Raw genomic sequence first — 53,128 nt, 5'->3', positions numbered from 1 at the left:
TGTACTGACCTGAGAGGTTGGGAATGCGGCTGGCTGGTGGGTGTCCGTCGAGTGCGGTGTGGCCGCGGTGGTGATTGTAGGTGTGTAGCCAGTCGGTGAACGCAGCGCGGCGCTCTGTCTCGGACCGGTAGGGGCGGGCGTATGCCCATTCCTCGAGCAGGGTGCGGTTGAATCGTTCGACCTTGCCGTTGGTTTGTGGCCGGTAGGGGCGAGTCCGTTTGTGCGCGATGCCGGTGGTGGTCAGCTCGGTCCGCCACAGTTGTGAGATGTAGCAGGAACCGTTGTCGGTGAGCACTCGTTTGACGGTGATTCCGTTGGTGTCGAAGAACTTTCGTGCCCGTTGCCAGAACGCGACAGCGGTTTCTTTGCGTTCGTCGGTGAGTATCTCGCTGTAGGCCAAGCGGGAGTGATCGTCAACGGCGTTGTGCAGATAACTGGTGCCGACATGGCTGCTTCCGTTGCGTCGCAGCGTTTTCCCTGGAGTCCGGGTGCGATTGCGTTTGCCGATGCGGCGCCCGGCGGTGCGGTGGCCGCCGCCGTCGGGGATGTTGCCCAGTTTCTTGATGTCGACGTGCACCAGGTCGCCGGGTGCGGGGTGCTCGTAGCGGCGGACGGGCTGGGCGGTGGCACGGTCGAGCCACCGCAGCCGGGCGAGCCGGTAGCGGGCCAGGACGCGGTGCACGGTCGAGGGATGCAATCCCAGCAGGTAGGCGATGCGGGCTGGTCCCCAGCGGCGCAGCAGCCGCACTTTCACAATGCGGCGTTCGGTGCGTGTGGGTGTGCGGTTCGGGCTGTGATGCGGCCGACTGGACCGGTCGGCCATCCCGGCGGCGCCGATGGCACGGTATCGGTCCGCCCACCGTTTGGCGGTGGTGGGTGAGACCTGGAACCGTTCCGCGGCTCGTCGCAGCGGCCAGCCGTCGTCGACGACGCACCGCGCGAGCCGCAACCGGCCCAGTTCCGACAACGGCGCATTACGGTGGGACACGAAGACCTCCGATTTGGTGAATGCGTTCCTAGACAGCTCGCACTTCACTCGGAGGTCTTCGCCATGTCAGCTCGCCACGCCGTCACCAACGTCCATGGTCAGTACAGGCGCTTCTACTTGACCACGTTGGGAGCACACATTCCGGTCCAGCTGAACATGATTCCTCCAGCATGATGTAGTCCCCGCACCGACGACAAAGATTGCCCGGGACGTCCACCATGTAGAGGTTTGCAGAAGGTGTAGGAAACCTTCTCGAGAGGTTGTCCTTCTTGCCTTTCATCGACCCCTGCCGTCCGCCACTGCACACGGCGTGTGCCGTCCGCGGCGCAGTTCCGGCTTGTGCGGGGGGCCAGCGGTCGTTCTCGAGCCAGCGCAGGACAGTGCCGAGTTTGCCGACTGCGGGAGCGTGGTCGACCTCGCCGTTCGGCCAGGTTCTGGTGGCTTTGGTGATGCGGCCGGTGGCTGTGGAGTACCGCAGGTTGACGACGACCTCCCCACGGGTGAGGCTGACACGGCCGTGGCCGTCGTTGTGCGCCACACTCAGGCGAGTAACCGAACCAGCGCACTCTGGAGATTCTGCGACGCACGTCCGGACACTATGAGGTGTCGGTGCGGTGCGGTATTACCGGCGGAATCAGCGCTGTGCTGGCGCGCTTCTCGGTCAGGCCCGCCCAGCGTGCTGTACGACCCATTGTTGTAGGAAGTCACAGTTGCTCGCGAAACCTTCCGTGATCTGCTCACATACTCCCTCTTCGACCGCTTTGCCGAAGACGGGAAGTTTCGATTTCACCGTGCCCTCGAAGGACATGACGGTCTCTTCCGCGCCCTGCGCCTGCAACCGGAAGGTCGCGTCCAGACGCATCCGCGCGAGGGTGATCGTTGCGCGCATCGTCCCGTGCGCGACGTCGCCGACCAGGTCGTGCCACTCTTCTTCGAAGTCGAAGGTGATGTCACCGCTGCGGGCGGCGCCACGCGGCAACAGTGCGCTGGCGATCTCCGTGGACGCGGCTACGGTGGCTGCGCCCGGCCTGAGGGTGAACCCTGTCATGACGGAACGCTGCTTGCCGACCTCCGCCAGCCGCTGTTCCCAGTGCGTCCTGCTGAACAACGCCTGATGGATTGGCGCGATCGCCAGGGAGAAGACGTACTCGTCGGTGAAGGTCTTGGTCATGAGCTCCCCTTGGGTGTTGTCCTGCAGTGGTTTCGGCTCAGCGGCCGAGATCTCTGGCGGTCGGTGCGGGCACGGGCGGGGCCGGCGCCGCGCGTTCGGCTGAGGAGAATCGGGCGGACAACCGGTTCAGCAATCGAGGTGACCACCAGGTCATGGAGCCGAGCGTCGCCAGGCTCGCCGGTACCAGCACCAACCGGACGATGCTGGCGTCGACGAGGGCCGCGAGGGCGACGCCGGTGCCGATCATCTTCGTCGCGGCTACCTGCGAGGTGCCGATCGCGGCGAGGACGATAGTCAGGATGACGGCTGCGGAGGTGATGATGCCACCGGTGCGCTGGATCGCGTTGACGATCGCCTCCCGGTGCGGCACTCCGGCCTGACGTTCCTCGGTCAGCCGCGCCAACACGAAAACGCCGTAGTCCATGGACAGTCCGAAAGCGATACAGACGACCAGGATGGGCAGGGTGGTGTCGATCGCGCCGGTAGGCGTGAAGCCCAGCAGACCGGACAGGTGCCCGTCCTGGAATATCCAGACGATCGCTCCGAGCGTGGCCGTCAGACTCAATCCGTTGACGAGCACCGATACCGCGGCCAGCACGACGCTGCCGGTGAGCAGGAATACCGCGAGCAGCGCGACGATTACGACCAGCGTTATCGCGAGCGGCGCGACGCGACCGATCGCCGCCTTGGTGTCCAGCAGGGTCGCGATCTCGCCGCCGACGAGAACGCCGTGGTCGCGGGCGAGACGCTGGACCTCGCTCACGACAGCCTGCCCGCGGGTGGAGGTCGGTTCGATGCCCTTCTTCACGGTCACCAGCAGCGTGGCCGGTGTCGGCAGCGCGGCCGTGCGCGGGTCGGTGAGCAGCGGCGGCGGGGACACCGCAGCAACCCCATCGACCTGCTCCAATTCCTGTGCTAGCGCACCGATGTCACTGGGGTCGGCGTGCGCGGGCACGACCAGGTTCGCGATGGGAAGCGCACCGGCCTCGAAGTCGGTGCGCAGCATGTCGTGCGTGGTCCTGATGGCGGCGCCGGGCGGCAGCTGCCGGTCGTCGACGGTGCCGTAGGCGACCGCGCCGAACGGCAGGGCGAGGCAGATCAGGACCGCCGTGGTGGCGAGGGTCAGCAGGCGCGGTCGGCGCAGCACCCACCGGGTCCACGCCGCCCAGTACCCGCGCTCGGGGCGCGACGGGGCGCTCCGCGGGGCGGTGAGGCGGCCGCCGAGTAGTTCGAATGCCGCGGGCAGGCACACCAGGACTGCCAGCATGGAGATGGCGACGACGATGATCCCGGCGTAGGCGAACGAGCGCAGGAAGTACATCGGGAACATCAGCAGCACGGCCAGCACGGCGGTAATCGTTGCGCCGGAGAACAATACGGTGCGACCGGCGGAGGCGACGGTGGCCCGGGTGGCGGCGGCGACGTCGCCGTGCGCGGCCGACTCCTCGCGGAAGCGCCGCACCATGAGCAGGGCGTAGTCGACGGCCAGGCCCAGGCCCACCGCGGTGGTGAGGTTCTGTGAGAACACCGACACGTCGGCGACCTGGCTCAGGATCTTCAGCAGCGCGTTCGTGGACACGATGGAGAACACGCCCACCGCGATCGGCAGCAGCGCCGCGGCGAGCCCGCCGAACACAACCAGCAGCACCACGAACATCAAAGGGAGAGCGATCAATTCGGCCTTGATCAGGTCGCTCTTGATCGTCGACTGCACCTCGGCCCGCACCGCGACCGGGCCGCCGAGGCGCACGTCGATATCGGCGTCGGCGGCGGGCAGGCGCGAGCGCAGGTCGGCGAGAACGCGGTCCTGCGCGCCCTCGTCGCCCTCGATGTGCGCGATCACCAGCCCCGACTTCTGGTCGGTCGAGCGCAGCGCGGCCAGGGGCACCGACCACGCGGAGTTGACGCCGGTGACGCCGTCGATCTGCCCGAGCCGCTCGGTCAGCGCCCGCCCGGCCGCGGCGACCCGGGCGTCGGTGATGCCCGTGGGCGACGACACGAGCACGAACAGGTTCGGATCCGCCTGCGGCGCGATCTGTTCGATCTCGCGGGCGACGCGCGCGGAATCCGCGGACGGATCCGACGCCCCGCCCGCCAGCCGCGCGTCGGGCACCAGGAATTCGACGGCTAGCGCGGCGAGCAGCACCGCGAACGTCACCGCGAGCACCGTCCGAGCTCGCGACTTCCTCTCGCCCGCACCGTTATTCGCCACGATGTCCTCCTCCGTCCGGCGCCCCGGCCGACTCGCGCAGACTGTTCTCGACCGCGCCCACGACGGCGGCGGTCTGCTCCGACAGGTAGAAATGGCCGCCCGGGAACTCCCGGGTGCGCACCGTCGCGGTGGTGTGCGCCTGCCAGCCGTCGGCGTCCGCCACCCCGAAATCCGGGTCCGCCGCACCGGCGAAACAGACGATCCCGGCGTCGACGGTCCGGGGTTCGGCGGGCCGGTAGTCGTCCAGCGCGCGCAGGTCGGCGCGCAGGATCGACACGAAAAGTTTTCCGGCGGGCGAGGATTCGAGCAGCTGCCGGTCGTGTGCGGGCAGCCCGCTCAGCCGCGCCAGCAGCTGCGCGTCGTCGAGGTCGTCGACGCCGTAAGCGCGCCGCCGGGCCGGCGTCTGCGCGGCAGACACGATCAGCAGCCGCACCGCGCGGTCACAGCGCTGCGACTCCCACGCGGTCTCGAAGGCGACCGACGCGCCCATGCTGTGCCCGAACAGCACCGTCGGCAGCGGCGGGCGCTCCCGCAACTCGGCCGCGACGGCCCGGCCGAGTTCGGCCGGGCCCGCGCACGGCTCGCGGAAGCGTTCCTGCCGCCCCGGGTACTGCACGAGCAGCAGCTCGGTGTCCGCGGCGACGTGGTGGGCCCAGGCGCGGTAGTACCCCGCCGAGCCACCGGCGTGCGGGAAGCACACCACCCGCCGCCGCGCCCGGGCGGCGGCGTCGAATCGCCAGTACCAGCGCGACCTGTCGGTCGTCGCCGCGGTGCGCGGTCTCATTCGCTCTCCGGGTGTCTTAGTCGAGTGCCTTGCGTACCAGCTGCTCGGACACCTGCCACAGCTCGGCGGCGCGGCCGGTGTCGTAGGACTCGCGGGAGCTGGCGTGTTCGCGGCGTCCCGAGTAGTACTTGCCGCTCACCCCGGCCACGTCCGGGGAGGTCGCCAGCCAGGCCAGGTCGGTTGCCGATTGCGCGGCCGTGGCCGCGCCCGGCAGCTTGGTCAGCAAGGGCGTCAGCACCTGGTAGCCCTGCCGCACGACGGACGGGTAGTTGCGGGCCAGGCCGGTCTCTGGCATCAGGCCCGGGTCGAACGCGTTGGCGGTCACGCCGCTGCCGGCGAGGCGGCGGGCGAGTTCGTAGATGTAGTAGATGTTGGCCAGTTTCGAAGTGGCGTAACGGATCCGGCCGCCGCGCCCGCCGGACCCGGACGGCTGCGCCGCCGGGTCGGCCAGCCGCGCCGGATCGTCCCAGCGGGGCGCGGGGAAGCCGAAGGACTTGGCGGGGCCCTGGTGCACCTCGCTGGCCACGGCGATGATGCGGGCCTGCGGGGTGAGCGCGCCGCGCAACTGCTCGACCAGGTGGAAGTGGCCGAGATGGTTGGTGGCGAAGGTCATCTCGTAACCGTCGGCGGAGCTCTGCACGCCGTCCACGATCTGGATGCCGGCGTTGCAGACGATGCCCGCCAGCGGGGTGGCCGCCGAATCGGCGATGCGGGCCGCGGCCTCGTGCACCGAGCGGATCGACGAGGTGTCCATGATCGCGACCTCGACCCGCACGTCCGGCGCGGCCGCGCGGATGCTGTCGGCGGCCTGCGCGGCCTTGGCCTCGTTGCGGCAGCCCAGCACCAGATCGCGGCCCTGGCGCGCCAATTCGCGCGCCGCCAGCAATCCGAGACCCGACGAAGCCCCGGTGATGAGGATCGTGTCGGACATGTTCCCGCCTTCCTGTTTCAGTGGTCGAGACGTTCGATGACAGTGGTGATACAGCGGTCGGCCAGCGCCGTCACCGTCAACGCGGGCGGTACCGCCCCGCACGACCCGGGCAGCAGTGCCGAGTCCACGACGAACAGGTTCGGGCAGCCGAGCAGTTCGCCCGAAGCGGTTGTCGCGGAACCGAATACCACTCCCCCGAGGCTGTGCGAGGTGGTCGGCGCCCCGCTGACGGCCAGGCTCGCGCCACCGCGGGCCCGGGCGAACCGGTCCGCGGTGACCCGCACCGCCTCCGCGATCCGGGTGAGGGCGGGGTGTTGCGCGGGCCATTCGACGACGACGCCGGCGTCGTATCGCACCGTACCGAGTGCGGGCGGATCCGACACGGCGAGAACGCCTCCGGCCACCTGGCCGCCGAGTGTCGTGCCCAGCGGGAAGCCGAGCATCGTCACCGGCACGTCGCCGCTGTCGTCCACGATGCCCACGTGCGCGGGACCGCCCTGGCCCGCCGAGAGCGCCGGGAAGCCGCCGAGGGCGACCAGGTGGTCGCCGCCGGTGCCCCACCGGCGGCCGACCTCGGGACTGAGCCCGGGCAGCCACCCTTCGGCGCGGGCGCGCACGAGCAGTCCGGTGGTGCCGAGGGATCCGGCGGCCAGCACGACGCGGTCAGCGCGGAGCGTGCGCCGCGCGGCCGGTGCGCCGGTCTCGGTGATCTCGGTGTAGTCGACGCGATATCCGTTGTCGTCCAGGCGGATCGAGTCGACCGGGCACAGCGCGCGCACCTCGGTCAGTCCGGTCGCCTCGGCGGCGGCCAGGATCGTGCGGTCGACGCTGCGTTTGGCTCCGCTGTTCACACCCCACATCGAATGTCCGGCGATCGCGGAAGGCACTGCGGTACCGGCGATCTCCCGTCGCACCGTCGGCCAGTCGACGCCCAGGTCGAGCCGGACCGGGTCGTAGCCGGCGCGGGCGGCGAGGTCGGCGAAGTCGCGGGCGTCGGAGTAGGCCGCTGCGTCGAACACGTCCGGCGGGATGGGCGCGGGGCCGAGCAGTCGCCGGGCCCGGGGATACCAGACCTCGGTCATCTCCCGGTAGTCGAGGATTCCGCCCAGGGCGCGGCGGAATCCGGCCTCGCCGGGCGCGACCAGGACCGTGTTGTTGACCAGCGACCCGCCGCCGACACCCGCACCGGCGAGCCCGATGATGCCTTGCGCCGGAAAGGCTTCCAGCACACCGGTCGACAGCACGGCCCCGCCGCGCGGATCCGGTAGCCAGGCCGCGCGGCCGTCGGGACGCTCGGGGGTCGCGAAGGTACCTCCGCCGGGGGTGATGCGCCAGCGGCGGCCGCGCTCGAGGACCACGCTGCGATGCCCGGCCTCGGCGAGCCGGAGAGCGGCCACCGAGCCCGCGTAGCCGGAGCCGATTATCACCGTGTCGGCGGTCTCGGCGGGCCGGGCGGCGGCCCGCCCCGCACCGAGCGCGAGGGACGTGCCCAGCAACGAGCCGCCCGCCAGCAACGCGCGCCTACGCAACGCCGTCGGCGGCTTCCCGCTCGACGGCCACGGGTAGGTAGGCGTAACCGAACGAGCCCTGCCGGGTGCGCAGGCGCGGCGGGTCCTGCGAGTCGAGCGCGAAGCGGTGCCGGACCGCGAACAGCGAGCGGAAGGCGTGCTCGGCCAGCAGCCGCGACAGCGACGAGCCGGGGCAGAAGTGCGGTCCCGCACCGAAAGCCAGGTGGTCGCGCTTGTTGGACCGGTCCAAGTCCAGGCGGGTCGCGTCGGGGAAACGGCTCTCATCGCGGTTGGCCGAGCCGATCACGACGTGGATCAGGCCGCCCTCGGGGATGTCAACCTCGCCGACCCGCAGGTCGCGGGCGGCGCGGCGCAGCAGCCACTGGGTGGGGCTGTAGAGCCGCAGGAACTCCTCGATGAACTCGCGGATGTCCTCGGGTTGCGCGGCGAGCCGGTCGCCGAGGTCGGGGTCGTCGAGCACCGCCTTGAAGCCGCCGCCGAGCAGGTTCATGGTGGTCTCGTGGCCGGCCGCGATGAACGACCAGGCCATGGTGACCAGTTCGTCGCGGGTCATCTCGCCGGTTTCCTCCTGGGCGACCAGTTCGCCGAGGATGTCGCCCTGGTTCGGCGCGCCCATCCGGTCCTGGGCGAGTTCGTCCATGTAGTTGCTGAACTCCAGGACGTCTTCGTAGTAGCCGGGCGCGAGGTCGGGGTCCATGCCGGCGGCGACGGCGAATCCGTCCATCACGCCCTGCGACCAGCGGCGCAGTTCGGCCTTGCGGTCCAGCGGGATGCCCAGCATGCCGCCGACGACGCGTAGCGGCAGCGCGGTGGTGAAGGCCTCCACGAATTCCACGCGGTCGCGGGTGAGGATGTCGGCGAGCAGGTCGTCGACGATGTCCTGCACCCAATCGCCCAGTGTGCGAACGAGTCTGGCGCTGAAGGCCTTGTTCGCCATCCGGCGCAGCCGGGTGTGCTCGGGGGCGTCGCGGTTGACCAGCATGGGGACGTTGAGCATGCCCTCGCGGTAGATCTGCGAGGAGTACAGCTCCTTGTTGCGCAGCGCCTCGTTGACCTCGGGGTAGCGGGCACAGACGTAGAGGTCGCGGCCGTCCCAGGTGGCCTCGGGCAGGCAGTGCACCGGCCGTTCGCGCAGCTTTTCGTATTTCGGCCAGGGGTTGAGGCGGTACTCGGGATCGGCGAGGTCCAGGGTGAGGGTGCTCATTTATCCTGCCTTTCGACGCAGGGTGGGGGCTTCCCCGGGTGGTTGGACGAACCCGGAGTCGACGAATCGCCGGAGGTAGACACGGAGTTGGTCGGCGTTCAGGGGCGGGCAGTCGATCCCCGCCACGGACAGGGCGGCGGCGGACCGGTCGCTCTCGGACAGCGGCAGCCGCACGTGGTCGACCGAATCGCTGAGAAACGGCATCAGTCCCAGCAGCGCCATGCTGCTAGAGCCGCGCCGCAGGATCCGCTCGCGCCACTGGTCGAACGGCAGGCGCTGCAGGTCGTAGCCGAAATCGTCGAGGGTGTCGAAGAATTCGGGCCAGGTCATCGGCTCCGGGCTGACCAGGTGAAAGGTCTGTCCGAGTAGTTGTTCGGTGGTGGTACAGGCGGCGATAGCGCGGGCGACGTAGTCGACGGGCGCGGGCTGGATCGGCATCTCGGCGCGCAGCGGGGCGATGCCGGCCTCGATGCAACCCTTCACCATCATCGACAGGTGGTCGAGTTTGTTGAACGCGCCGGTGACGCTGTGCCCGGCGGTGTTGATGCGGTGGATGGTGGTGGGCAGGCCGCGGTCGGCGGCGGTGCGGACCATCCGTTCGGCGATCCATTTGGTCTGGGCGTACCCGACCACGAGCGAGCCGCTGTTGTCCAAGGGCTCGTCCTCGGCCACGCTGTCGCGCAGGTATTCCCGGGAGGAGAACACGCCGACCGTGGACAGGAAGTGGAACGGGATCGGGGCGCCCCAGGTGGCCAGACGCAGCACTTCCCTTGTCCCGCCGATGTTCACGGCCTCCAGGCCGCGGAACGGGTAGGTCCATTTGACCAGCGCCCCGGCATGCACGATCTGGCCGACACGCTCGCTCAGTCGGTCGTAGTCGTCGGAGTCGAGGCCCGCGAACGGCTTCGCGAGGTCGGCGACGACGGGGGTGAGGTTGGCCAGATCTTCAGGGCCGCAGGCCAATCCGTAGGAAGCCAGATTCTCGGTAATGCGGCGGCGGGCGTGTTCGGTGTCCTCGGCGCGAACCAGGCAGTGCACCCGCTCGTGCCGGTCGAGCAGCTCGCGCAGCACGAACGCGCCCACGAAACCCGTTCCGCCGGTGAGCAGTACCTCCGGCCGGTCGCCTGCGGCAGCGGAGCCCGTGGCGATGTCGGGATCGAGCGCGGCCAGGTCGGTCATCTCCGCGACCGTCTTGCGCCGAATCCGGATGCCCATGGTGGAGCGTTTCGGCGCATCCTCGCCCCGCTCGGATTCCGCCTGCTCCGAGGCGATCTCGCTGACCAGCCAGTCGCTCAGGCGGCGCGGGGTGGGATGGTCGAACAGCGCCTCGAGCGGCACCGCGACCTCGAGGTCGCGTTCGATCTTCTGTTTGAGCTCGGCCATCATCAGCGAGTCGACCAGTTCGTTGAACATGGCGAGGGTGTCGATGTCCTCGGTTTCGCAGCCGAGCACCGCCGCGAGGATGGCGACGACATAGCCGAGCACCGTCTCGTGGGTGACGACGCGGTCGGCGGTGCGCAGTGCCGTGAAGTCGGGCGCCGGGACCTTGGCCAGCCGGCCGGAACCCTGCTGCGACAGACGATCCGCGTGCGCCAGCCGCTCCAGCATGGCCCCGGTGACCGGCGCGAAAGACACGCCGGTGAAGGCGACGGCGAGTTCGTCGGCGGCGTAGATCTCGAGGTCGCCGGTCGCGCCGGTGGGTGCGGAGGCGGTCAAGGTCACCGTGCAGGTGAGCCGGTCGTCGACGGTGTCGCGGAAGACGCGCATGCGCTCGAATCCGGTGCCCAGCAGCACCGGGCGCTCGGCGTCGGTGCCGTGCTCGTGCGCCCAGGCGGCGGCCACGAGTTGCACGCAGGCGTCGAAGACGACCAGTTCGGTGCGTACTCCGGCGGTTTCGCTGCCCGCGTCCGCGGCGGGACGTCCGATCGCGGCCAGTGCGGCGCCCGCGCCGATCTGGGCGTGCTCCACCAGCCGGAAGCTCCGGCCCAGCACGAAGCGCGGATGCCAGATCTCGTCGTAGAACTCCGCACCGTTGACGACACGCGGCTGCTCGAGAAAGACCTCGGCCGCCGTGTACGGCTCAGAATCGCGGATCTCCCGGAGCGCGAAAGTGATGGTGGCGTGCCTGGTCCACGCCGTGGCTTCGGTTGCGCGGCTGAAGATCTCGGCGATGTAGGCGGTGTCGTCGGTGACCGTGACGAGCACCTGCACCTCGAGTTCCACGTCGTCCGCGGCGACCAGCGGGTGGACGATGGACACGCCCTCGGCCAGCAGCGCCCGCTCGGCGGCGGATTCGGCGGTGCGCAGGGCGAGTTCCACCATGACGACGCCGGGCACCACCCGGATGTCGTGCACCACGTGCTCGTCCAGGAACGGAATGCTCGCGGCGGAGATGCGGGTCTGGCTGATCGCGCCACCCGTCGCCGTCCGCATGATCAACGGGATGAGTGCGCCGTCACCCGGCGGTGCGGCCGCGATCGGGGCGACGGGCCGTGGGCCGTTCGCCTCTGGGATCCAGTACGGCGTGCGGCGGAACGGGTAGGTCGGCAGCTGCGCTCGCCGCGCCGGACGCGGTTGGGTTGCGCGCCAGCGGATGTCCGAGCCGCCGGCCCACACCTGGGCCACGGCCTCGGCCAGTGCGCGGTCCGGCCGCTCGACCGCCGTGGACGCCACGCACCGTACGTCACCGACCTCGGGGTGGTGGAGTACCAGTGGTAGCAGCCCGCCCGGGCCCAGTTCGATCACCGTCGCGGCACCGTGTGCCGCCAGCGCCGCCACCGCGGCGTCGAATCGGACCGGGTTGCGAGTGTGCGCCACCCAGTATTCCGCGTCGGTGAGCCGGTCGGTCTCGAGGAGTCCGGTGCTGTCGGAGATGAAATCCAGTGTGGGGGGCGACAATTCGACGCCGACGAAAGCCTTGCGCAGTTCGTCGAGCATGGGGTCGACCAGGGGTGAATGGAAGGCCTGGGTGACCGGCAGCAGTGTGGCGCGCACCTGCCGCGCGCCCAGGTCGGCGACGACCGCTGCCACCTCGTCGGCGGGGCCGGAAAGCACTGAGTCGGTGGCGCTGTTGTGCACCGCTACGGCCACCGCGCCGGAACGCACCTGTGGCAGCGCTTCCAGCTCCGCCAGCGGGCAGCGCACCGCGGCCATCGCCCCGTCGGCGGCGAGTTCGCTCATGGCGCGGCCGCGGGCATCGATCAGCGCGGCACCGTCGGCGACGGAGAAGACTCCGGCCAGCGCGGCGGCGGCGTAGGCACCGACGCTGTGGCCGGTGACGACATCGGGTTCTACACCCACCGAGCGCCACCACTGCCCCAGCGCCACCGCCAGGGCGTACAGCGCCGGTTGCGCGACCTCGGTCCGCAGCAGTGCCGCCTCGGCGTTCGGGCCGGTCTCGACCAGCACCGAAAGCGGCAGTTGCGCAGGCGTTCCCAGCGTGTCGATCACCTCGGTCACCACCGGCTGCACACCGTAGATGCCGGCCAAGCTGCCGGCGATGCGGGTGCCGTGTCCGGGCGCGATCATGGCGACGCGCGGCAGCGCGCCGGGTGCGCGGCGGCCACGCAGTCCCGTGCCGGAGGCCACCTGGCGCAGCCCGGCGATCAGTTCGTCGCCGGTTTCGGCGACCACGGCGGCGCGATGGTTCAGGTCTGCCCGTCCCACAGCGGCCGTCCAGGCGATCGCCGCGACCGTGCGCTCGGGTTGCGCGGCGGTGTGGTCGGCGAGCCGGCGTGCGGCGTCGGTCAGTGCCTGCGCGCTCGCGGCCGAAACCTTGACGACCGCTGTCTCGGGCCCGACCGCGGCGTCCGGAAGGGCTTGTTCCGGCGCGGACGCGACGATCACGTGCGCGTTGGTGCCGCCGAAGCCGAACGACGAGACACCGGCGACGCGGGGCCCGACACCCCAGTCGGTGGCCGTGCGCGGAATCGTCACGGGCAGTTCGTCCCACGGTACGTGCGGGTTCGGTGCGCGCAGATTCAGGTGCGGCGGAATGGTGCCGCGCGCGACCACCAGCGCGGCCTTGATGAACCCGGCGATGCCCGCGGCCGCTTCGAGATGCCCGATGTTGGTCTTCACCGAGCCGAGCCGCAGCGGCCGGTCCACCCCGCGCTGTGCGCCCAATTCGGCTGCCAGCGCGCGGACTTCGATAGGGTCGCCCAGCGGTGTGCCGGTTCCGTGCGTCTCCACATAACCGATCTCCTCGGGCGCCACGCGCGCGGCTGCGAGGGCCCGGCGGACGACCGCCCGCTGCGCCGCACCCCGGGGGACGGTCAGCCCGGAGGTGTGCCCGTCCTGGTTGACGGCGCTCCCCCGAATGACGCACAGCACGTCGTCGCCCGCGGCCAGGGCCGCGGAGAGCGTGCGCAGCACCACCACACCGCAGCCCTCGCCGCGCACGTACCCGTCGGCGTCGGCGTCGAAGGTGCGGCACTGTCCGCTCGGCGACAGCATGCGTCCCTTGGACAGCGCGACTGTCACCTCTGGAGACAACAGCAGGTTCACTCCGCCGGCCAGCGCCAGGTCGCATTCCCCGGCCCGCAGGCTCTGCGCCGCCAGATGCAACGCCACCAGCGACGACGAGCACGCCGTGTCGACAACGAGGCTTGGTCCCTCGAGTCCCAGCACGTACGACAGCCGGTTGGCGCCGAAGTTGGCGGCGTTGCCGGTGGCCACGTAGGCATCGATGGACTCCACGCCGTGCGCCGCCGCGCCCAGCCGTTCGTAGTCGCCGCCGCCCATGCCGACGAATACACCGGTCGCGCTGCCGCGCAGCGAATCCGGCGCGATCGCGGCGTGTTCCAGTGCCTCCCAAGCGACTTCGAGCACCAGCCGGTGCTGCGGGTCGATGCTGATCGCCTCGCGGGGCGAGATCCCGAAGATCGCGGCGTCGAATCCGCGGACGTCGGACAGAAATCCGCCGTGCCGGGAGTAGGTGCGGCCGGGGACGTCGGGGTCGGCGTCGTAGAACGCGTCCACGTCCCACCGGTCGCGCGGCGTGTCGATGATCCCGGAACGCCCGTACACCAGCAGGTTCCAGTAGTCCTCGATACCGGACACACCGCCCGGGAACCGGCATCCGACGCCGATCACCGCGATCGGTTCGTTCAGCGTGTTGCGCATCCTGGCCGCCTCGTCACGGGCGGTGCGCACCTCGAGCAGCGCGCGGCGCAGGATGGCCTCGCGGTCCGGCACTCCGGTGTCCCTGTGTTCATCAGTGCTTGTCATCGATCCTCCCGGTGTTCAGTTCCTGGTCGAGCAGCTGGAGCAGTTCGATCTCAGTGAGCTCGAGCAGGTCCGTCTCGGCGTCCGACGGTGAGGCTCCGCTTGTTGCGGCGGGCTTTTCGGTGCCGGTCAGGTCGAGCACGGCCAACAGGTGCGCGCTCAGGTCGGCGACCGTCGAGTGTTCGAAAATTGTCGTGACCGGAATCGGTTGTCCCACCAGGGTGCCGAGTCGGCCTTTCAGTTCGACGGAGGTGATCGAGTCCAGCCCGGACTCGAAGAAGCCCTGGCGCGGATCCAAGCGCGATTGCGCCGACCGGCCCAGCACCACTGCCACCTCCCTTTGCACGGCGTCCTGCACGACTCGCTCGCGCCCCGCCGCGGGCAGCGCGCGCAGCCGGCCGAGGAAATGCTCGGCGGCGGCGCCATCGATCGGCTCGGCTGTCCGCGCCAGGTCGGCGAGCATCGGGCGACGACGTTTGGCCTCCATCACCGGCACGAATCGCCGCCAGTCCACCGGGGCCGCCACCACCTGTGCGCGGTCGGTGTGCATAGTCGCGTCGAGCACGGCCAGCGCGGTCTCGGCCGGCAGTTCGGCCATGCCCATCGAGGCGAAGTAGTCGCCGTGGCCGGCCGCCATCGCGCTGTCCTGCCACCAGCCCCAATCCACCGACAGCGCCGGTAGGCCCCGAGACCGGCGGTCCCAGGCGAGCATGTCCAGGAAGTGGTTGGCCGCGCAGTAATGTCCGGCAAGTGCCGAACCCCAGACGGCCGCGGCCGAGGAGAACAGCACGAAGAACTCGACCCGGGCCAGCGTCGGCAGCGAATCCAGCACCAGGCCGCCACCGACCTTGCCCCGCAGCACCCGGGTGAACTGTGCCATCGACATGTCCGCGACGGACGCGGCGTCGAGCGCACCGGCGGCGTGGATCACGCCGCGGATCTCCGGCCAGGCGGCCGTCGTCTTCTCGAACAGCTCGATCATGCCGGTATGGTCTGCCACGTCGACATCGGGCGTGTATACGGCCACGCCCGAGGAGCGCAGTGCGGCAACGGCTTCCTGTGTTGCCTGAGGCGCCCGGTCGAGCCGGGTGCGGCCGAGCAGGATCAGGTGCCGGGCGCCGCGGCGGGCCAGCCACGCCGCCAGGCGCAGCCCGAGCGACCCGCGGCCGCCGGTGATCAGGTAGGCCGCGTCGGGGTCGAGAACGGCTGTAGCCGACCGGATGTCGGCGACAGTGCGCAGTCGCGGCACCAACCGCCGCTGCGCACGGAACGCGATCTGGTCCTCGTCGTCGGCGGCCGTGATCCGTGTGATGATGGCGTCGGCGTCCCACCCGGCATCGGTCGCGGCCGGATCCAGATCGATGGCGCCGCCCCAGAGACTGGGATGCTCGAGTCCGACCACCCGGCCGAGCCCCCACAGGGGCGCCTGCGCGAGCATCACCCGCTGCCTGCCGACCGGCACGGCACCTCGGGTCACGGTATACACCCGCCCGCCCCGGCCCGCGGCGATCCACGCCTGCACTACGCCGAGCAGCGTCCCCGCCGCGGTGTCGATCTGGGCGGCCACCCGGTCCGGGTCGTGGGTTTCGGCGTCTCGGTCGTCGTTCGCCGCGACGGCCTCGGTCGCCGCGAGGTGCACGACGCCGATGTCCGCGCTCCCCCGCATGCCGCCGACCCCGTTTGCACTTGTTTCGCCGGAATTCGTTGTGCTGTCGATGTTTTCGTTGGTTGGGGCGAGTGTGGCGAGTAGCTCGTGCCAGCTGTCGGAGTCGGCTGTGCGGGCGAATTCCGGGGATACGGTTACGGCGTTGCCGCCGCGGGAGCGTAGCCGGGCGGTCAGTTCTCCCGCGAGTTCGGAGTCGTCGGCGACGACGACCCAGTGACCTACGGGCGAGGCCGTTTCGGCAGCCGGTTCATTTGTCCGCCAATCGATGTCGTAGAGGTCACTGACTGCTGTCTCCGGCGCGGGCGTGGGCCGCTGCGCCCTGCCGGGCAGCCAGTGTTCCTGGCGCTGCCAGCGATAGTTGGGCAGTTCCACGCGCCGGTACGTGTGATCGGGATGAAGGGCCGCGAGCGACACCCCGAAGCCCTCGTCCACGAGCCGGCCAGCCGCGGCCAGCACGGTGTCGAGCACGGGTCGGTCGCGGACCATGGACGGCAGGTACGGCAGCGGTGTCTCGCAGAGGGTCTGCCCGCCCGCACCGGCGAGGGTGAGGTCGGGCCCGATTTCGACCATGCTGTGCGCCCCCGACTCGGCCGCACAGCGCACCGCGGACCCGAACAGGACCGGACGCACCACGGCGTCGGCCCAGTAGGCGGGGTCGGTCAGCTCGTCGGCGACGAGCGCACCGGTCACGGTGGACACGAACCGGATCGATGGCGGCCGCAGGTCGACATGCGCCAAGTACTCGGCGACCACCGTGCGCGCGGCCTCGACCTGCGGGCTGTGGAAGGCGTAGTCCTGCTGAATCACTCGGGTCCGGGCACCCTCGGCGCGGGCGGACTCGACCATGGCGGCAACGGCTTCCCGCGCGCCGGCGACCACGACAGCCGCGGGCCCGTTGAGCGCGGCCAGGCAGAGTCCGTCCCCGTCGCCGTGCACTGCGCGGTATCCGTCGACCAGTTGCCGTATCCGGGACTCGGGCAGGCCGAGCGCCGCCATCGCGCCCCGGCCCCGCGCATCCGCCATCGCCGCGCCACGGCGGACCGCCAAGCGCAGCGCGTCGTCCCGGGCCAGGGTCCCGGCGGCGTATGCGGCGGCGATCTCGCCGACACTGTGCCCGATGACCGTGCCTGGGCGGACCCCCCAGCGCGCCCACAGGTCGGTCAGTGCGATCTGTACCGCACAGATCACCGGTTGCGCGTATCGGGTGTCCGGCAGCCGCGAGTCACCTTCGGCGCGTTGGAGTTCCGTGAGCAGCGACCAGCCCGCGGTCGCGCGCACCACCCGATCGCATTCGGCGAGCGAGTCGCGCAGCAGCGGTTCGGACAGCAGCGCGCGTCCCAGCCCGGCCCACTGACCGCCCTGACCGGAGTACACGAAGACCAGGCCGGCTCGGGTCCGGGCGGCGGCCCGCCGCACCGGCGTCGCCGCGTCGGTGGCGAGCCGTTCCAGGGCCGCCGTCAGCTCGGCACGGGACCCGGCGACGAGGCTGTGCCGGTAGGGCTGCAGGGTCCGGTGCCGGGCGAGGGTGCCTGCGAGGTCGCGCACGGTCAGCCGCTCGTCGGCGGTGACGAGTGTGGCCAGCGCGGCGGCGTTCTCACGCACGGCCTGCGGGTGTGCGCCGGAGACTGTCAGCAGCCGAGGGTCGTCCGCCGCCGGGGCGGGCTCGGTCGGCGGTGTCCTGGGTGCCTCCTGCAGGATGACGTGCGCGTTGGTGCCGCTGAACCCGAACGAGCTGACACCGCCGAGTAGTCCCGCGCCGTGGTCAGGCCATTCGATAGCCGCGGTCGGCACCACAACCGGAGTGTCGGACCATGGAATGCGCGGGTTGGGCGTCTCGTAGTGCAGGTGCGGCGGGATGGTGCGGTGGTGCAGTGACAGCGCGACCTTGATCAGCCCGCAGATTCCCGCGGCGGCCTCGAGGTGACCGACATTGGTCTTGGCCGAACCGACGACCAGCGGATCGGTGGCCGCGGGATCCGGCCGCAGAACGCTGACCAGCGAGGACAATTCGATAGGGTCGCCGAGTGGAGTGCCGGTGCCGTGTGCCTCGACATAACCCATCGATGGGGCCTCGACACCGGACGCCCGCAATGCGTCGGCGATGACCGCCGCCTGCGCGGTGCCGCTGGGGACGGTGAGGCCCGCGCTGCGGCCGTCCTGGTTCACCGCCGAGCCGCGGATGAGCGCCCAGACACGGTCGCCGTCGCGCTGGGCGTCGGAGAGGCGCTTGAGCACCAGAACGCCGCAGCCCTCGCCGCGTCCGTATCCGTCGGCGGTGGAGTCGAAGGTCTTGCAGCGGCCGTCGGCGGCCAGTGCCCCCATACTCGACAGGCTCAGGATGGTCGCCGGGGACATCATCAGGTTGACCCCGCCCACCAGGGCGATGTCCGACACTCCCGACCGCAGGTCGCGCAGCGCGTGGTCGGTGGCCACCAGCGACGACGAGCACGCGGTGTCGACGGCCACGCTGGGGCCGCGCAGGCCGAGCAGATACGACACGCGCCCGGCGGCGACGCTGAAGGTGTTGCCGGTCGCGAAGTACGGGTCCAGCGGCGAGGTGCCGCCCGCGGCCAGCAGTTGCAGGTAGTCGGTGGTGTTCATACCGATGTGGACCGAGCCGGCGGCGCCGTCGAGGCTGTCGCGTGGAATCCCGGCGTCGTCGAGGGCTTCCCACACGACCTCGAGCAGCAGCCGTTGCTGCGGGTCCATGGCCCGTGCCTCACGCGGCGCGATGCCGAAGGCCTCGGCGTCGAACTCGGCCACCGGGCCGTCGAGGAAACCCCCACGGAAGCCGCGCAATTCGTCGATGACCAGCGACTCGCGGCCCGCAGGCACCGGTCCGGTGCCGTCGCGCCCGGTGACCAGCAGATCCCAGAAGCTGCCGAGGTCGTCGGCGCCGCCGGGGAAGCGGCAGGCCATGCCGACGATGGCGATCGGCTCGGCGGTCTCGGCGACGCGGCGGGAGGTGGTGACCTGCTCGGCACCGCCGCGACTGAGGTACTCGGCGAGCCGGGTGATCGTCGGATGCTCGAACACGACCGTGGGCGGGAGCGGGATCGTGTGCGTCTCACGGAGGCTCGTGATCAGCTCGACCGCCATCGCCGACGTCAGTCCCAGCTCGAACAATCCGGTGTCGGGATCGATGCGATCGGCCGCGGGTAGTTCGAGCAGCCGTGCCAGTTCTCGCTGTAATGCCTCGACCTCCTCCTCCACCGTCCGGGAGACGGCGCTGGAACCCGTTGCCTCCGTGGCGGTCAGGGGCACCGTGAGCGACGCAGCCGGTCGGCGTGGGCCGGGCAGCGAGCGCGGGGGTTCGTCGGTGATCCAATACGGGGTGTGCTGGAACGGGTAGGTCGGCAGCTCGGGCGTCTGTGGTGGCCGAGCTTGCGTTGCGGCCCAGTCGATGTCGCTGCCGCGCTGCCAGATGCGGGCGAGCGCCTCGGCGAGAGCGCGGGCGGGCCGTGCGGTCGTCACCGAGGCCACGCAGAGGGTGTCCGCGGCGTCCGGGTGGTTCATCACCAGGGGCAGCAGCGCACCCGGGCCCAGTTCCACCACTGCGCCGACGCCGCGGTCCAGCAGGGCGGTGACGGCGTCGCCGAAGCGGACCGGCCGACGGGTGTGTGTCACCCAGTATTCGGGGTCGGCGAGTTCCCCAGTGACGACGACGCCGGTCGTGTCGGAGACGAACTCGATTGTGGGAGGCGTCAATTCGGCTCTCGCGAAGGCGTCGCGCAGGGGGCCGAGTACGGGTTCGACAGCGGGGGAATGAAAGGCTTGCGTCACCGGCAGCCGTTTGGCTTTGACGCCGCGTTCGGTCATGATGGCGATCAGGGCGTCCACCAGTTCGGCGGGCCCGGCGACGACGGTGTCGGAGGCGCTGTTCAACACCGCGACGGTGACCTCGCCGGACCGCAGTTGCGGCAGCGCTTCCAGTTCGGCCGCGCCACAGCCGATCGAGGCCATGGCGGCGTCGACCTCGAGCCGGCCCATCGCGTGCGCGCGGACCCGAATGAGTTCGGCGCCGTCGGCGATGGAGAAGACCCCGGCCAGTGCGGCGGCCGCGTAGGCGCCGACACTGTGCCCGGTGATCACCGCGGGCTCCACGCCCACCGAACGCCACCAAGCGCCCAGCGCCACCGCCAGCGCGTACAGCGCCGGTTGCGCCACTTCCGTGCGCAGCAGCTCCGTCTCCGCCTGCGGCCCGCCGTCGACCAGCACCGACAGCGGGAGCTGCGTGACGGATCCGAGTTCATCGATCACCTCGGTGACGACCGGGACAGTGCCGTAGACGCCGGCCAGTGCGCCCGCGATCCGGGAGCCGTGGCCGGGTGCGAGGAAGGCGACGCGCGGGGCCGCGCCGATTCGGCGACGCTGATGGACCCCTTTGTCGGCCGCCAGTTCTCGCAGTCCTGTATGAAGTTCGGCACGGGACTCCGCGACCACGCTCGCCCGATAGGGTTGATTCGCCCGGCCGACATTGGCCGCCCAGGCTATATCGTGCGGTCGTAGACGCGGGTCGGCAGCCACGAACTCCGCCAGCCGATCGGCCGCGGCAGCGACTGCGTCGGTGTCCGCGCCGGACACCTTCACCACGACCGGAGCAGCACCGTCATCGACCGGTTCGGGCTCCTGCCCGGAAGCGACGGCGGCGGATGGCCCACCGAGGACCACGTGCGCGTTGGTGCCACCGAATCCGAACGACGACACACCCGCGATCCGGGGACCACCACCCCACGCAGTCACCGAACGCGGTATCTCGAAAGGCACCCGGTCCCAGGCGATGTGCGGAGTCAGTTCCCGAATGTTCAAGTGCGGCGGGATCATTCCTCGCGACACCGTCAACACGGCTTTGATGAAACCCGCGATACCCGCGGCCGCCTCCAGGTGGCCGATATTGGTCTTGACAGACCCGAGCCGCACCGGAGTTCCGGCGGGACGTCCCGGGGCCAGCACGGCGGCCAGTGCGCGCACCTCGATCGGGTCGCCCAGCGGGGTGCCGGTGCCGTGCGCCTCCACGTAGCCCACCTGCTCCGGTGGGATCCCCGCCGCCGCGAGGGCCTGCCGGACCACGGCCTGTTGCGCGGTCGCGCTGGGCGCGGTCAACCCGGAACTGCGGCCGTCCTGATTGACGGCCGACCCGTGCACGACCCCGAGGATGCGGTCCCCGGCGGCCACCGCGTCGGACAGCCGCCGCAGCACGACGACACCGCAGCCCTCACCGCGCACATAACCGTCCGCGGCGGCGTCGAACGTCCGGCACTGCCCCGCTGCCGAGAGCATCCGTCCTTTGGACAAGGCGACCGTAACCTCCGGGGACAGCAGCAGATTCACCCCGCCCACGAGCGCCAGGGTGGATTCGCCGGTTCGCAGGCTCTGCGCGGCCAAGTGGATGGCCACCAGCGAGGACGAACACGCGGTATCCACCACCAAGCTCGGGCCCTCCAGCCCGAGCGCGTACGACAGCCGGTTGGCGCCGAAGTTGCCGGCGTTTCCGGTGGCGACATATGCGTCGATGGCCGCGGTGCCGTGTGCGGCCGCGGCGAGGCGTTCGTAGTCGCCGCCGGACATTCCCACGAATACTCCGGTAGCCGAGCCGCGCAGCGAGTCCGGCGCAATTCCCGCGTGCTCGAGCGCCTCCCACGCCACCTCGAGCATCAATCTGTGCTGCGGGTCCATGCTGATCGCTTCGCGCGCCGAGATGCCGAAGACCGCGGCGTCGAATCCCCGCACGTCGGACAGGAACCCACCGTGCCGGGAGTACGTGCGACCGGGCGCATCCGGGTCGGCGTCGTAGAACTCGTCGGCACTCCAGCGGTCGGCCGGCACGGTCTCGATGCCGGATCGCCCCGCCACCAACAGATCCCAGAACTCGTCGGGACCGGTGACCGCGCCGGGGAACCGGCAGCCGATGCCCACGACGGCGATCGGCTCGCCTGGGGCGGCGGCGGGACGCTCGACGGCGACGGAGGCGTCCGGCGCGGCCTGCGCCAACGCCGCGGCCGCCGCGTCGATACTCGGGTACTCCCATGCCAGCGTGGGTGGGATGTCGACGCCCAGCGTCTCCGACAGGTCGGCCGCGATCCGCACGGCTTGGATGGAACTCAACCCGTAGCTCGCGAATTGCTCCTGTCGGTCGATGTCGTCGGGCTCCAGCCCGGAGTGCCGGCAGATCAGGTCGACCAAGAGGACTTCGATCTCCCGGCGGCCGAGGGCGATGTCGGCGGTGATCGCCCGAGCGGTAGCGGGTTCCGGCTCGGTATGGGGTGCCGGTTCGGCGGTGGCGGGCCGGCCCCCGTACTCGCCGGCGAGGTAGCGCACCCGGCATTCCGTGCGCTGGAGCTTGCCGCTGGACGTGACCGGGATGGCGCGGGCCGGCACCAGCAGCACGTCGTAGGCGGACAGCTGGAACTCCTCGGAGACCGCTCGCCGGATCCTCTTGACGATCTCGGCGTCGGGGAGCTCCTTGCTCGCCCGGCGCGGCTTCTGTTGCACCACAACCAATTCGTCGGCGCCGTCCACGTCGACCGAGAAGACCACGCAGCGGGCGCCGGCCAGCCCCCGATGGCTGCGTACCGACGCCGCCTCGACATCCTGGGGATACACATTGCGGCCGCGGAAATTCATGGCTTCCTTGGTGCGGCCGACGATGAACAATTCACCGTCGACCAGGCAGCCGAGATCGCCCGGACTCAGATAGGGGCCCGCGCCGGTGTCGGTGTAGCGGCCGAAGGTTTCCGCAGTCGCCGTCTCGTTCTCGAAATATCCAGCGGCGACGCTTATCCCGCGAATCCAGACCTCGCCGACACGACCCTCGGGCAGCACGGCGTTGCCGGCAGGATCGACGATCACCACCTCGGTGTCCTCGGCGACCCGGCCGCAGCCGACCAGCCGCAGTCGCCTGCCGCCGCCCTCGGTGTCGATGTAGCCCTGTTCCAGTTGGTCGCCGGAGACCTCCGTGATTACCGGATCGGGGGCGGATCGGGCACCGGAGACCAGCAGCGTGGCCTCGGCGAGGCCATAGCAGGGGTAGAAGGAAGAGCGGCGGAACCCACAGTCCCGGAAAGTTTCGGCAAACCGGTCGAGGACTTCGGCGCGGACAGGCTCGGAGCCGTTCAACGCGTACTTCCACGACGACAGATCCAGTTCGGCGAGCCGCTGCGGATCCGCGCGGTCGACGCACATCTGATACGCGAAGTTCGGCCCTGCACTGGAAGTCGCGCGTTCGTGGGAAATGACTTCCAGCCAGTACAGCGGATCGCGGATAAAAGTCATCGGCGAGATCACTACCACCGGGATTCCGGAGTATATCGGCGACACCAATCCCCCGAGCAGGCCCATGTCATGATACGGCGGCAGCCAACCGGCGCCGACAGTTTCCTCGGTCACTTCGAAAGCACCGGCCGCGAGACGCGCGTTGTTCAGCAGATTGGCGTGGCTGACAATGACGCCTTTGGGTGCAGAGGTCGACCCTGAGGTGTATTGCAGCAGCGCAGTGGTGTCACCATCGATATCCGGTGGGCGCCACGAGTCCGGAGCATTCGCAAAAGCCGACCTGCTCGCCTCGATCCACGTAGCCCCGGACAATATGGGTATTTCGTTACCGCGAATATTTGCCAGATCGAATCGGTTCGCACCCTCGGCGGTCAGCACCGTGCTCGCCCGCGCGGAACGGGCGATCGTCTCGACTCGCGAGAGATGCCGATTGGACGCCGGCGGATAGGCGGGCACCGGGACGAGTCCGGCGTAGAGGCAACCGTAGAAGTACATCGTGTACTCCAGTCCCGGCGGGCACAGCAGCAATACGCGGTCACCAGCCGCGCAGTCCGCGGCAAGCGTCACGGCGACGGCGCGGGCGATCGTGTCGATCTGCTGGTAGGTGAGGTCTTCAGTGGCGAATCTGTCTTCGGCGGTAGGCCGCACGAAGCGCATAGCCAGCCGGTCGGGAGTGCGGTCGGCACGGTGCCGGATGGTGTCCACCAGAGTGGTCGTGGTCGGTACATAATCGCTCGGCATCGAACGCCCCTATCGCGCTTTCCTGGTCACGGCGACAAAGCATTGCCAGCGAGCTATGTGCGTATGACCTGAATCTCTACACAGAAAAATAGGGATCGAACATCGTTGTTGCGATCTACTGGACGGAGGCGATGAGAGATCGAATTCGGCTACCGCCGCAATAGGTCTCGCACGCTCTTCCGGATAAATTTACGACAGCACGGGTCGCATCGAATTTCGCACTGTAACCGCCCCCTCCGTCGCCCCACGACGTCCATTTCGGAACAATTCCTCCATCATGTTCCGCTCCGACAGCAAGTGTACGACCACGCTTCTCGCTTCGCATCACCGATCATGACGGAGCACGCGCGAGTGGAACCGACGCAAGAAAACATACTGGGCATCCGCTTCTTAGCGAGTGCAATTGCATCTCGCAACAATCAGGTTAACCTGTTTCGACATTCACCCTACCGACAAGAACATGGGATCACATGCTCGAATATCGCTTTGACGACGATATTCACCCGAATCAACGGCCAAACGCGGGTCAGTCCGCCGTGACGCCACAGAATAACCGAGAGGCTGGAGGTATTGTTTCGAATCACAATACATTCGCACGAGGCCTCGTAAGAGCGCCCGCCCCGATACCGATCTCGCCACAGGACAACAGCATCCCTGATGAAATCGTGTTAGCTATTTCACTGTCGAACCATTTCGCTATGACCGCACTACCTGCAGCGATCGCTCCGCGCCCCCGAAATCGGGGGCACTCCGCCGTCTATGCGCCTACTCGGCAACCCCACGACCGGAGGGCACTGTCCGCGAGCAGGTCGAATTGTCGACGGCAGCCACCCGCGCTGAAGGTCGAGAACACTGCCTTCGAGTTCGTGCGCCGTAATGGCATCAGCGTGCTGCGCAACCGACGGACCGGCCAGGGCGTACATGGGGGTGGTCGGTGCCCCCAGATGAGCGAGTCGTGCTGTCGGGGCACGTCGCCGTCCTGGTGAAGGACGACGAGCGCACCCGTGTCCTGGACGCCCGCACTCTCACCACGGTGCGCGAGACATATCTCTTCTCCGGCGGGGTCGAGACGACCGGAGCCGGGCCCGTCGTGGCCAGTGCCGACGGTCGGGTCATCGTCGCCAGGGGGAACTGGGACAACGACGGGGACATCGTGCTGGCAGTCGCCGGCTCACCCGAAGTCGTCGTGGTGCAGGTAACCGATGCGCACGTGACGTCCCTGGCACTGACCCCCGATGGCGGCCTCTTGCTCACCGCATCCGCCCGGCAGATCCGGATGTGGGCACGTGCCGACCGGCCAGCCTGGTCGCCGAGATCGAATGCACCGAGGCCATCGAGTCGGTCGAAATATCCGCCGACGGGTGCGCAGCCCTCGCCGTCGTCGGGTACCGTCACGTCCAGTGCTGGGAACTGGACTGGGACTACCGGCCGCGCGCCTAGGACACGCCGCATCGGATTTGCGGAAGAAGGGCGGCCAGCGTCTCAGCACAACAGGCAAGCCGATACACAACGTCCGTTCATGGCCGCTTATCGATCGCTTTGGCTCGTTGTGGCCGTATGTCGGCACATGAGGCGCGGGTCTGTATAGCCGCACGTGGGACCGAAGCGCCGCAGAGCGCCACTCCGGTCATACCGCTCCGCATCCAGCCTTCTTCCAACCAGCGCGCGTTCGGCGTCGGCGAGCAGTACCAGCTTCAGAGCATCGCGTGTCGTACCGCCGTCGAGAGCCAGCTGCCGCTGGCAGTTAGCCCAAGTCGGCTGTTCCGACAGTCTCGCTGTTTACCGCCGGGGACGTTGAGACGAAGGCGCGGTCCTCGTGGTTGTGGGTCGGCGGGTCTGATTGGTGTAGGTGTGGGCGATGAGCGCGGATTGCAGGTACCACTGCCCGTTGGGGTTGGCGGGATCGCAGCCGGTGAGTTGTCTGATGCGTTTGAGCCGGTAGTCGACGGTGTTGGCGTGTAGGTGGAGGTCGCGGGCAGTTCGTTGACGGTTGAGGTCGTTAGCGAGGTGGGTTCGCAGGGTTTCGAGTAGTTCGGGGTAGTTGTCGAGCGGGGCCAGCAGAGCGCCGAGGGCTTCGCGGGCGGGGCCGGGCCGGGTGATTTGGTATTCGGCGGCGAGGCTGTCCATGCGGTGCAGGCCGGGACTCGCATGGAGACGCTGTACGGTGTCGAGCAGTTGATGGGCCTCGACGGCGGCCTGCGGGATCCGTTCAGGGTCGGCGTGGGCCACGGTGGCAGTGAGGTGAACCAGTGCGGCGGTCGACAGCGTGTCGATGAGGGTGTCGAGGTCGGTATCGGTGATCGTGGTTGTGGGGATGAGGACGGTGCCGCCGTCGACGCTCAGTAGTGACAGCACGCCGTTCCCGCACCGGGTTGCCAGGGCGGTCTGGATGCGCCGCAGTTTGCGCCGTGCGACCACGTCGCCGTCCAACTTGGGGTTGTGTTCGTCCGGGTGCGGTGGGATGGACAGGGCGACTACGTGGTACGAGTCGGCGATGTCGATGCCGCATTCGCGGGCCATGGTGGAGGTGGGATGCCCGGAGAGCAGGGCGGTGGTGAGGGTGTGGACGGCGTGATGATGTTCGGCGACCGCGGCGCGCTGTTCTTTGACGTAGGCATCGGAGATGGCGACAGTGATGGTTTCCAGCACGTCGAGCACGCGTCGGGCTGTCTGCTTGACACTCTCGAAGTCGGCAGGGGTGGCGTGGGCGTAGACGAGGTCGGTGCCGAGCCGGAACCCTTCGTGCACGGCGCGGTGGATCGTGCCCAGCGGGATGCCCTCGCGGGCCCATCCCGCGGCGGCGTCTTCGAGTCTTCTGATCTTCTCGGGTACGTCGGTGCCTTCGTACATCGCGACGGCCAGTTCCAGGCACAGCCGGGTGGCGGAGGTGAAGTCGCCGGACACGGCATCGGTGGGCATCGTCCGGCACGCGACGACGGTATCCACGAAGTGCCCCACCATCTTCCGGGACAGACTGCGGACATCGCTCAGCGGCGAGGTGACCGGTCGTCCCGATACCAGCATTGGTCGCTCTGCAGTACGAATGGTCTCGGTCATGGTCGATACTCCATTCCATCGCCCGTGTCACCCGGCCACGGGAGGATTTAACCTAACAATGCGATGTCGTGCTGTTCAGGGATCTCGACAGGATTGGGTGCGGGTAGAAGTAGTTACACGATCGGCTGTGTCCGAGCACAAAACTCGACGCCCGGAATGGGCGACCGACCAGTAACGCTTACGGTGGTCGTAACAAGGGCGTACCTGCGATGAGAGGCGGTACACATGAGTGCGGACCCTGAACTGTGCCGGTCTGGCCGGCACGATTTCGAAGCGGCGTCTGATTCGGCTTTGGCTGCGGGGTTCGGTGTCGCACTCGCTCTGGTCGGCGCCGCCGAGGACGCGGGCGGGACGACCCTGAGATGGCTGGAGGACGTCGCGGCGCGGTGCGCGCGGCTCGGAGTTCCGCTCCACGACGTGCATGCCATGGTCACCGAGGGGCTGGCTACCGGGCTCCGCGATCACGGCGGCCACGTTCCGGTCCGGGCGGAGATCGAAGATGCCGGCGATTCGGCGGCCTGGCTGCGAGACATGCTGCGCCACGCTGTTACTCGCGCTTACCGATGCGCATGATCCGCCCCTCCGAACTCGGGGATTTGCCACATGAGGTGCTCGCGGCGGCGGGCGGGGCCGGTGGGTTCATCGGTGGCGGGTTGTCACGAGTGCGTGCCTGCGTTGTACCAACTCGTTGCGGACCAGGATCCGGTGCACCGTGATCCGCGAAGGCACCGGTACGACGCCGTGGCGGTCGAGTTCGTCGCGGATACGCTGGGCGCTCCATCGGCGATGTGCGCGGCGCAGGTCGCAAATTGTGGCTTCGATATCGGCGGCGATGCGGGTGGGGCTGTGACGCGGTCGCCGGGATTGATCGTGCAAACCGTCCGGACCGTCGCTCTCGTACCGTTTGAGCCACTTGACTACTGTTTGCCGCGTCACTCCGTGCCGGGCGGCGACCTCACTCGGCGACTGTCCGGCACGGATCTCCATCACGGCGCGATACCGCTGCTCCCACAATATCTTCGGCGGAACGGGCTCAGGCCGATGCCTGCGCGGACCGATGAGGTAGATGCCCTCGGTTTCCGGGGCCGACCGTGGCGGGGCGAGCGACTCACTGGCGGTCATAGGCGTCCTTTCGGGAAGTCGGTCAGGCGGGCTCGTGGGCCCGTAGCGCATCGCGACAGAGACTGCAGGAACATCGACACAGGATCGGCATCCGAAGCGAACCCACCTGCGGGCCGATCGGCTGCACCGTCCCTGCGCGGCAACACGATCGGCAAAGGCCCACACGTCCCGCACGGTGGTGCAGGGGCCTTTTCACAGCCGATGCCACCGGCGGCGCCGACCCAAACGGTCGGCCGCAAATACGTACTGTCATTGCAGGTCAGGCACTCTTTCACCGCTTTTGACACGAGACCATGTCAAATGTGTGCCTCAGTATCGCACGGCATAACGACGAAGGAAAGGGGTCGATGAACCGGGATTCCAGCACCGCGTCGACAGGCCGGAGATACGCCGGGCTCACTCCCGCTGAGCGCGTCCGCCAGCGCCGGGCCGCGATATTGGCCGCCGCGTTGGAGCTGTTCGGCACGACTGGGTATGCGAGTAGCCCGGTCAAGCAGATCTGTCGGGCGGCGGGCCTGAGCGAGCGGTACTTCTACGAGTCCTTTGCCGACCGCGAGGACTGCCTCGCCGCCGTATACGCCGGTCTCGCCGAGGACATGCGCTCGGCAGTCCTCGCGGCCATACAAGACGCAGCGCCGGATCTCGACGCCGTCACCCACGCCGGCCTGGCAGCCTTCATCGGCTATCTCACTGACGACCCCCGGCGGGCACGGGTGGATCTGATCGAAGTCGTGGGTGTCTCCGAGGCGATGGAACAGCGCCGGCATGCGGTGCTGGCCGAGTTCACGGACATCATCGTTGCCACATGGGCAGCCTCCCGAGCTGAGCCGGTAACACCGCAGATCCGATCGATGGCCGTCGTGTTGGCCGGTGGAGTCAATCACCTGCTCGTCGACTGGCTGATGACCGGCCGGCAGCAGACTCCGAGCGACCTCATCGAGGCTTGCGCGTCCATATTCTCGGCGGTCCGCGAACGCCTCGACAAATCATGAGCGATACACCAGAACACGTCGGTGGAGCGAGCCGGTCGCGCGAGCGGGCTCAGACGGTTACCGCGGTGCCAACCGGGTCGGCGACTTCGCCGATACCCTCAGCGGTGACTTCCAGTACACACGCTGATGCGATATCGAAGAACAAGCCCGACAGCGTGAGACCGCGTTCGGCAACTGCCCTGCGGATCACCGGGTGGCGGTGCAGGGACTCCAGCTGCACAGCGACGTTCACCATGGCAAGCTGCGCAGCCTCGTCGTACCCCGCCGCCGCAGCGGCCGTCGCGACCGGGTGCCCGGCACAGTAGGCGTCCAGACTCGGCCGGGCGTGCGCGAGCCAGTTGTCCATGCCCGGCCCGGCTGAAGTCCCGGCCAGCAATGTCGTCATCGCACCGCACGCGGAGTGACCGCACACCACCACGTTGCGCACCTCGAGGTGGTCCACCGCGAAGGACAACGCCGCCTCGAGCGACGCGTCCGACCCATCGGCGGGACGCAGATTACCGACGTTGCGGACGGTGAACATATCACCCGGGCCGCTGCTGGTGATCACATTCGGCACGATGCGGGAATCCGCACAGGTCAAAAACAGCGAATGCGGGTCCTGCCGCTCGCGCAGTTGATCCAGGTGCGGCCGCACCACGTGGGCGTGGCTACGGTGATACGACGCCACACCGGCCGCGAGCGGGTCGTCGCTGCGGTCGCGCCATGGAGCGAGCACTCCGTCCAGCATGCCGCGTGTCCGGCCGCGCATCGGCGGGCCGGTCAGCGCATGTGCCATTCGGGCGGTGCCGATCTCGGCGAATTCGACGGTGCCCCCGGTGTTTTCGTGCTGGCGCGCCCAGTCGTGGAGAGCCTCGTAGGCGGCATGGTCGAGGAAATCCACGGTCAGCTCGATCAGCACATCGGCGCCGCTGGGCACCTCGGTCAGCTCCTTGGTCAGCTTCGGCAGCGCCAGGAAGGTGCAGGTGCCGTCGATACCGACGATCCAACGCTCGCTCCCCGGCACCGGGGCGGCGTGCACCGACACCCGTACCACGCGCCACAGCAGCAGCACGAACGCCAGCCCCAGGCCGATCAGCACGCCCTCGAGCAGATTCAGGAAGACGACACACGCCATGGTCACCACGTACACCGCCAGATCGCCGGTGCGGTGGGCCAGCCGGATGTGCGCCAACTTCACCAGTTGCACACCCACCACGATGAGCAATCCCGCCAACGCCGACTTCGGCACCTGCTGCACGACACCGACCAGCCCGATCGAGAACACCAGGATCCACACACCGTGCAAGACCGCCGAGGCCGGGGTGCGCGCCCCAGCGGCGACGTTGGTGGAACTGCGCACGATCACGCCCGTCACCGGCAGGCCGCCGAGCATGCCGGAGGCCAGGTTGGCCGCACCCTGCGCCATCAACTCGCGATCGAAGTCGGTGCGCTCGCCGGTGTGCAACTTGTCCACCGCGACCGCCGACAGCAGGCTCTCCACGCTGGCGATCAGCGCGACGGTCAGTATCGCCAGCACGATGCCGGCCCAGTCGCCGCTGGGCAGGCCGGGCAGGCCGATCGCGTCGAACAGTGACCCGTCGATTTCGATGCGACTCGGATCGCCGGGCAGCACCAGCGACAGCACGGTGCCCAGTACGACCGCTACCAGCGGGCCAGGGATCAGCCGCACTCTCACCGGCACCCAGCGCCAGGCGACGATGACGCCGATGACGATGACGCCGACGGCGAAGTCGTCGGCGCGTAGGTTGAACAGCTGCCCGGGCAGCTCGCTGAGATTTTCGAAGGCCGAACTGAACGAGGTGGCGCCCAGCAGCACGTGCACCTGCTGCAGCGCGATAGTGATACCGATACCGGCGAGCATGGCATGCACGACCACGGGAGCGATCGCCAGTGCGGCACGCGCGATTCGGCTCAGCCCGAACACGATCTGCAGCAGCCCGGCCCCGACGGTGATGAAACAGGTTGTCTTCCAGCCGAACTGGTGAATGGTCTCGGCGACGACCACGGTGAGACCGGCGGCTGGGCCACTGACCTGTAGCGGGGAACCACCGACGAGACCGACGACGATACCGCCCACAGCGGCCGCGATCAGCCCGGCAGAGACGGGAGCGTCTGCGGCGATGGCGATGCCGAGCGACAGCGGCAAGGCGACGAGAAACACCACAATAGAAGCTGGCAAATCGTGGCGGGTGATCGACGCGAGCCGATCGGACCAGAGCCTCCGCAGAGAGGTGTCTGGCGTCGTATCGGTGTCGGGGGACATAAATCTCCTTCACCAGGCCGGCACAGCCGGGCCGGTCGGACGGACAGGTTCTCCAGGCATTTGAAAGCGCCTACAGAAAAACGATGTCCGAGTATCTGAGTCCGGCAGATGTCAGCCGTGAGGACGAGGAATTTTGCATGATCAAAGTAGCGGCAACAGTGCAGCGAAACACTTCTTCGGAGAATGTTTATGACCGCCACCAGCCCAAATCTCCTCGTTTTCCTCAGTGTCATGACATGGTCGTCAATGCTTTACAGCCGGGCATCCGAGCATTTCGTTCAGCGGTTCGGATCACAACAAGCCCGCAGAATCCTTATGAATTATCACGACATAGTCATTGTGAGCGCCGCCGACTTGTTGTGAATGGTCCCGAAGCCTTCGGGACGAACCTGCCCTCGGAATACAAACTCTGGAGAATGTCTGGCGATGACATGCTGGGACGTGTTCAGATTGAGCGGTCCCGAACCTGGGACATTTCACAAGCACAACCGAGGATGACTGTATGAACTCAAGGATTATCCGCCCGCTAGCCGTCGTCGCGTTCGCACTGTCGGCCACCGCCCTCGGCGCAGGCACGGCTGCGGCGGACGCCCCCGCGGCCACCCCGGTCGCAGGCTCTGTGGAAGTGTGTGTTCCCATTCCCGCGCCGACCGGCTCGGGCGATCTGAGCTTCTGCCTGTAACAGGCCGAGCTAAAACTTCTGCGCGGCGGCGAAACCGTTCATGGTGCTCAACTCCCCGGTTCCATTTCGGGTCGCCGCCGCGTTTCAGCCTGTGCAGCAAACCCAGCCACAACGCCGGAATCCGGACCAGTCCGCGGATAGCATCAGCTTGCAAATTCGACTCGACGAGGAAAACTTTGCGGGTCTTCAACTATTCAAAATGTTGGCCGACTCTCTTCAGCCAGGCCCCGAGGGTGTGAACCGATGCGATCGCCTCAGGAGCGCACCGGTGACCGCTACCCGGGGGCGAAGGACAAGAGAGGGAATTTATCGGCGGAAAGGACTCGGCGGTGTCAGCTACCCAATCGATACAATCCGGTTCGAACTCTTCGAATCGGCAGCTAATATCATCGCTACGCGATGTCCGGGCCGTGTCCCGACAAATGGTAACGCTATTCACTGACAATATCGCCCCATGCCGGACCTTGCCGGCGGAGCTTCTGAACGGCGACATCACATCGGTCACTCGCCAGTGTCTGGAACTGGCACTGGCGATCATCAAAAGCGGTGACGTTCCACCGAAGATCACCTGGCTCGAGGACGCGGCCGCGCAGTGGGCGCGTGAAGGTATCCCCCTGGACATCATTCACGCCGCGGTGCACGAAGGATTTCGCCTCGGTACCGATCTAGCCCATGCCGAGGCCACCCCGGACGACTTCGAGGCTGTAAAAGGACTCGGCCGCCAGCTGCTCGATATCCTCGGCGTGATCACCACAACGATGTCGCGGGCCTACGTACGGGAACTGCGAGCTGTCGTCGCCGAACACCATACAGCTGCACACACGCTCACCTCCGCGCTGCTGAGCGGACACGCCGCCACCTCCAGCATGATCCGAGAATGCGGTATCGACGTCGTCGACGCCTATCACGTCGTGGCCATGGCGCTTCCCCCTCATCCTGAGGAACAGCTGGCCGGCCTCGATCCCAAGGTGGTAGCCCGACGCAAACTCCGCCGTGTGCAATCCGCGCTCGCGACCGGCCACCGCGGGCAGACACTAGCACTGCTGAACATCACCGGTGGCACAGTGCTCATCCCGGCGGCCCTGGCCGACAGCGATCTCGACCAACTCGTCACCACACTCTCCCGAGCGGGACAGATCCCGATCACCGCCGCCACCGTGACCGCCGACCGTGACGACATCCCCACAGCCGCGAAGCATGCGCACGACCTGCTCGACACCGTCCAGCGGCTGCATCGCCCCGCCGGCGTTTACCGGATGGCTGACGTCGCACTGGAGTACCAGCTCACACGGCCCGGGCCCGGCCTGAGTTCTCTCGTTGCCATGTTGACCCCGCTCGAGGACCACCCGGAACTGCTACAGACTCTGGAAACCCACCTCGGCAACGGCCTCGACCGACAATCCACAGCTCGCGACCTGCACCTGCATGCCAACACCGTCGACTACCGGCTCAAGCGCATCACGAGATTGACCGGATGCGATCCCAGCCGAGTATCCGATCAAGGGCTGCTACGCGCCGCGCTCGTTGCACGCACCCATATCAGCGAAGCCGCCAACGCCGGCCGACCGCCGCAACAGATCACGCCTCCGCAGCTATCACGGATCCGACGCGCAACGTAACCCCTCGAGTTGACGAACCCAACGCCATCGCGGGGAGGCGCCGGTACCTCAGATCCGAATGCCGTCGCATACGGGCCCCGCAGTGACCGGGGTGACGCCGCAGGGTCGGAGACCGGTCACCCGATATCTCATGGCCTCGCCAGCACAGGGACAGAGTTCGAAACAGCGCCCGTCATGGCGATTCCGCCCGCACCAGCGACCCGGCACCCCAGCCGTCAAATGCCGTTGCCGCTACCGGCGTAGCTGGCCTGGAGGCACAACAACACGTGCCGAACTCGAGTCGCCGCCTGGTACGGGTCGGTCCGACGGTGGCGTATCAGTTGTGGACGAATTGTGCACTCTTGCGGGATCGGCCGGACCGAGAGTCACATGTGGCACCGATGGACGGTCGCGGTAGAGGAGTGAGTCCTATCAGTGTCGACGCTGGGTCGGTGGTGTAGGCCGGACCAACAGCGCTGATCGGAGGGACCAGAGGCCGATGGGGGTGGTGGGGTCGCAGCCGGTGAGTCGGCCGATACGTTTGAGCCGGTAGTCGACAGTGTTGGTGTGTACATGCAGATCGCGGGCGCTGCGTCGACGGTTCAGGTTGTTGGCGATGTACCGGGCGAGGGTTTCGAGTAGTTCGGGGTGATCATCAAGCGGAGCGAGGAGAGCGCAGAGAGCTTCGCGGCCGGCGCCAGGGCGGGTGATCTGGTACTCGGCGGCGAAATTGCGCATCCGATGCAGGCCGGGCCGGGCATGGAGGTGTTCGACGGTGTCGAGTAGTTGATGAGCTTGGCTGGTGGCTTCGGGGATCGTTTCCGGACCGCCATGGGCGACGGCCGCGGTGATCGGGACCCGTGCGGCAGCGGACAGGGCGTCGACAAGTATGTCGAGGTCGATGTCGGCGAGGGCTGTGGTGGGGACGAGGGCAGTGCCGCCGTCGACGCTGAGTAGTGAAAGCGCGCTGCCTTTGCTGTGTGTGGCGAGTGTTGACTGGACGCGACGAAGTTTGCGGCGCGCGACGACGCTGCGATTGAGGGCCGGGTTGCGTTCGTCGGGATGTGGTGGAATCGAAAGGGCCAGCACATGATACGAGTCGGCGATCTCGATTCCACATTCGCGGGCCATGGTGGAGGTGGGATGGCCGGACAGCAGAGCAGTGGTCAGGGTATGGACGGCGTGATGATGTTCGGCGACCGCGGCGCGCTGTTCTTTGACGTAGGCATCGGAGATGGTGACAGTGATGGTTTCCAGCACGTCGAGCACGCGTCGGGAGGCGTGCTTGACATCCTCGAAGTCGGCGGGTGTGGCGTTGGCGTAGACGAGGTCGGTGCCGAGCCGGAAGCCCTCGTGCACAGCACGGTGGATCGTGCCCAGCGGGATGCCTTCCTGTGCCCACCCCGCCGCGGCGTTCTCGAGGCGGCTGATCTTCTCCGGCACGTCGCTGCCCTCGTACATCGCGACCGCCAGTTCCAGGCACAGCCGGGTGGCGGAGGTGAAGTCGCCGGACACGGCGTCGGTGGGCATCGTCCGGCACGGCACGACAGTGTCGACGAAGTGGCCCACCATCTTGCGCGACAGGTTGCGGACGTCCTTCAGTGGCGTGGTCACGGGTTTACCGGAAACCATCAAGGGTCGTGCGGCGATTCGTGTGGTTTCGGTCATGATCGTTAGTCCCTTCCCACGCTGGTCTGCAACGGCATGTCTCCGCCGAGGCAATCGTTTCGGCGAGGACATCCGGACTTCGCCCCGCGCTCATCGTGATTCGAGCAACCGGGCACGCGCGCGAGGTGACGCTGCGATGGCGGGACGGCATCGCGGTGCGCTGCCGGTCGTTCGAAGTGCACAATCCTGAGTGCGGCGGTGCGAGCGTATCGGCAACCGGGTTGTGCGACATATTTCGCTGTGCCGCCTCCCGTGCTTACCAGCATGCGTAACTCCTGTCGCTGACCGTGCCCTTCTCGGACGCAAACGCAGTCGGGCGATGGCTCGCCGTCAGCCTGTCCGCCAGGGCGGAACGGGCGACAATGCGCCGCCGTATGCGCCCCAGCCGACGACGGTGCCGGTTGCGAGTGGCAGCGCGCAGCGAGCCCTCAGCCGGCCGCGCAGAGGGGTGGAGCGGGCCCTGGGCCGGAGCGTCCGTCGATGTGACGGATTCACACTCTGCCCCCGCCGCTCGATAATCCCCGCACGCACAGCGCATATGCCATAGGTCGAACTCGTCCCCCTACCCTTATAGCGCCGCGCCGCAGTTTCCGTCCTCACCCGACCCCTGCCCGGATGAGCGGCCGGGCCCCGGAGGGCCATCGCCTCCGGTTGCCGAAATCCGTACCGTTCGACCGCGTGTACCGCGAGGCTGCGCTGAGCTGGCTGACTGAGCAACTGCCGGACCGATAGCGCTAGGTGGTGCCCCAACGGCATGGCAAGCGATGAGTGTGCGACCTGGGCCGACACCGAAGATAACTCCGTCACCGGGATGATCTGGTGAATTCCGGAAGAAGCCGGCGGCGGCGTCGAGGACGGCTGCGTTTCCGGCGTTGCCGTGTTCGCTCCTTCCGGATCGAAACCGTCCGTGCCGCAGGGGAATTGGCCGCCGCCCCTGCCGCATTGATCATCCGTGCACCGAGCACAGTCGCTCTACAACAGGTCTCAATGAGCCGGGTGGTGCTCAACGCCACGATCCACGCGCACGACGTGGCCAGTCCGGCGTTGGCGCGGTAAACTACTGGTGCACAAGGGTTCTCATGCTCATTATGTCTGGACAACGTCGTCTTCGACGCGTGGCTATTCGCGATATGACAAGAGGGACCGTGGCGAATCTACTGTCTCCACTGGAGGCGTTGTTTCTGTTCGGCGAAGCAGAACATCGTCCGATGCATGTCGGATCGGTGCAGATCTTCACCCCACCCGGCGGTGCCGGCGACGACTTCGCTGCCGAGACCTACCGGAACTCTTGTCGGACAATTAAATAGACGTCACCCTCCGTAAGCGGCCCTTATCGGTAGGTGGTCGAAGCCAACCGGTGTGGCTGTACGACAGAGACGTGGATCTCGCCCATCACGTCACGCGCCGAGCGCTGGTGCAGCCAGGCGGCGCCACGGAATTGTCGGAGATGCTGTCGTGGTGGTACAGCAGCCGTTTGGCGCGCGACCGGCCAATGCGGGATTCCAGTGTCGTCGAAGGTCAGCGCGATGGATCACTGGCACTTCTCACTCGGATGCATCATGCGGTCACCGATGGTGTGGCAGGACAGCACGTGCTCCATCGCCAGCTATCCCTATCGCTGTTGAGCGTCCGCATCGAAACGTTGGTCCATCGGCTTGTGGGCGTATCCACGGTTTGGGATGATCTCGTCCGTTGCCGGTCATCGATTCGATCCGACGTCTCCGAGAGATCATTTCTTGCAGCATTCGTACTAAACATAACCTGGAATCCGCATATCACCTGTGGACTTGGGGAGTATTAGGTCATCGCCGCGTTGCGGAATATCTATACATTCAGACCGCAATCTGTCCGGTGTAGTTTCGTGCAGATGATGCGGCGCGGCAGTCAGCTCAACAGCAAGCTCAATGCCTTGCGCCACCCAACTATCGGTCTTGACGCAAGTCGCATCTCCCCGGGGCGCTGAGTGGAAGCGATATGCCTCAGTTCGACCGTGCGACACCAGGATAGAGGCATTCCTGCCGGAATGTCCAGGCGTCTCGAATAATCAAGAGACGGACTTCACGCATGGGAAGTTCGAGGCCGAGTTACTCGTTCAGGGGAAGGTGGGAATCGAATTCGCATGTTGAATATTGCGGACTGACGCTTCGGTCGCCGGAGGCTGTCCGAGCGATTTCATTTGCAATTGCCAAGGGACCTACAGCACTCCTGGACGAACCTGCCGTGGCAGTTTCATCTCAGCCGCATCGACGCTGGATCGAACGCGACAGCGTCCTGCAACATTGGCACAGACCCGGGACGGCAACGCCGTCGATATCAGCGAACAGGCGACCAGCCGCGGAAGAGCAGAACCGGGCGCACGGCAGCATTGGTCGATGCCCGCCTCGACGCACCGTCGGGCCCCGTACGAGCTCACCGGCAGGCCGAGGCCCGTTGTGACCGTTACTGATACCCACAGTTCCAGTTGGAACGATATCGATACTGGCGATACTCTGGCACGCGGGCCGCGGCATCGCGATGTGCGATGTCGCGGCTCACCTCGAATACTGCTGCCACACTCCAGCGTTCGGCCCGCAGCCGGTAGTCCCGCCTGCCATTGCAGTGGACCGAACGCGGCCTTCGCACGGTTCAACGACGCCACCGTGTGAGGGCTGCAGCAGAATCGAGTACAGCCGGGGCGGCATACGTGGAGATCTGCCGCCCCGGCGGCTCGGTCGTGGCCTGCGCCCCGGGCTCGACCTGGACACGGGCCGGTAGATGGATTTCGACGCGCGCATGAGGTCAGCTTCTCGAAAGCGACCCGATATTCAGCACGTAAGGGGTTCCGCTGGCGTCGGTGCCGGCCATGACCGAGGATTGGTGCTCGTTCTCGGCCGCGATCGTCCAGAAGGTCATGGTTTCGCCGCCGCAGTGTTGGACCGACGGCGCCAGGACGGCGGTATTACCGTCGGCATGCAAGGTCCAGGCGCAGCCGTTGTCGGTACGCGCAACGATGGTTCCGTCGTCGCCGGGGGCGATGGTCACCGTTCCAGTTTTGGTGATCGGCGACGCGGTCAGGATGTTGACGGCCTTCAGCGGGTCGGGTTGGTCGTAGGTCCACCGACCCTCGAATCGTCGCATCGTTTCGGCCCGGCTCTCCGTTCCGGTCTTCGTGCGTTTGCCGTCCGTCAGTCCGAAGCTGAATTCCACTCCCCCGTTGAAGCTGGTGGCGTGCAGTGATTCCCGCATGTGGCCGGCGCCGTCCATCGTCACCTGCCAGGTGTCGATGTTGTAGCCGGAGCCGATGATCTTGTTGAAGCAGTATTGGTCGCGGGAGGCCAGTTCGAGCCGGTCGGGCAGGACCGCGAACCGCCAGGTACATCCCTGGTCGGTCCGGCCCGTGACGCCGCCGCCAGCGTCGCGCTCGAAGGTAATGTTGCCGATCTGCGGTATCCGTACCGGCGTCCCGAAAAGGTTCATCACCGCGACATTGGTGTCACCGGCGGGTTGGTCGTAGTTCCAGGTGCCCAGATAGCTATCGGTCCGATCGAGTGGCGCGGCTGACGCGACGATGGGCGGCGTGATTGCCGCTGCCGTCGTTGCGGCGAATATCGCCGTTGCCATGGTCAGCAGGCTCCGGCAGATGGTTTTCCGGGTGTGGCGTGCCATGGGTGTCTCCTATGCGTTTGTGGGCGTAACCGTTGAGGCGAGCGTCGTTGAGGCCAGCGCTGTCAGGTGAGGACGGAGTAGTTGCTGCGGAACACGCCGCTTGGATCGACGCGGCGTTTTATTCCGCGCAGCCGGGCGAGCGCATCGGGTGTGAAGGCATCGGCGGCCGATTGTCCTGGCGCCAGGAAGGTGAACGGCGTACGGCTGCTGAGACGCGGGCCCAGTGCCGCGCGGTAGTCCTGCACTCGGGCACGGATGGCGGCTGCGGCGTCCGGCGTTGTCGGGAGGCCTTGGAAGGTGATCTGGTACGGCTCTGCGACCGCACCGGCCGGACTGTCGGACGGGCCGGCGAAGGCTCCGCCGAGGTGGCGGATTTGCACGATAAGTAGTGGGTCGATCGGTTTGGCCAGCAGCTGCTGCACCGTGTCGTCGTCCAGTCGGGTCAACAGTTGTGTGTGGCCCTGTGCCCGGCCCGGCGTTGTCGGCTCGGCTGCGATAGCGCCGAGTTCGGTAATCGGCAGTGCACGCCGGTTGTCGGACATGCGGCCGCCGATGCCGTCGAACCGTCTCAGCAGCCCCTCCCCCGCAGCGACCTCACCCAGGTACACCGCGTCGATGCCAACCATCGGCCTGCCGGCGCCGGGAGGCTTGAGCAAGTTGAACCAGACGCTCAGCTCGTCGACAGCTTCGGCGGTAACCGCCCGGAATGCTTCCAGCACCTGCGGAGCCCGGTCGACAGGCCACAGCATCCGTCCGCCATACAGCGCGGGCGCGGGGTAGAGGTCGAGTTCCATTGCTGTGACCAGCGCGAAGTCGCCACCGCCGCCGCGCAGCGCCCAGAACAGGTCGGGCTCGGAGTCAGCGGTCACGCGAACCGCGTTACCTTCGGCGTCGACCACCTCGAACGCGGTCACGCTGTCGGCAGCCCACCCGTGTTTGCGGCCGAACCAGCTCATTCCAGCCCCGAGCGTATAGCCGGCCACGCTGACCGCCGGGGTGCTGCCGGCCAACCCGGTCAGGCCATGCGGCGCTACCGCTGCCTGCAGCTGCCCCCAGGAGGCACCCGCACCGACACGTACGGATCGGGCAACGGCGTCGACACGTACTTCGTCGAGCCGCTTCGTGCGCACCAGAATCGTGCCGTTCGTCCCTCCGGAGGCACCATGGCCACTGGGTTGGACCGATATCGCAGCGCGGGCCCCGCGGGCATACCGGACGAGCGCCGCTGCGTCGGCGGCATCGGCCACTTCGGCCACGGCGGTCACCGACTGGTCGACAGCCAGGTTGAACGGCATCCGCGCTTGATCGAAGCCGTCATCACCTGGCAGCAGCATTCGGCCGCGGATGACGGAACGCAGATCACCGCCAGCCGAGGCATCGGCGCGGACGCTGCCGCCATCATTCGAGCACGCGGCGAGTGCCACGGATGCGGCGAGCCCGCCGCCGAGGGCCAGGAAGCGACGCCGATTTGCGTCGAAATTGGTGGGCCTTCTAATGCCTCGGGTAGGCATTCATGTACCTCTATTCAAACATTCATTTGCGTAGCAACGGTGGCACGACGGAGCAGATACCGACGTGATGTAGCGATCCGCTCGACATCGCTGGCGGCCAGGACGCTGCACGACGACTGAGCGGGAGCGTGGCCGGGTGCTTCGGGAATGGCCGGATGTGAACGAAGGTCTGGCTGTCGCATGCCACGAATCGGTCTCCGCAGGCGACAACCCATCTCACAGTATGCACGCTAGATGACTATCTGCCAAGTATATTATCTGAACACCGTATTACTTGGCCTTCGCGCTGCTCCGGCCCGGGAGTTTTCGGATGTCGACGAATAGCCGGGTCGCGTTGGTGCGGCACTCGTTCCGCCGCTGGAGCCAGGAGCGCTTGAACTCCGTCGACTGGTCACCGCCCGGCGTCCGGCATCGATGAGCAAATCTCCGACGCACTGGTCGGGTCGTTCGTTGGCGACTCGATCAACTTTCGCGTCGATCGAATCGGGTTTGCCAGTCCGTGGTTGCCAGTCCACCGTCGCGCTCGCGCCGGACACGGTCAGCGAAGGCGGCGGAGGTCGATTGTTGTCAGACCGAGGCCACCGAAGGCCGCGACTGCCAGAACCGTTCGTACTACGTGCGCCAGTTGCCATTGGTCGCGCACGGCCTCCCAGTCGACAGGCGGCGACGCGGCGACCCACATCCGCTGGTCGGCATTGATGGGTAGGTTGACGATGGCGCTGATCGACAGGACGCCCACCATGAGCAGGAGAGCGACGACCGGCAGCCACCGCGTGGCACCGCGCAGCGGCAACCGGCTGATGACGACCACGATGGTTGCCGCCATCGCCGGAAGCAGTGTCAGGCCCGCCAGCACATCCAAGCCAATGAGTTCGATCTGCCGGATGTGGGTGTAAACGACTCCGTCGGCGCTGCGCATCGACAGTTCCAGCACGAGAACAGTAACCATGAATCCAGCGAAGAGACCGATCGATACCAGGCTCGCGAAGCCCGCCGGCCCGATGGCCGACTTGAACCACGCATGTCGGGAAACCTTGTCGATGACAGCCACCATGTTATGCCCCTAACTCATGTACTATCTAACTCATATAGTATGAGTTCAGAACTAACTCTCTGGCAAGTCGACCCCGTCCACACCTGCCCGCGCCGACGACGAGCCGTCGCCGTGCAGGCTGCAGAGCCGTCGACCAGGTGCTGCACAAGCGCGCTCCCCAAGCATCCGGCCTGATGGCTTCGTGTCGCTTGCTCTGCCCACCCTCGGCTGGCCCCGGATTTGGGCCTACCTCGGCGCACCCATCACCCGGGCCAGCGCTGCGTGCGCCGAGCTGCCGGAGGCTCACGTAGGCCCTCGGTCTCAACGGGGGCCGGCACCAATTCACACGACTCGGCGGCGCGACAGCGCCCAAACCCGCAGCGCGGGAAGGTTATTCGGATACGGACTATCGACACTCGCCGGAGAATTCGCCCGTCCGGATATACAGGGCGCGAGCAAACCTGGTGAACCACGAACTCGCCCCTCCGTTACCTCGACGAAGGACCGCGCCACCGACTCGCTGATCGGCGCTTCGCCCATCCCGCTCAAGTCACCGCCTGTCGCGGATCGTTGTCGTCCTTGACGGCCACAGTTCGGACTGCGCCGCCGCCCGCTTGTAATTCCGACGCACGCAAATGCCGCCGTCTTCTATTCAGCCCTGCCGCAAAGGGTGTCGCCCAATCTCTGATGTATGCCCACGCGGCCTCCGGCAGGTCGAGGGGCCGGCCTCCGCGCCCACGCCGGACATCGTGTCGGACGGCGCAATTCGTTTCGCCGTGTCATGGCTCGACCACCAGGACGCGACGGCGGGCGTAGCAGTCCGCCGCAGATGACTCCCGAGAGGGAGCCGACCGCCCCGTTCCCGGTCACACAAGGGTCGTATAGGGAAGGCCATATGCCGCAGACTCTCCGCGATCGCGACGACGTCTGCCGCGAGCGGCTCAGTCGAGCACGTCTGCGGGTCCGGCGTCGATAGTGGTGGTACACACCATGGGGCGGGCGCTGAGGTCGAGCTCGGGATCGTCGTTCATCTGCTGAATCGCTTGCTGCCAGTCGGCATTCGTCCGCGCCGCGTCCAGCGCAGTACCGCTTTCCCACTCCCCCACCATGACAAAGGTCAGCTCAGCAGGGTCGCTCATCACCTGGAGCATGCGCACACGAACAAAGCCCGGCGCCGCCATCATGCAGCGGGCGGTGCCTTTCCAGTGGCTCAGGAATCGGTCCTTCTGAGGAGCGGGCAACGAGAAGACGTTGAGGAACGTCACGGACTGGCCGGTAGCGGCCGGAGTGAGGCTGGCAGGATTCGTCATATTGTCACCTTAGATGACAATCAAGTTGTTTTGCTACCCTTGATGTGTGCCGAATCAGCCACTGGATGACCGTGGAGTCTTCCTGCTCTCTCAAATCGGCCATCATGTTGCGCACAGGTTCTCCGCGGGCCTTGCGCCGATCGGGATCGCCCCTGCCCATTTCGGGATCCTGAGCCATCTCGCGGCCGCCGGCGGACGCAGCCAGCAAGAGCTCGCCGATCTGCTGCATGTCCATCGCAACGCGATGGTCGGGCTGGTCGACGAGCTGGAAGAACGCGGACTTGTCATACGCAGTCCGCACCCGTCCGACCGCCGCGCCCACGCGGTGCACCTCACCGATCACGCACACCAGGTACTGGACGCCGCCTCGGCACAGGTGCAAGCCATTGAGGACGAGGTCCTCGCGCCGCTCGATGAGGCCGAGCGCACCCACCTCATCTACCAGCTGCGCCGACTGTCCGAACACGCCGGATTGCCCCCCGGCGTGCACCCCGGCCTGCAACGCCGCCGCCGCTCGGCCCCCTGACCCGGCGGCGCGTCAGAGCCACCCGCTCTCCAGGTCGAGCGTCACGAGGCCAGGTCGAGAGCTATGGCCTCTACGGCCACGAGAATGTCGTTCTCTGATCCCAGGTTGTCCATAGCGAAGTCGGTTCGGTTGCCCTGGATCCGGCTGTCCGTTGGGTCGATGCCACGGCTATCGAGTACGCCACGTCATGAGAATTTCCTCATGGCGGCAAGGTCTTTCCGCATTGGCGTTCATGCCGTGACGGTTGGATAGTGAGCCTATGGACAGGCACTGCAGGTTGCGATCGTCGGCGATTACGACGCCTCGTTCGCCCCACACCAGGCGACCGACGCGGCGCTCCAGCACGCCGCCGCCCAACTCGATGTCGGCGTAGAGGCCCGGTGGTTGGCGACTGGGCCTCTGGAAGCCGACCTCACCGACATCGAGGCCGCTGATGTGCTGTGGTGCGCACCGGGCAGCCCGTACCGGAGCGTGGCCGGCACTGTCGCTGCGCTGCGGTACGGCCGCGAACACGGCGTTCCCACGCTGGGCACCTGCGGCGGCTGCCAGCACATGGTGATCGAGTACGCCCGCCACGTGCTCGGTTTTCAGGACGCTCAGCACGCCGAGTACGACCCCTACGCGTCGCACCTGTTCGTCTCGGAATTGACCTGTTCGCTTGCCGGCAAGACCATGCCCGTCAGCCTCACCGCGGGAACCCTCGTCGCGGGTTTATACGGCCAAGGCGAGGTCGAGGAACAGTACTACTGCAACTTCGGTCTCAATCCCGCGCACCAGCGCGCTCTGCATGACGCCGGTTTTCGCGTGGCCGGTGTGGACGGAGACGGCGAGGCACGGGTGCTCGAGCTGCCCGAGCACCCGTTCTACATGGCTACCTTGTTCGTTCCCCAGGCACGGTCACGCCCGGATCTCCCGCATCCCCTGATCGTGGGGCTACTGAGGGCGGCCGTGTGACGTTCACCCAGCTCCGGGTCCTGCAGGCTGTGGCTCGTACCGGCAATATGACACGGGCGGCCGAACAGCTGACCACGACGCAGTCCGCTGTCAGCCATGCACTCCGGGGGTTGGAGAACGAGCTCGGGATTGCCCTGCTGGTCAGGGCACACCGAAGCGTAAGCCTCACATCAGCTGGTCGGGCTGTCTTGCGGCGCGCGACGCTCATCCTTACCCAGATCGAGGCATTGGAGCAGGACGTCGCCGCCGCGAAAGGTCAGAACCGTGGCAGCCTCCGCATCGGAGCTATCCCCAGCGCCAACGCCCGCCTGCTACCGCCGCTTCTGCGCACGTTCGGCCAGGCATATCCCCGAGTTGAGCTGGTCGTGATGGAGGGCTCGGACGACGAGGCTGTCGAATGGCTGCAGACCGGAGCTGCCGACATCGCCACGGTGACCCGCACACCGCCCGGCTTGGTCACGCACTTACTCGCAACCGACCGCCTGCTGGCCGTACTGCCGAGCGAACACGAACTGAGTGTCCAGCACTCGATATCAGTCACGCAGCTGGCTCGCCATCCGTTCATCATGTCCACCGGTGGCTGCGAACCGCTGATCACGGCCCTGGCCGACGACGCCGACGTCATTTTGCGGTGCCACTATCGGGTACGCGATATGAACAGCATCCTCGCGATGGTCGCTGAGGGACTCGGCGTGAGCATCATCCCCGAGCTGTCTCTACCTGCGCATCGCGCGAATGTGCATGCTATCCCGATCGAGCCCGCGACCGAGAGGGCGATCTTACTCGCCGTCCCACCGGACCCATTGCCAGCCGCCACCGCCTTCGCCGAGCTCGCTGCTGCGGCCACGGCCACCCGGCATCACGGCAGAGCGGAGCACAGCCCACGCGTCGAATAGCTGGCCAGCGGGGGGTCGGGAGGATCCAGAAAACCAGACCGCTGCCCAGACACCGGCGGCAGCTCCACAATGCACCTCTGGCCTCCGCCCGCCACTGAACGACCTGCTGATGCCTGCGAGCCACGAGGCGCCAAGGCGAAGATGTTCGCCGGAACCACGCTGTCCCGGCTGTGACGGCCGTGCGCCCCGGACGGAACGCCGCTACGTCACGAATGTGTTCAGAACGGTCGGCAACGCAGCCGAGGATATTGTCCGGTACTTCATGATGGCGCGTTGCTCGGTGTTACCCGATTGCCATGCAGACGGCGTGCCGTGCACTGCCAGATGGCGTATTCGTCACCGTTGCGATTTCAGGGTTCAGGCGGTCAGGCCGCCGTCGGCCACCACGCTCTGGCCGGTCAGCCATCGAGCGTCTCGAGAAGCCAAGAAGCCTACGACGTCGGCAATGTCGTCGGGTTCCCCCAGTCGACCCAGCGGTGTCCGGGTTACACGTTCCATCAGCACCTCCCGGATACCCTGTACCGCGTCGGTGTTGGTCGGCCCTGGCAAGACACTGTTCACGGTGATCCCCCGCGGCCCCACCTCGCGGGCGAACGCGCGGACCAGCTGTTCCCCGGCCGCCTTACTCGCCGTGTACAACGACATGGACGGATCACTCGCGCGGGTCGCTGCCGAGGACACGTACACGATCCGGCCGCCGTCACGCATTCGTCGCGCCACTTCCCGGAACGGGACGAAAGTCGCCCACACGTTTGTTGCGAACGCGCGTTCGTAGTCCTCATCGGTTGCCGCCGAGATCGGGCCGACAGCATGCCCATAGGCGTTGTGCACAAACACATCCAGCCCGCCGTACCGCTGTTCCGCCGCATCGAACAGGGCCTTCAACTGAGCCTCGTCGGCCACGTCCGCCTGCACGACGAAGGCTTGGCCACCGCCTGCGTCTATCGCGGCAGCAACCCGCTCCGCGGCCTCGGAGTTGTTCCTGTAGTTGATGACAACCTTCGCCCCGCCGGCGGCCAGACGTAGCGCGATCGCATGGCCGATGCCTCGCCCGCTGCCAGTGACGATGGCTACGCGATCTGTGTGGCATGAACATCTCCTTCAGGTGGGGAGTGGTCCGCAGCGTTCACACGCAACGAACAGGAGGCAACCGGTCCGTTGCGAGCCGTATCGCTCGGTGGCCTGGAGCCGCCGCCTAAACAGTCTGTAATTCATATAATACGGGATTTGTACCTTCCGACGAGGGTAGTTGTTGGTTCGCCGCAAGCCCCGGGAGTCGGGCCGCCGCCCAGCCCGGGCCGCTACGACACGCGCCGCATGCCACACAGGCACCGTTCCAGGTATCGAGGATGGACCCAACGCTGTCGTCACGCCCAGCCGACACAGTCGAGGATCCAGATCACACGGCCCCAGCAACCGATCCAACCAGCACTAGCCAGACGATTTGATTGTCATTTAAGATGACAATATGACTGTTCCCGTCGGCCATACCACGGCCGCTACCGACCAGCCCGTCACTCTCGTCAACGCCTTCTCGGTACCCATGTCGCAGAAGGATCGATTTCTGAGTAGATGGAAGGACAACGCCCGGTGCATGACGTCGGCACCCGGGTTCATCCGCGCCAGGATGCTGCAAGCCGTGAACGACAAGGCCGAGTTGACGTTCATAAACGTGGCGGAATGGGAGAGCGGAACCGCGCTGGATGCGGCTCGAACCAACCCGGAGTGGCAGCAAACGATCCAACGGATGAACGACGACCCTGAACTGGACGTCACCGCACGCCCCATGGTCTATCGAACCACCATCGATGCCGGTCCCGGAGACCCTCTCCGCTGACTAACGCCTCTGGCGGGCCCTGCCATTCAGATCGCACGGCCCGCCAGAGGACTCGGCGAGCCCTTCCTCCCGGGCACTCCGCCCGGCCAGCTCGTGACGACGCAGTCGCGCCAAAGCAACGAGCCTCCGTACCGACACTGTGCGCACCGAGCATTCCCAGCCCAACGTCGAAACCGCTGGCCACGTCAGCACACTCCGACGACACAACCGCAGTCCCCCACCACCGAAACCCTCGATCGGGAACTCCCCCGAAGCCAGCCTCGACCGGGTTCTGGTACAACCGCCCGGCTCATCGATCGCCGGATCCGAGCCGAACCAGCGAAAGGTCTGCCCCACATGGCAAACGCTCACGGCCGTGCATTCCGTTTCGGAATCGTACCGTCTCCGAGGTGAACCGAATTCCCGACGTCGACGAGTACGTGCGACTATCCGGGGGGAATTTCGGCTGCCAGTGTGTGGAAGGTGATATTTCCACCGCCAGGCTCCCGGTCTCCATGAAAGTCGACTGGTCCGGGTCTATCAACCGACGGGATAGTCCGCTCGATGCGGCGCCGCGCGGGCCGCCATCAAGTGGCACAACTCGGTCGTGCGCCGGGCCGGCGCCGCTGCCTGACTCGGCTCATTGCGGGTTGGCCGTTCTATCGGAGTGACGTGGCCGCCGGCCGGTCCGCGATGGTGTGCAGTCGTCGCGGTCGTTGTTCGCAGCGTCGTGGCGCGACAGACATGCACATGCCTGACCCACGCGGATCATCTTAAGGGCATTGCCAGACAACGGATTTCGTGTCCCGTGACTAGGTGCCGCACGTTACTTCGGTCGCCGAGGAATGTCACCACAGTCGTTCCCACGAGCCTTGCGCGCGGTCGCCCCGGGGCGTGTGCTTGGAACCATACGTCAAACAACTTCCAGGTTCCTAGATCCCGGCTGTGATCTACCGCCGCGCCCGCAGCGGTAGATCACAACGACAGGCCGACTGATCTATGGTGAACATCGGCCAGCGTACGGCGGATACCCGTGCGGCTGTCTTATTCGATCTGTCAGATCGATCGGCCGCGTCGGTCAATTCGTCAGATTCGCTGTGCTTCGAGCGCCAGGATGGGCATCAGCATCAGGCCCGCCTCGGTGAATTCCGGATGGAAGTCGTGCTCTGCGAACCGGTTCAGCAACAGCTCGGGCGGTTTGAAGCCCTCCATATGACCGGGCCGCAACCCGATGATAGACCAGTCCGGTGCCGCGAACGTCGCACGCAATTCCTCCTCCGAGATGGAATACAGTCCGAATTGCTTGATGCGGTTATCGAAGTTCGCGGAGAACTGAATCAATCGGCCGCCGGATTTGAGTACCCGAGCCAGCGCGGTGACATGCGCCCTACGCTGCACCGGATTCAAGCAATGAAAGAGCTGACTGCTGACAACTGTGTCGAATCGGCCATCATATCCGTCCAGGACGGTTGCGTCGGCGGTGTCGAAGGACAGGGATACTCCCCGCTCGGCCGCGCGGTTGCGGGCCTGGTCGACGGCAGAGGCCGCGATGTCGAGGCCGGTCACCTGATATCCCAAACCGGCCAAATACGTGGCGGTATCGCCCGGCCCGCAACCGATATCGAGCACTTCGCCAGAGATGCTGCCGGATTTCTCAAACTCCACGAGCAAGGGTTGCGGCCTGCCGATGTCCCATGGTATCCGATCGAAAGCCATACCCTCGATGGCTACCTCTCCGCCGTAGACAAGGTCGAAATCTACCCCTTTTGATCCGGCCCCTGTTGCTTCGTTGCTATCAGCCATCAGTCCTACCCTTTCTCACAACGACCGCTGTCCGCGGCCTGATCCAAAATGCGATCTCCTTTACCAGCCAGTACGTTTCAGACGCGCGACAGAAGGACGGTCGATGTGACAGCCCTCGATCTGCGCCGGATAGGACCGGGTTCCTCACAATGTCCAGCCCAATGCCGATTCAAGCGCGTCGGTGCTGCACAACTTCGTCAGCATCGAACCATCCGTGGGTAGGTGAGAGCTATCCCCTATACGAGTGGCACGAACCCGGGCCGGGCGAGCACGAATCCGTTGCGGTTGCAGGAACACTCGGAAAGCTTGACGGCGGGTCACCAGCGGCCAATACCGCGGAGATGAGTGAGCCGGAACGGGTGTCACCACCTCACAGCCGACATAATCGGCGCAATCAGCTGCGGAACGTGTCGGCGTGGTCGGCAGCCCACTCGGCAAAGGAGGCCCCGGGCCGACCGAGGATCGCCTCGACTTCGCCGGAGACCAGACCCGATTGCCCGTAGGATTCGGCTTGCATCGTGAGGAAGCCCTCGGCGAGCGGCGCCGGCATGCCAGCACCGATCATTGCCTGTGCGGCATCCTCGCGCGAGATCTCGTCGAACTGCAGAGGTCGGCCGATCGCTGCTCCGATCGCGGCCACCATTTGCGGCTGAGTCAGGGACTGCGGTCCGGTAAGCACCGGCCGTCGACCGACCAGGTCGTCGGTAAGCAGGGCGTGCGCGCCGACCGCGGCGATATCGCGTTCGTGAATCGGCGCCCAAGCCGATTCCGCGTACGGGCCTCGGACGACATTGCCGGCCCGGATCTGCGCGGCCCACAGTGCGATCAGGTTGACCGCATAGGCGCCGGACCGCAGCGCTACCCACTCGAGGCCGGAGTCGATCGCGGCGGCCTCGACTTCTTTGTTGTATTCCCCTCGCAGGCGCGACGGTTGCCGTGCGAGATCGAACTCGACGTTGAGTGCCGACATCGTCACTACTCGTTTCACTCCCCGGTCCCGCGCGAGGGTCATCAGCTCTACGGCCGCCTCGCCGATCGCCCGTGGATTCAAGAATATGGCAGTGACATCACGCAAGGCGTCGCGCAATGTCGCCGCTTGCGATGGATTGGCTTCGACGATGTCGACGGCGGCGGGCAAGCGCGCGGTCTTCGCGTCGCGGGTAATGGCACACACGTCGGCGCCTGCTCGGTCGAGCATGCCGACGAGCGGTCGTCCTACTGTGCCGGTGGCTCCGATGATCAAGATCATGGTGATTTCCTATCCGGTGTTGGGTGATATCCCGGGGTCACGCTGCGCGGTTCCAACATGGGGACGCGCAGCTCGAGGGCGGGCCATGTCGGCCGAAAGAAGTGGCCGCGCAGAGGCTGGCAATAGTCCGAGGGCCTTTCCGGCTCGCCGCATCCGAATCGTTCATTCGGCGCCGTTCCGCGGCTAGGGCCGGAGCATGATTTGTGGACAACGGACGCGGCTTCCGCTCCCCCAGACCGCGCCTCCACCTGCGAGAGCGATTATCCTCGTCGTTCGACAGCCTTACGCGCCGCCTGTCAGGCCGGCTCTACTCGGAAGACCGCGATTCTGTCGGCCGCGGCTGCGACGGCGTCGGGGGTCGGAGCATCTGCGAGGCCGTTCGTGACCAGGCGGTTCGCGCCGGACCGTGGGTTTGTTCGGATCAGTTGACGCAGCAGGGGCGGGCGCTCGCTGATCGGCACTTCGACCAGCCGGGCCGTCGACGCTCGCCGCCCCCGATGCAGGGTCACACAGTCGCCGGCCTGCTCCGCACCTCGAGCGTTCGCTACCCATGCCGCTTTGGCAAACGCCTGGAAGATGTAGCGCCCGCCGTCCAACTCGATAACGGCGATGGGGAAGGTACGCGGTTGGCCACTGCGACGTCCCGTGACCGTGAGCAGTTGCATGGGCCCGATGGCAACGCCGATACGTTGCAGGGGGGCGATGACCTTGTTGAAGACATTGGTCATGCGGCGATTAGTGTCTGCGTCCACGTCAGTCCTCCGACAGATCAGGCCTATCGCTGGCCTCCTGCGACCAGCGATAGGCGAGCAGCTGGCGCGTCGAGTCGGCGAACATCCCCGGACCCGTTGCCCGCCATAGCGGACTCGCACCGAACCGTCCCACTATGAGACGACTTCCATACTATATGGAAGACATATTTCTGCAACCGCATCAAACAGTGTGCGATGTAACACGCCGTGCGCATCTTGGCGCGAGCGCCACCCGGTAGTGAGATTTAGCGGCCGACCGCCTTCGACGCGGGTGGCGGCGGGCAACTCGTCACTCTCACTACACTGGGACCACCGGCCGCGCCTCCGGGGCGAGGTGCCATCGGATCGTCGACCCGGTCGCTGCGGAACCCACCCCTGTGTCGGCTCCTCACGAGCCGGGTGTAAACCGCTGCAAAGTGCATTCCCGGTGCGGGACGGGTGGGAAGTTGGCAGGGATGCCGAACTCTCCCGCCTCCGAGAGCACACCCAGGCGCCGCAGCCTGATCCGCGATTCGCCGGCTCGAGACCGGAGGCTATTGATGGGCAAGGTCTCACTCCCAAACCAGCGGAGAGGCGCGTACGTCCGCGGTGGTGCGGCCGCGGCGTCGCCTGAACAGCGAACGTAGCGTGCCCGCGTTGAGGTAGCCCACTCTGGTCGCGACCGCATCGACGGTGAACGACGTGGAGTGCAGGAGTTGGGTGGCACGCTCGAGCCGGACCTCGTTGACGAAATCCCTTGGCGACATGCCGATTTCGGCATGGGTCGCACGTTGAAGGCTCCGCAGAGTGACACCGAGCGACCGCGCGACCTGAGTGATACTGAACTGTTCGGCGATGTAGTCACGCACCCAGCGCTCGAAGTCGGCCACCAGCGAATCACCGCCCACAATCACTCCGGGGATAACGAACTCGGCCTGGCTTTTGCGCCCACCATTGAAGGAAATACCGCGAGACCATGCCAGCCAGTGCGGGGCTCTGGGCGGCGATCAGTGCTAGGACCAGGTCGATGTGCGCCAATGAGGCGGCAGCGGTGACAACACTGCCGGAACGGCAGAGCAAGCGGCTCTCATCCAGGTCGACCCGTGGATACCGGCGCCGGAAATCAGGGCCGAGCCACCAGGTCGTCGTCGCTTGACGGCCGTCGAGCACGCCTGCCTCGGCCAGGAAGAATGTTCCCGTGCAGGCGGAGGCAAGCGGAATCCCGTTGGCATGTGCAAGCGAAATTCGTTCCAGCACGGGCTGGTTCGCTCGTGATGTCACCGAGTCGATGAGCGTGCAGGCATCGAAACCCGCAGCTGCCGGCACAACAACCCAGGCCGACTTCGACTGCGAGCTCGGCCAACGGCGTCGTCGGCGCGACAAGGCCGAAGGAACTCCGTACGCTGCCCCCAGCGCGACGGGATGTACCTGAGGTTCCCCCGCTTTCACGGAGAGCTCTGACGTGGTCCTATTGGGCCCGGAAGGAGTTCATCAGTGGCAGCACCGAAGAAGTATCCGGACGAGTTGAGGGCTCGGGCGGTCAGGTTGTATCGGGATGCAGATCCGAAGCCGACGATCCGGAAGCTGGCCGCGCAGTTGGGGGTGCATCACGAGGCTCTGCGGAACTGGATCCGCCAGGCCGAAGCGGACGCCGGCGAGCGTAGCGATCGGCCGACGACCGACATGGCCGAAGAGAACAAACAACTACGCAAGCGGGTCGCCGAACTCGAACGCGTGAACGCCGTATTGCGTGATGCGAGTGCGTATTTCGCGTCGGAGCTCGTCCAGACCCGGAGGTGATCGTGCGGTTCGTGAAAGATCACCCGCAGCACTCGGTCGAGCTCGTATTGCGGGTGCTGGGCATCGCGTCGTCCACGTTCTATGGATGGCTGGCGCAGGCGAAGAACCCGTCGCGGCGTCGGCTGGCCGATGAACAGTTGCTGGCTGAGATCGTCGATATCCACACCAGTTCCGGCGGCACCTACGGATCGCCGCGGATGCACGCGACGCCGCGGCATCGCGGTCGGCCGCAAACGCGTGGAACGGCTGATGCGGGCCGCGGGGTTGCAGGGCGCGTTCCTGCGCCGCAAGTGGCGTATCCCGTCGACGCGGCAGGACCGACGGGCCACGCCGGCACCGGATCTGGTCAACCGCGACTTCTCCGCGGACGTCCCGGACCGGTTGTGGGTGGCGGACGCGACGCGGATCCCGACCGGTGAGGGCGTGTTCTGGCTGGCGGCGGTCCGTGACGCGTTCTCCAACCGGATCGTGGCTGGAAATGCTCGGACCGCTGCGACACCGAGCTGGTACTCGGGGCGCTCGAGTATGCGGTGTGGTGCGGGACGTGCGTGCCGGGCAGCTGGTTCACCATTCCGACCGCGGCTCGACCTACACGGCTATTCGGTTCGCGAACCGGTTGGCCGACAACGGGATTGCGCAGTCGATGGGCTCGGTCGGAGACAGCTACGACAATGCGCTCATGGAGAATTTCTTCTCTACGTTGAAGACCGAGCTGGTGTACCGGAACTCTTGGCGCACAAGGGAA

General features: G+C 67.0%; 34 protein-coding genes and 2 pseudogenes. 13 read left to right on the top strand and 23 right to left on the bottom strand.

What is annotated here, in order from left to right; translation table 11 throughout:
- The 9 genes from QH470_RS17645 to QH470_RS17605 all read right to left on the bottom strand — a co-directional run.
- A partial coding sequence (locus QH470_RS17645) for an IS481 family transposase (protein ID WP_280273470.1) occupies window positions 1-988 on the bottom strand: 988 nt, incomplete at its 3' end.
- 661 nt (window positions 989-1,649) lie between these two features.
- Window positions 1,650-2,159: a DUF2505 domain-containing protein gene (locus tag QH470_RS17640; RefSeq protein WP_280273469.1), complete on the bottom strand. Its 510-nt coding sequence runs from the start codon at window positions 2,157-2,159 to the stop codon at window positions 1,650-1,652.
- A gap of 37 nt (window positions 2,160-2,196) precedes the next feature.
- On the bottom strand, window positions 2,197-4,371 hold the full coding sequence (locus QH470_RS17635; protein ID WP_280273468.1) for an MMPL family transporter: 2,175 nt from the start codon (window positions 4,369-4,371) through the stop codon (window positions 2,197-2,199).
- Window positions 4,361-5,155 (bottom strand): thioesterase II family protein, encoded by a 795-nt coding sequence (locus tag QH470_RS17630; RefSeq protein WP_280273467.1) that lies wholly within the window; start codon window positions 5,153-5,155, stop codon window positions 4,361-4,363. Before QH470_RS17630 ends, QH470_RS17635 begins: the two co-directional genes overlap by 11 nt.
- 16 nt (window positions 5,156-5,171) lie before the next feature.
- Window positions 5,172-6,086: an SDR family NAD(P)-dependent oxidoreductase gene (locus QH470_RS17625; RefSeq protein ID WP_280273466.1), complete on the bottom strand. Its 915-nt coding sequence runs from the start codon at window positions 6,084-6,086 to the stop codon at window positions 5,172-5,174.
- Window positions 6,087-6,103: 17 nt separating this feature from the next.
- Window positions 6,104-7,615 carry an FAD-binding protein gene (locus QH470_RS17620; RefSeq protein ID WP_280273465.1) on the bottom strand — a complete coding sequence of 504 codons (1,512 nt, stop codon included), beginning with the start codon at window positions 7,613-7,615 and terminating at the stop codon, window positions 6,104-6,106.
- Window positions 7,608-8,819 (bottom strand): cytochrome P450, encoded by a 1,212-nt coding sequence (locus tag QH470_RS17615; protein WP_280273464.1) that lies wholly within the window; start codon window positions 8,817-8,819, stop codon window positions 7,608-7,610. Before QH470_RS17615 ends, QH470_RS17620 begins: the two co-directional genes overlap by 8 nt.
- A complete protein-coding gene (locus QH470_RS17610) occupies window positions 8,820-14,048 on the bottom strand; it encodes a type I polyketide synthase (RefSeq protein WP_280273463.1) in 5,229 nt (1,742 codons plus the stop codon). It lies immediately after the preceding gene.
- Window positions 14,035-23,724 (bottom strand): type I polyketide synthase, encoded by a 9,690-nt coding sequence (locus tag QH470_RS17605; protein ID WP_280273462.1) that lies wholly within the window; start codon window positions 23,722-23,724, stop codon window positions 14,035-14,037. The genes QH470_RS17610 and QH470_RS17605 overlap by 14 nt, the downstream gene beginning before the upstream one ends.
- 1,278 nt (window positions 23,725-25,002) lie before the next feature.
- Between QH470_RS17605 and QH470_RS17600 the strand changes: the two genes are divergently transcribed.
- Entirely contained in the window at window positions 25,003-25,164 is a 162-nt protein-coding gene (locus QH470_RS17600) for a hypothetical protein (protein ID WP_280273461.1), read from the top strand.
- Window positions 25,165-25,503: 339 nt separating this feature from the next.
- On the opposite strand, the gene QH470_RS17595 is transcribed toward QH470_RS17600, so the two are convergent.
- Window positions 25,504-26,781 (bottom strand): PucR family transcriptional regulator, encoded by a 1,278-nt coding sequence (locus QH470_RS17595; RefSeq protein WP_280273460.1) that lies wholly within the window; start codon window positions 26,779-26,781, stop codon window positions 25,504-25,506.
- A 291-nt stretch (window positions 26,782-27,072) separates the two neighbouring features.
- Between QH470_RS17595 and QH470_RS17590 the strand changes: the two genes are divergently transcribed.
- The gene (locus QH470_RS17590) at window positions 27,073-27,354 is read left to right on the top strand and encodes a hypothetical protein (protein WP_280273459.1); all 282 of its coding nucleotides are present in this window, start codon (window positions 27,073-27,075) and stop codon (window positions 27,352-27,354) included.
- Window positions 27,355-27,420: 66 nt separating this feature from the next.
- Here the strand turns inward: QH470_RS17590 and QH470_RS17585 are convergent, their stop codons facing one another.
- Window positions 27,421-27,903 carry a helix-turn-helix domain-containing protein gene (locus QH470_RS17585; protein ID WP_280273458.1) on the bottom strand — a complete coding sequence of 161 codons (483 nt, stop codon included), beginning with the start codon at window positions 27,901-27,903 and terminating at the stop codon, window positions 27,421-27,423.
- Window positions 27,904-28,250: 347 nt separating this feature from the next.
- Between QH470_RS17585 and QH470_RS17580 the strand changes: the two genes are divergently transcribed.
- Complete coding sequence (locus QH470_RS17580) at window positions 28,251-28,895, top strand: TetR/AcrR family transcriptional regulator (RefSeq protein WP_280273457.1); 645 nt, start codon at window positions 28,251-28,253, stop codon at window positions 28,893-28,895.
- Window positions 28,896-28,944: 49 nt separating this feature from the next.
- Here QH470_RS17580 and QH470_RS17575 read toward each other — a convergent pair whose 3' ends face one another.
- On the bottom strand, window positions 28,945-31,161 hold the full coding sequence (locus QH470_RS17575) for a SulP family inorganic anion transporter (RefSeq protein WP_280273456.1): 2,217 nt from the start codon (window positions 31,159-31,161) through the stop codon (window positions 28,945-28,947).
- 83 nt (window positions 31,162-31,244) lie between these two features.
- Here QH470_RS17575 and QH470_RS17570 point away from each other — a divergent pair, with 83 nt between their 5' ends.
- Both QH470_RS17570 and QH470_RS17565 read left to right on the top strand, forming a co-directional pair.
- A complete protein-coding gene (locus tag QH470_RS17570) occupies window positions 31,245-31,667 on the top strand; it encodes a hypothetical protein (RefSeq protein WP_280273455.1) in 423 nt (140 codons plus the stop codon).
- 505 nt (window positions 31,668-32,172) lie between these two features.
- Window positions 32,173-33,462 (top strand): PucR family transcriptional regulator, encoded by a 1,290-nt coding sequence (locus QH470_RS17565; RefSeq protein WP_483243939.1) that lies wholly within the window; start codon window positions 32,173-32,175, stop codon window positions 33,460-33,462.
- Window positions 33,463-33,873: 411 nt separating this feature from the next.
- Here QH470_RS17565 and QH470_RS17560 read toward each other — a convergent pair whose 3' ends face one another.
- The gene (locus tag QH470_RS17560; RefSeq protein ID WP_280273453.1) at window positions 33,874-35,055 is read right to left on the bottom strand and encodes a PucR family transcriptional regulator; all 1,182 of its coding nucleotides are present in this window, start codon (window positions 35,053-35,055) and stop codon (window positions 33,874-33,876) included.
- A gap of 1,357 nt (window positions 35,056-36,412) precedes the next feature.
- Here QH470_RS17560 and QH470_RS38250 point away from each other — a divergent pair.
- Window positions 36,413-36,910 (top strand): wax ester/triacylglycerol synthase domain-containing protein, encoded by a 498-nt coding sequence (locus tag QH470_RS38250; RefSeq protein WP_425302694.1) that lies wholly within the window; start codon window positions 36,413-36,415, stop codon window positions 36,908-36,910.
- A 977-nt stretch (window positions 36,911-37,887) separates the two neighbouring features.
- Here the strand turns inward: QH470_RS38250 and QH470_RS17555 are convergent.
- The 4 genes from QH470_RS17555 to QH470_RS17540 form a co-directional block, all read right to left on the bottom strand.
- A complete protein-coding gene (locus QH470_RS17555; RefSeq protein WP_280273452.1) occupies window positions 37,888-38,754 on the bottom strand; it encodes a hypothetical protein in 867 nt (288 codons plus the stop codon).
- Window positions 38,755-38,816: 62 nt separating this feature from the next.
- Window positions 38,817-40,265, bottom strand: coding sequence for an FAD-binding oxidoreductase (locus QH470_RS17550; protein WP_280273451.1), 1,449 nt, complete (start codon window positions 40,263-40,265; stop codon window positions 38,817-38,819).
- 538 nt (window positions 40,266-40,803) lie between these two features.
- A complete protein-coding gene (locus QH470_RS17545; RefSeq protein ID WP_280273450.1) occupies window positions 40,804-41,319 on the bottom strand; it encodes an anthrone oxygenase family protein in 516 nt (171 codons plus the stop codon).
- Between the two features lie 920 nt (window positions 41,320-42,239).
- Window positions 42,240-42,608: an antibiotic biosynthesis monooxygenase family protein gene (locus QH470_RS17540; protein WP_280273449.1), complete on the bottom strand. Its 369-nt coding sequence runs from the start codon at window positions 42,606-42,608 to the stop codon at window positions 42,240-42,242.
- A 46-nt stretch (window positions 42,609-42,654) separates the two neighbouring features.
- Here QH470_RS17540 and QH470_RS17535 point away from each other — a divergent pair, with 46 nt between their 5' ends.
- From QH470_RS17535 to QH470_RS17525, 3 genes are all read left to right on the top strand, one after another.
- The gene (locus tag QH470_RS17535) at window positions 42,655-43,134 is read left to right on the top strand and encodes a MarR family winged helix-turn-helix transcriptional regulator (protein WP_280273448.1); all 480 of its coding nucleotides are present in this window, start codon (window positions 42,655-42,657) and stop codon (window positions 43,132-43,134) included.
- Window positions 43,135-43,404: 270 nt separating this feature from the next.
- Window positions 43,405-44,088: a CTP synthase C-terminal region-related (seleno)protein gene (locus QH470_RS17530; RefSeq protein ID WP_280273472.1), complete on the top strand. Its 684-nt coding sequence runs from the start codon at window positions 43,405-43,407 to the stop codon at window positions 44,086-44,088.
- Window positions 44,085-44,984, top strand: a complete 900-nt coding sequence (locus QH470_RS17525) for a LysR family transcriptional regulator (protein WP_280273447.1) — start codon at window positions 44,085-44,087, stop codon at window positions 44,982-44,984. The genes QH470_RS17530 and QH470_RS17525 overlap by 4 nt, the downstream gene beginning before the upstream one ends.
- Before the next feature lie 357 nt (window positions 44,985-45,341).
- On the opposite strand, the gene QH470_RS17520 is transcribed toward QH470_RS17525, so the two are convergent.
- Window positions 45,342-46,052 (bottom strand): SDR family oxidoreductase, encoded by a 711-nt coding sequence (locus QH470_RS17520; protein ID WP_280273471.1) that lies wholly within the window; start codon window positions 46,050-46,052, stop codon window positions 45,342-45,344.
- Window positions 46,053-46,452: 400 nt separating this feature from the next.
- Between QH470_RS17520 and QH470_RS17515 the strand changes: the two genes are divergently transcribed.
- Window positions 46,453-46,821 carry an antibiotic biosynthesis monooxygenase family protein gene (locus QH470_RS17515; RefSeq protein ID WP_280273446.1) on the top strand — a complete coding sequence of 123 codons (369 nt, stop codon included), beginning with the start codon at window positions 46,453-46,455 and terminating at the stop codon, window positions 46,819-46,821.
- A 1,065-nt stretch (window positions 46,822-47,886) separates the two neighbouring features.
- Here the strand turns inward: QH470_RS17515 and QH470_RS17510 are convergent.
- The 5 genes from QH470_RS17510 to QH470_RS17490 all read right to left on the bottom strand — a co-directional run bounded on the left by QH470_RS17510 (window position 47,887) and on the right by QH470_RS17490 (window position 51,909).
- Window positions 47,887-48,603: a class I SAM-dependent methyltransferase gene (locus tag QH470_RS17510; protein ID WP_280273445.1), complete on the bottom strand. Its 717-nt coding sequence runs from the start codon at window positions 48,601-48,603 to the stop codon at window positions 47,887-47,889.
- A 394-nt stretch (window positions 48,604-48,997) separates the two neighbouring features.
- Window positions 48,998-49,852, bottom strand: coding sequence for an NAD(P)H-binding protein (locus QH470_RS17505; RefSeq protein WP_280273444.1), 855 nt, complete (start codon window positions 49,850-49,852; stop codon window positions 48,998-49,000).
- Between the two features lie 296 nt (window positions 49,853-50,148).
- A complete protein-coding gene (locus QH470_RS17500) occupies window positions 50,149-50,580 on the bottom strand; it encodes a nitroreductase/quinone reductase family protein (RefSeq protein ID WP_280273443.1) in 432 nt (143 codons plus the stop codon).
- A gap of 575 nt (window positions 50,581-51,155) precedes the next feature.
- Window positions 51,156-51,473 carry a helix-turn-helix domain-containing protein gene (locus QH470_RS17495; RefSeq protein ID WP_280273442.1) on the bottom strand — a complete coding sequence of 106 codons (318 nt, stop codon included), beginning with the start codon at window positions 51,471-51,473 and terminating at the stop codon, window positions 51,156-51,158.
- A gap of 7 nt (window positions 51,474-51,480) precedes the next feature.
- Window positions 51,481-51,909: a DJ-1/PfpI family protein gene (locus tag QH470_RS17490; protein WP_280273441.1), complete on the bottom strand. Its 429-nt coding sequence runs from the start codon at window positions 51,907-51,909 to the stop codon at window positions 51,481-51,483.
- A gap of 168 nt (window positions 51,910-52,077) precedes the next feature.
- Here QH470_RS17490 and QH470_RS17485 point away from each other — a divergent pair, with 168 nt between their 5' ends.
- The 3 genes and pseudogenes from QH470_RS17485 to QH470_RS17475 all read left to right on the top strand — a co-directional run.
- On the top strand, window positions 52,078-52,383 hold the full coding sequence (locus QH470_RS17485; protein WP_280273440.1) for a transposase: 306 nt from the start codon (window positions 52,078-52,080) through the stop codon (window positions 52,381-52,383).
- Between the two features lie 81 nt (window positions 52,384-52,464).
- A pseudogene (locus tag QH470_RS38245) lies at window positions 52,465-52,635 on the top strand (hypothetical protein); the annotation flags it as partial.
- A 280-nt stretch (window positions 52,636-52,915) separates the two neighbouring features.
- A pseudogene (locus QH470_RS17475) lies at window positions 52,916-53,128 on the top strand (IS3 family transposase); the annotation flags it as partial.

Source organism: Nocardia wallacei (assembly GCF_029868745.1).
GTDB lineage: Bacteria > Actinomycetota > Actinomycetes > Mycobacteriales > Mycobacteriaceae > Nocardia > Nocardia wallacei_B.
Note: the sequence above shows the minus strand (reverse complement) of the source record. Positions and strands in the feature narration are given on the sequence as shown.

Excerpts from the sequence above, each read along its gene's own strand:
- QH470_RS17500 (WP_280273443.1), bottom strand. The coding sequence starts at position 50,580 with ATGACCAATGTCTTCAACAAGGTCATCGCCCCCCTGCAACGTATCGGC.
- QH470_RS17545 (WP_280273450.1), bottom strand. The coding sequence starts at position 41,319 with ATGGTGGCTGTCATCGACAAGGTTTCCCGACATGCGTGGTTCAAGTCG.
- QH470_RS17595 (WP_280273460.1), bottom strand. The coding sequence starts at position 26,781 with ATGACCGAGACCATTCGTACTGCAGAGCGACCAATGCTGGTATCGGGA.
- QH470_RS17625 (WP_280273466.1), bottom strand. The coding sequence starts at position 6,086 with ATGTCCGACACGATCCTCATCACCGGGGCTTCGTCGGGTCTCGGATTG.
- QH470_RS17555 (WP_280273452.1), bottom strand. The coding sequence starts at position 38,754 with ATGGCACGCCACACCCGGAAAACCATCTGCCGGAGCCTGCTGACCATG.
- QH470_RS17540 (WP_280273449.1), bottom strand. The coding sequence starts at position 42,608 with ATGACGAATCCTGCCAGCCTCACTCCGGCCGCTACCGGCCAGTCCGTG.
- QH470_RS17615 (WP_280273464.1), bottom strand. The coding sequence starts at position 8,819 with ATGAGCACCCTCACCCTGGACCTCGCCGATCCCGAGTACCGCCTCAAC.
- QH470_RS17580 (WP_280273457.1), top strand. The coding sequence starts at position 28,251 with ATGAACCGGGATTCCAGCACCGCGTCGACAGGCCGGAGATACGCCGGG.
- QH470_RS17585 (WP_280273458.1), bottom strand. The coding sequence starts at position 27,903 with ATGACCGCCAGTGAGTCGCTCGCCCCGCCACGGTCGGCCCCGGAAACC.
- QH470_RS17610 (WP_280273463.1), bottom strand. The coding sequence starts at position 14,048 with ATGACAAGCACTGATGAACACAGGGACACCGGAGTGCCGGACCGCGAG.
- QH470_RS17510 (WP_280273445.1), bottom strand. The coding sequence starts at position 48,603 with ATGGCTGATAGCAACGAAGCAACAGGGGCCGGATCAAAAGGGGTAGAT.
- QH470_RS17515 (WP_280273446.1), top strand. The coding sequence starts at position 46,453 with ATGACTGTTCCCGTCGGCCATACCACGGCCGCTACCGACCAGCCCGTC.
- QH470_RS17570 (WP_280273455.1), top strand. The coding sequence starts at position 31,245 with ATGTCCGAGTATCTGAGTCCGGCAGATGTCAGCCGTGAGGACGAGGAA.
- QH470_RS17630 (WP_280273467.1), bottom strand. The coding sequence starts at position 5,155 with ATGAGACCGCGCACCGCGGCGACGACCGACAGGTCGCGCTGGTACTGG.
- QH470_RS17575 (WP_280273456.1), bottom strand. The coding sequence starts at position 31,161 with ATGTCCCCCGACACCGATACGACGCCAGACACCTCTCTGCGGAGGCTC.
- QH470_RS17505 (WP_280273444.1), bottom strand. The coding sequence starts at position 49,852 with ATGATCTTGATCATCGGAGCCACCGGCACAGTAGGACGACCGCTCGTC.
- QH470_RS17640 (WP_280273469.1), bottom strand. The coding sequence starts at position 2,159 with ATGACCAAGACCTTCACCGACGAGTACGTCTTCTCCCTGGCGATCGCG.
- QH470_RS17550 (WP_280273451.1), bottom strand. The coding sequence starts at position 40,265 with ATGCCTACCCGAGGCATTAGAAGGCCCACCAATTTCGACGCAAATCGG.
- QH470_RS17605 (WP_280273462.1), bottom strand. The coding sequence starts at position 23,724 with ATGCCGAGCGATTATGTACCGACCACGACCACTCTGGTGGACACCATC.